Source organism: Pseudomonas palmensis, assembly GCF_017848315.1.
Taxonomy (GTDB): domain Bacteria; phylum Pseudomonadota; class Gammaproteobacteria; order Pseudomonadales; family Pseudomonadaceae; genus Aquipseudomonas; species Aquipseudomonas palmensis.
On record NZ_JAFKEC010000012.1, the window covers coordinates 1 to 55,873 of the forward strand.

Genomic DNA, 55,873 nt, shown 5'->3' on the forward strand with positions numbered 1-55,873 from the left:
GGCAGGCGATCTGCGCCGCTTGTTTTCATCTGCGCTCTAGCTGGCGCCATAGTTTTTCGTGAAAATAGAATGCTAAGGTGTTACATGCCGGCTCAATTACAGCTATCAGTCCGCCTGTGAGCGCTGAGCCTGTAAGTAAATATGCAACTGTGAATGCAATGGTGAAGTGAAGAATGCTAAAGCTGAACGTTTTCCATAATGGGCCTTTCGTTCGTCCGGAGCAGCAGCGTGTGTCAGATAGGCTTCGCATTGGCGCCCCTTTATCAGTTGTTTGCGCCGCCGGGGATCGCAGACGGCGCAAATATTGGGTCATCGTTTCGCTTCTTCGCCAGGTGTTGCCGACCGGCTCAGGAATGCGCGGGTGATTTCTGGCAAGTGCTCCCTCAACCAGTCGGCCATCGCGACCTCCTCCTTCAAAATCGCTCGGCACGCTTCGGCAGTAAGCTCATCACCTGAGGCCGTTGCTGCCTCAATAAGCACGGTATAGGAGGCGATTTCAAGGTTCTCAAATACATAACCAGACATAGCCCCTTTGACGACTTCATCACTCATGGTCATACCACCCACAGCCTGCCCGAATGCCATGAGCTTTCCTGCAAGATCTTTCAAAGTTGAAGGACTTCCTCCCAAACGCTTAATGCATTCCCCAAGTAGACGTTGTTGTCCCTCCGTCTCTGCGATGTGTTGAACGATCCGCTCACGAAGCTCGGGATAATTTTCTAACCGCTCTGCTTGTGCTTTGAGCATTTTCTCCGCTTGCTGCTCCATTGCATGAGCATCTCGCAGCCAATCGAGTAAGTTTTCAGTCGGGGTCGTCATGGTCAATATCCTCGGAAATGAGTTATTGGGAATCCGGATTGTCTCAGGGGTTCGTTTCGGTCGACGAATGGATGGGTACGCTAAAGATTAGAGTTAAGGTATTTTCGAGTGATGTGAAATTTCGATTGAACTTATCTTCCCGGTCCATTCATCCAGAAAGCGGATATGGATTTAGCACGTAATAACATCTGTTCGCTCCTAAGCATTGATGGTGCCTACATTAGAGGGCGCCTGCTTACTAGCCGCGAGGAGCAAACCATGTTTATCCATAACAAACGCTTGCAATATACCGTGCGTGTCGCCCAGCCCAATCCCGGCCTGGCCAATCTGTTGCTCGAACAATTCGGTGGTGCTCAGGGCGAGCTGGCCGCTGCTAGCCGATATATCACCCAGGCACTGGCGGAAGACGACCCAGGGCGTAAAGACCTGCTGATGGATATTGCAACCGAAGAGCTCAGCCACCTGGAGATCGTCGGCTCCATAATCGTCATGCTCAACAAGGGTGCCAAAGGCCGCTTGGCCGAAGGGGTCGAAGAGGAAGGCGAGCTGTATCGAGCAATCAATGGTGCGGGTAACGACTCCCACATCACCAGCATCTTGTATGGTGCCGGTGCTCCACTGACCAATTCGGCTGGCGTCCCTTGGAGCGCTGCCTATGTCGATACCATAGGCGAGCCTACAGCAGACTTTCGTTCGAACATTGCAGCTGAAGCGCGAGCCAAGATCGTCTACGAACGTCTGATGAACGTTACCGATGACCCGGGCGTGAAAGAGGCGCTGGGCTTTCTCATGACCCGGGAGATCGCCCATCAGCTTTCCTTTGAAAAGGCGCTTCATACCATTCAGCCGAACTTCCCCCAAGGCAAACTCCCTGGTATGCCGGAGTTCACCAACAAGTATTTCAATATGTCTGGTGAGCCCAATGTGCGTGGCCCTTGGAACGAGGGCAGTGAGTGGGAGTACGTGGAAAATCCATCAGCTGCTGTGGATGGTGGGGATGGCACCGCTTCGGTGACGCTCACTCCTGCCGAAGCTGAAACAGTTGAGGCGATGAAGCTTCGGACAATGTCTGATCCAACCGCCAACCCGGTTACAGGCGCAGATCTCGGCTCCGGCTTGATTAATGGCAAAGACTGAGAAAGTCGGAGGCATCATGAACATTCTGCGCAAGAAAGCCTCGCTACATCGCCTGTTTGGTGTTGAGCACCTCATGAGCCAAGCGTTGGCCGAATTTGAAGCTGAGTCCCGCCTGGCCTGTCGAGCTCTGCGTGTACGCATGGCCGTAATGACCTTCGGAGTCGGCTCGCTTCTACCCAACGACCTTCCCGGCGATGCGCCGGAAGTCGAGCGCCCGGAAACTTTTCTGAGTAACACCCTGCACTGATCACTACCGTCTAGGAGATAACCAATGGCTGCACGGAAAACTGTTGAAGACCTGTTTATCCATGAACTGTCTGATGTGTATAGCGCAGAAAAGCAGATCACCAAGGCGCTGCCTCGGTTGGCCAGGGCCGCCACCAATCCACTACTGGCCGACGCCTTCACATCCCACCTGGCCGAGACCCAGGGTCAGATCGAGCGCATCGACCAACTGGTGGAGTCGGCAGGTTTGAAGCTCAAGCGGATGAAGTGCGTTGCGATGGAGGGGCTGGTGGAGGAGAGCAAGGAATTGCTCGATGAAATCGAACAAGGCGCGGTGCTGGATGCCGCACTGATCGGCGCCTGCCAGAAGGTAGAGCATTACGAGATCGCCAGCTATGGAACGCTGATCGCCATGGCCAAGCACCTGGGAATGAAGGAAGCAGTGTCGTTGCTGGGCGATACCTTGGCCGAGGAAAAAGCGGCGGACGACAAGCTTTCTGCTATCGCTGAAGAAGGAGGTAACCAGGCGGCCACACTCGAAAAATGAAGGCGCGAGCCCGGTGCCGATGCACCGGGCTTTTCACACCTTACTTTCCCTTGGATTTTGGGGGATGATCACCATCATGATGATCGCCAAACACGACAGCCTCTCCCCGAAGGGGGCGCGCCCAAGACCTTATCTAACACAGTTGTTGCAGGCGGCTATTGGCTAGACCGGCTATTCGTAGTGGATGGCGTAGCTGTTGAAGAACGATGTACATGGGCACCGGTTGGATCGGTGATTTGAATGACATTACCGTGCTGCCAGCCATCCGCCTGGGGATCAGCATCAGGAATACGGATGTCAGCCCGCTCGCCTTTGGTTTTCCCAGCATCCACACCCAAGCGCCCATTGCGCTGTTCGACCATCGCCGGGTCAGCCTGCCCATCTGCGGTAAAGCCCATCATCAACTGCGGCACCCCCACCGGCAGCGCTTTGTCCTGATCGGTATGCCAGGTGTGCCACGTCTTCCCGTAGGTGTGAGCCAGTCGCGCCATCAGGGCATGTTCCGCAGGATCAGGGATGCCTGGGGCGATCAACTGCCCAGAGGAGACCTCGTAGCCATGACTGTGCCACATCGCCTTCTCCCTCGTTGGTAAGCCGGCAAAAAGCTTCTCGTCGATGATGTACTCGACGCCCATGATCTTCGCCCCCTTGGTATTGCCGTCGAATATCACACATTGAATGACATCCTCGTTGAGGATGGAGCAGTAGTGGTGCGCTTCCATCTGCACGTCCGGATGCCCGTTGTAGAAGTGAAAGCCATCCAGGTAAGCGTTGATGGCCTCAATGGGCGGCTTGGACTGCAGCGTCGCGGCGCCGGCTTCCAGCAGCTGGGTTTTAGCAGACTCGGGCCTGCCTGGTGTCTCCACAGGAGACTTCGTTTCGTGAGCGGAGCAGGCCCACAGCAGAGAGCAAGCGAGGGGAAGGGTTATCGTTTGAAATAGCTGTCGCATGAGAAAGGCTCTGGCTGGTGTCCTTAGAGGACAACCATGGCCAATAAAGCGGACAGCCCAACGGACGAGTGGTCTGAGTCAGTTTCAAATGGCTAATCCATCCAATAACGGCCTCTTCGCTGGCCAAAGCAGTGCTCGACCAGCTGAGGTAGTTGCCGTCCAGGGTGTCCAGCAGCGAGTGGATAGCCTGTTCCCTGAAACTGCCGACGTCGTGCAACTTGGCGGCTGACCGGGAGCAACCTGCCCACGAAAGTTGTCCAGATTTAACGAACCAGGCGCAATGATCAAGGAGATTCTCGTGACCGAAAAGAAGGCGCGCGTCAGCAACCAGGCTTCGGGCGACATTTCCGGCTTGGCCCGCGATATGTTCTTCGCCGCGGTGCAAACTACCCGGATGCCGATGATCGTCACCGATCCTAACCGAGACGACAACCCGATCATCTTCGCCAACCGGGCCTTCCTGGAAATGACAGGTTATGCCGCGGAGGAGATTCTGGGCCAAAACTGCCGATTCCTGCAGGGGCCCGACACCGACCGCACGGTGGTAGACAGCCTGCGTCAGGCCATAGAGCAGCGCGTCGATATTGCGGCTGAGATCCTCAACTATCGTAAGGACGGTTCAAGCTTCTGGAATGCCTTGTTTCTCTCGCCGATTTTCAATGAGCGCGGTGAGCTGATCTATTACTTTGCTTCTCAGCTGGATGTCAGCCGACGCCGCGACGCCGAAGACGCCCTGCGTCAGGCGCAAAAAATGGAAGCGTTGGGGCAGCTGACAGGCGGAATCGCCCACGACTTCAACAACCTGTTGCAGGTCATGGGTGGCTACCTGGGCCTGATCGCCCGTCAAGCCGAGAAGCCCCAGGCGGACCTGAACCGTATTCGCCGTAGCGTCGGGCATGCGCAATCGGCAGTCGACCGTGCCAGTACCTGGACCAAGCAATTGCTGGCGTTCGCCCGTAAGCAGAAGTTGCATGGACGGGTACTGAACCTGAACCACCTGATTGACGATGCGCGCCCAATCATCGAGCGTACGTTCGGCGCCGAGGTGACGGTGGAGTTTGATCTTGAGGACCAGCTGCGTAGCTGCCGGATCGACGCGACACAGGCAGAAGTGGCCCTGCTGAATATTTTCCTCAACGCCAGGGATGCCCTGATAGGCCGCAAGCGGCCGCACATATTCATCGCAACCCGAAACGTCCTGATCACCGATCCAAGCCTGTCGTTTGACGGATTGCTGCCGGGTGGCTACGTGAGTATATCCATCACCGACAACGGTGTCGGTATGCCTGCGGGCATCCGTGACCGTGTGATGGACCCTTTTTTCACCACAAAGGAAGAGGGAAAAGGGTCGGGGCTGGGGTTGTCGATGGTGTACGGTTTTGCCCGCCAGTCCGGGGGCGCGGCGCGTATTTACACCGAAGAAGGCGAAGGTACCACGTTGCGCCTGTACTTCCCGGTGGATGACGCTCAGCTGGTGCAGCAGCAACCGTCGAAAGTGGCTAAGCGCAGTGCTGGCAGTGAGCGCATCCTGATCGTCGAGGACCGGCCGGATGTGGCCGAGCTGGCGAAGATGGTGTTGGAGGACTACGGCTATGCCGCCGACATGGTGCTTAACGCCCGCGAGGCGCTTAAACTGATCCAGGCTGGGGAGCGATATGACTTGCTGTTTACCGACTTGATCATGCCGGGCGGCATGAACGGCGTAATGCTTGCCCGAGCCGTGCGGCGCCTGCAACCTGGGATCAAAGTCTTGCTGACGACAGGCTACGCGGAAAACGCGATCGAGCGGACTGACATTGGCGGCGCCGAGTTCGAGGTCATCTCCAAGCCCTGCCAGCCACACGATCTGGCTTGCCGGGTCAGACAGGTACTAGATGGTCCGACTGGCGTGGCGTGATGGGCAACGGGGCGCAAGCAAGCTGTTTTGATGGCAGGTGCGCGTGAGGCCGCCATGATGCCCGGATTGGGCTGCGCCACGGGCACGGTGTGTTGCAATCTTATTGTGCATGAACATGGGACGTCCACATCAGCGCGCAGGAGCAGCCCGGCTGCCCCTGCGATTTTCACGGATGACTAGCGGTTGTCATCACTCTTGCGACCGCCACCGTGGCTATGCTGGCCACCGACCCGTCCGGCTTCCGAGGCTTTTTCGCGGTCATTGGCAAAGTTGCCGCCGGACGCCTGGCCGCCCTTGTGGCCAGCTTCGGATGCCCGCTCAGGGTCGTTCTTGAAATTACCGCCGGATGCCTGGCCACCCTTGTGACCTGCTTCCGAGGCGCGCTCTGGATCGTTCTTGAAATACCTCCTGACACCTGGCCGCCTTTGTGCCCGGCCTCGGATGCCTTTTCCCGGTCATTGGCAAAGTTGCCTGGATTGGTGTTGGCGTTGCCACCTTGATTCCCGCGGTCGTCTTGATTGCTAGCCATGATTGACACCTCATGTCGGTAGTTACACAGGAAGGTCTGTGTTAACCAGTGACCCATGGAAAGCGGCACATCGTGCAAAGAATTTCACTCGGGCGGACAAGAGGCTCTAATGAAAGTTGGCCTTTCATCTTGTGGCAAACAAAACTGGCGACCAAGCATGCAGGAAGCCTTAATCATGCACCACCAAAGCCTTGCACGATGGCAAACAGAGTTCACCCTTGCCGGCTGCCAGCCGTCTTTTGGGCTGAACGAATGCGAACCGATAACGATCAATCCTACTGAGTCGTCCATCCCCATCTGAAAAAAGGAGTATCCGTATGGCCAACTACCTGTACTTGATCAGCTACATCCTCGACAACCAACCCGGCACCTGCGAGCTGCGCAGTGAACAGGAAAACTTGAGTCGCGAAGCGGCGCGCGATTACCTGCAAGGCCTGCATCGTAGTGAAGCGTCGTCGTTTACTGACGTGCAGGTGCAGCGCCTTGAGCATGACCACGAGCGCGGCACATCGCCGGGGCATTACCAACAGCCCTGAGCAGGGGCGGCACGCATGGTTTCATCCATTAACCCGCTCAGCAACACCATCGCCAGGCGGCAGGACAAGCCCGTGGGCGAGGACGGGTCACAAACCGAGCATGTTGTAGTGCACGTAGTACATGATCCATAGCGACAACCCCACCAACAGCACGATGATCACCACGGAGAACACCAGCGCCACCAGGCTCCAGCGCTGCTCACGCGCGGTGGTCAGGTGCAGGAAGAACATCATGTGCACCAGAATCTGCACCACCGCGCAGACCAGCGCCAACAGGAAGGTAGCGGCGCGCGGCAAGCTGGGAAACATGGCCAGCCCGAACGGCACAATGGTCAGCAACGCAGCCAGCAGGAAGCCGATATTGTACGATCTGTGGCTGGACTGGCTGGCGCCGGCACTGCTGTGAATCTGGCTTTCGCTGCTCATCAGATCACTCCGAACAGGTAGACGACGGTAAACACGCACACCCACACGATGTCGAGAAAATGCCAGAACAGGCTCAGGCAGCTCAGCCGTGTGGAGTTGACACAGCACAGGCCACGCTGCTGGACCTGGATCATCAGCAGGGCCATCCACACCAGGCCGACCAGCACGTGCAGGCCATGGGTGCCGACCAGGGTGAAGAAGCCGGTGAGAAACGCGCTGCGCTGCGGCCCGTAGCCCTCGGCGATCAAGTGGTGGAACTCGTTCACCTCCATGGCGACGAAAGCCAGGCCCAGCACAAAGGTGACCCCCAGCCACTGCAGCACCCGGCGCTTGTCCTTGCGGTGGTTGGCCAGCATGGCGTAGCCATAGGTGATGCTGCTGAGCAGTAGCAGGCTGGTTTCGCCCAGGACGTAGGGCAGCTCAAAGATGTCCGCAGGGCCAGGGCCGCCCGCCACGGACTGGCCCAGCACCGCATAAGTGGCGAACAACGTGGCGAACAGGATGCAGTCGGTCATCAGGTAGATCCAGAAGCCGAACAGGCTCAGCGAACCCGCATCCTCGTAGCCTTGCTCCTGCTGGTGGGCGCTTTCGTTCAAGATGATGTGCGACATGGCTCAGGCCTCCGCCATCAGCTGACGCCGTTGGGTTTCCACGCGTTCGACTTCCTCGGCCGTCACGTAGTACTCGGTATGCCGGTCGTAGCTGCGTACGATCAGTGCTGCCACCGTGGTCAGCAGTGAGGCAATCGCCAGCCACCAGATATGCCAGACCAAGGCGAAGCCCAGCACTGTGCTCAATGCGCCGATCAACACGCCCAGGCTAGTGTTGCACGGCATGTGAATCCTGCGAAAATCCGCCTCGATCAGCGTCTTGACCCCACGCTCCTTCATTCCCCAATAGGCGTCGATGCCGTGCACCACCGGTTGCTCGGCAAAGTTGTAGAACGGCGGCGGTGACGCAGTGGCCCACTCCAGCGTGCGGCCATCCCAGGGATCGCCGGTGTGGTCGCGGTTTTCGTGGCGCTTGCGGATGCTCACAATCAGTTGCATTAGCTGGCAGGCCACGCCGCAGAGGATGATAAGCACACCAACCATCTCCAGCAGCAGAAACGGCCGCCACTCAGGCACATTGAAATGGTTCAGGCGCCGGGTCATGCCCATGAAACCGAGAAAGTAAGATGGCATGAAAGCGAAATAGAAACCCGCCAGCCAGCACCAGAACGCGGCACGCCCCAGCGGGTCGTAGAGCTTGAAACCGAACGCCTTGGGGAACCAGTAGGTCAGGCCACACAGGTAGCCGAACACCGCGCCGCCAATAATCACGTTATGGAAATGCGCGATGAGAAACAGGCTGTTGTGCAGCAGGAAGTCTGCGCCCGGCACCGCCAGCAGCACGCCGGTCATGCCGCCAATGCTGAAGGTGACGATGAAGCCCACCGTCCACAGCATGGGTGTCTCGAAGCGCACCCGACCGCGGTACATGGTGAACAGCCAGGTGAAGATCTTCACCCCAGTCGGGACGGCGATGATCATGGTCATAATGCCGAAGAACGCGTTCACGTTCGGCCCGGCGCCCATGGTGAAAAAGTGGTGTACCCAGACGATGAACGACAGCAGGGTGATGACGATGGTGGCCCAGACCAGCGAGTAGTAGCCGAACAGCCGCTTGCGTGAAAAGGTAGAGGCCACCTCAGAAAAGATTCCGAAAGCCGGCAGGATCAGGATGTACACCTCCGGGTGGCCCCAGGCCCAGATGAGGTTGATATACATCATCGGGTTGCCGCCCATCTCGTTGGTGAAGAAATGCATGCCCAGGTAGCGGTCCAGGCTGAGCATGAACAGCGTGGCGGTGAGAATGGGGAATGCGGCCAGAATCAGTATCGAAGTGCACAATACCGTCCAGGTGAACACCGGCATGCGGAACAAGGTCATGCCGGTGGTGCGCATTTTTAGGATGGTGACGAAGAAATTCAGCCCGGTCAGCAACGTCCCAACGCCGGAGATCTGCAAGGACCAGATGTAGTAATCCACGCCTACGCCCGGGCTGTAGCCGATACCGGACAAGGGCGGGTAGGCGACCCACCCAGTGCGGGCGAACTCACCGATCCCCAGCGAGAGATTCACCAAAACCGCACCCGATACGAACAGCCAGAAGCTCACCGCGTTCAGAAACGGGTAAGCCACGTCGCGCGCACCGATTTGCAACGGCACGACGATGTTCATAAGGCCGACCACGAATGGCATGGCCATGAAGAAGATCATGATCACGCCGTGAGCGGTGAAGATCTGGTCGTAGTGTTCCGGTGGCAGATAGCCGGGCGAGCCGTCCGAAGCCATGGCTTGCTGAGTACGCATCATCAGCGCGTCGGCAAAACCCCGCAGCAGCATCACCAGGGCGACCACGATGTACATCACGCCGATGCGCTTGTGGTCGACCGAGGTCAACCACTCCTTCCACAGATACGTCCATTTGCGCTTGTAGGTAATCATCCCAAAGCCGCAAACGCCGATCATGCCGACTACAGCAAGGGTGTACATGATGATGGGTTCGTCCATGGGGATGGCGTCCCAGCTCAACTTTCCGAACATGCGGGTCACTCCTTGCTGCCTTTCGGCGCTTCATCATCAGGGATGCTCAGGCGCCGTTCGACGTCGTTAGACCGGCCAATGCCCTGGTACTTGTCGATCAGGGACTGGAACAGGCCGTCGTCCACCTTGGCGTAGTGCTCCACAGGATGGGCGACGCTCGGTTTGGCCAGCTGTGCATAGCGCGCCTGGTCAAGCCGATTCGGTGACCTGCGCACCGCTGTCACCCAGGCGTCGAAACCGGCTTGGTCTAAAGCCAAGGCCTCGAAATACATATCGGAAAAACCCGGCCCGTTGTAGTTGGCAGCGATGCCGTTGTAGGTGCCCTTGTGGTTGGCGATCAGATGCAGCTGGGTCTGCATGCCCGCCATGGCATAGATTTGCCCGCCGAGGGCCGGAATGAAGAATGAAGTAATGGCGCCATCGGAGGTCACCCGAAAATCCACCGGGGTATCCACTGGCATGGCCAACTCATTGACCGAGGCGATGCCGAGTTCGGGATAGACGAATAGCCATTTCCAGTCTGTGGCGATCACCTGAACCTTTATCGCCGGTCGGTCAGCCACGAGTGGTCGGTACGGGTCCAGCGCATGGGTCGAGCGCCAGGTCACCACGCCGAGCACAATGATGATGATAAGCGGCACACCCCAGACCACTGCCTCGATAGCGCGCGAATGGTTCCATTCCGGCGTGTAGCGCGCCTTTTCATTGGAGGCGCGGTAGTGCACCGAGAATACCAGCGCCATGATCATGACCGGGACTACCACTATCAGCATAAGCAGCGTGGCGAGAATGATCAGGTTGCGCTGCTCCAACCCGACCTGACCTTTTGGATTGAACAACACCATGTCGCAACCCGAGAGCTGCAAAGCACCGATGCTGAGCAACATAAGACCGAGCAACCGTGCGCCATACGTGAATCTCGTGGCCATGATCTTGTCCTGTAGCGATTGCCAGTTGTTTTGCTTGTGGCGTTAGAAGGACGGCGACGAAACGAAGGTTGTATGAGATTTGCGGATTGGCGACGAATGGTGGATGTACAAAAAAACCGCTTTGTATAACTCGGCCGCCTGTCCGATGGCGTCGTTTCATTTGGACTGATTACGCGCGCGAGGCTATCTACCGCTGACAACAGCAGAGGACAGGCAGATGAAAAGAAGAGGGGAAACCTATCGTCAATGGTGCGATCCGATCCTGCACCACCAGATCCATGAGGAAACGCTGGACACAGGAGCCTGTCTCGAAGTGCAGGCACGCTTGTCACGAACGGGTGCCACTCAGTTGTTCATCGGAGTTTATCGCGCCGATGGCTCGATGATGAGTGAGCAAGCCTTTTTCCAATGCCCTGGCGAAACCATGAGTCGGGCGATGGTGTGGGGCGTCGGGTATGCCAGGCGAGTCGCGACCGAGGGCAAGGCGTTCGATGTCGAAGTGGTTGGAAGTTGAGGTGCGGGAGGAACCAGGCGAAGCAGCTGTTCCGATCGGATTGCTACCGGCGGGCGGTGATGGTCAATCCTTACTGTCAGGCTGTTCACCAGAAGGGGTTTACATCGCATGGATGGTGTTGCTTTACCGGTCGAGGGGCTGTAATGGGTGGATAGTTGTCATCCGCGACCCACCACTACACCGCGTCATCCCATAAGACGACCATGTACAACCAGTGGGCTCAATGGAAAGGAAGCATGTCTCTGCCGCGCGCCTTGGGCATGACCCGACGCGGGTGGCAGCAGACGGTGGAGCATCCTTTCGGAACGCTCAAACTGGGAACCACCCACTTCCTGGTCAAGACCCTGCCGAGGGTAATCGTCGAGATGAACCTTCAAGCTATCCTACAACCTCAAATGAATGATGAAGATAATCGGAATTGCAGGACTACGTAAGCGATCAGGGCATGAGGCCAGCTGCCGCGGTCCAGATGGCACAACCACCATGCCTATGACCGATCCAGGGTGATCCACGCCTCCATCTGCTAGACCTACAGGCCTGGTCCGCATATCTTCTTCGTGAACTGGGGCTTTTTTACACAGCCTGGGATGATAGCGCACACTTTTGCTCGGAACGGATCACACTGCAATCGAGAAAGTTCGAATCCCTACGCTTCCGCCACTAATTTTCATCAAGGCCCTGATTTTTCGGGGCTTTTTTGTGCCTGTGTGTTTTTGGTCCCCCATCTGGTCCCCCATTATTAGTGTGGCTTTTGCTGGTTTACTGCGGATTATGGTGGACGTGCTGTTTTCACGGGGCCTAAGGACTTACATTAGGACAGGGGCGATTTCTCCAAGGCTGCGTAGGTGTGCTTGGCTCTTGCCGGCAGCTATCGACCCGGCGCATGCATATTGGGGACGCTTCGCGACCCATCGCCGACACGTGCGGCTCCCACAGGTGGTGGCGCAGATCTGGAAGCTGGTGACATTCCTGTGGGAACCGGTTTGCCACGCTGAGGCCTGAACTGGAGAACACAAAGCCTTGGATCGATGCCTGTCATCACACCGTCGCTATCGCCCTATAATGGCTTAACAGAGCAACATGGGCAGGGCATGAAGCGAACGTTGGAAGGCATGGCCAAAGTCGGCGAGCCGCTACTGCGCGAAGCTCTTTATGCGATAAGGGCGCATCAGGCCGCCCAAGATAGCGGGGCATCTCAAGAGACAATCGAGCGGCTTAGAGTGTTGGCCGACTCCCTTTATCACGCGGTAGTGGATTTCCAGTTGCTTGAAGCCGGCAGTCTGTCTGAATCAATTCACTGATATCGAGGCACTGATGCCCAAACAGTCCAAGATCTTGCCGCCCGACCACCCAGCCTACAACGAGGCAATTGAGGCAATGCGCCGGTACCACGAAGCTCAGGATACTGGCGCGCCTGCAATAGAGGTGGAAAGATTACGCCTGATAGCTGAGTCTCTGTTCCAAGCTGTAACTGACTATCAAATGAGAGCCTTTGGCCGCGGGGACGGAACCACTCACTGATTGGCAGTTGCGCGGAAGATGGTGGGTCCAGTGAATGTCTGATTTCGACCCATTATAGATAGTCACCGTATGGCAGCTTACGGCCAGAAGCGGGCATCGGGCATCGGGCAACTGCAACCGTATCACTGGTAACCAGTCTGACTTACGCAATGTGAGTGGGCCGGCCGCAAGCCTGAAGGCTGTTCATCTTCCAGTGGGTGTTAGCTTGCCGGCGATTCGGCCGATGCGGTCGGGTATTCACCATTCTCGATGTTGTTTAGGTAAGTTCAGCCCTCTGCACGCCACCAAGGACAGCACGTATGCATTTACTCACCAAGGACAGCACGTATGCATTTACTCACCGATGAGCAGTTACGGGAGATCATTCACGACCCTTTCGTCTAGATAGACTCCGAGCGTCGCCAGGATTTCAAGCTTATGTAGACTTCTGCCAATGAGTTTTTCTGCCTCCTTTCATCAGCCTGCGAAGGCGTGAGAACGTGGCATCCAAGTGCCATTACTGATATTGTCCGGTGCTGCTCAAGAGGGATCTAGCAGTGACCACAAACTACCTCAAGTACTTCCCCAAGCCTGTCCTGGACGACCTCGTAAACGGCAGATGGCTGCCAATCATCGGGGCCGGCATGTCCTTGAATGCCCATGTCACGTCAGGTCAGAGACCTCCTCTTTGGGGGGAGCTAGGTAAGCTTCTTGAAGACGATCTTATTGACTTCAATTCCAGTGGGGCCCTCGACGCGATTTCTGCTTACGAGCATGAGCTAGGGCGGGCGAGGTTGATGGATAAGCTCACGCAGGTGTTGCTGATCCACGAAGCCCAGCCCGGGGCGGCGCACAAGAGCTTCTGCTCTATCCCATTCGATATCGTCTGCACAACAAATTTCGACTTCTTGCTGGAGCAGGAGTACCGGCTTGGGCCCAATGTTGTTTATCCGATCCTTGAAGAGGAGCAGCTCTCGCTGAATTCATCCAAGGCCGGTGTGAACCTGCTCAAGCTCCATGGCGACCTTCACCATCCGAGAAGGATGGTGGTCACGGAGGCTGACTACGACGGCTTTCTCGCGAACTATCCGCTGTTCGCAACCTACCTCGCGAATCTGCTGATTACCAAGACTGCGGTGTTGGTCGGGTACAGTCTCGACGATCCAGATTTCCGGCAGATTTGGCATGTGGTATCGCAGCGCCTGGGACGCACCAGACGATTTGCCTACTCGATCGTTGTAGGCGCGAATCAGTCCGATATTTCGCGGTTCGAGCGCCGCGGGGTAAAGGTGATCAATCTGCCAGGTACACGAGACAGGTACGGTGAGATCCTAGCGGCAGCTTTTGATGAGCTTCGGGAGCTTCTCAGGGACGAAGCTTTCACCGTGATGAAGCCGACTGAAGAGCGGGCGATGCAAGAACTGTCGCGACCACGGTCGGCGCCATCGCGGCTTTGCTTCTTCTCGCTGCCGTTGGAGGTTCTGCCTTTCTACAAAGACCAGGTATTTCCCGCCTTGAAGGATATCAACCTCGTCCCGATTACGGCTGATGGCGTAATTTCTCCTGGGGATATGGTTATCGCGAAGCTGGACGCTCTAATCGATCGGTCGATTGCAATGGTCATCGATCTGTCTTCCAACTGGACGATGGTTGAACTGAAGATGGCGATCAGTCGAGCGGCGTCGAGGAAGGAGAAAGGCAGGTCGCTCAAACTGATTGTAGTGATGAGGGAAGGCCAGCAGTTGCCCCTTGCTCTGGAGGACGTCACGGTGATTTATCGGCCTGATCTACTGACCTCTGAGTCAGAAGATTTCGCCCTAGACCTGATCACAACCCTGGAAAGGGAGCTTCCATCAGATCGTAACTCTCAATTGGATGAGGCCCGCCGGCTTCTGAGGGTAAGGGAGTATCGTGCGGCGATCGTTTCGGCGGTTACCTATCTTGAGGGCGAACTGCGGAGCGTGATGCGATACAAAGAAGACGACAGTGCGACAAGGCCAAATCACCAGTCACTGCTGGGAATGATAAAAAATGCGGTTAGCCGAAGCGTAATCCAATCGGAGTGGCTCCCCAGACTGCACGAGTGGGTACACATTAGGAACAGCATCGTTCATTCGAGGGGTGACGCTGAAGTATCTCAGCGAATGGCAAAGACTATCGTGGATGGGATCATCCAAATCGTGTCCAGCTTCCCGCCTACAATCACTCCGAAAGCGTCCTTTAGGGGGTAACGGCGCAGCAGGAACGCCTGCTGAGGAGTCGAGCAATTCTGCCCGATTCGCGCTTGCTTCCTACGTCGCCTTATGTGGCCCTACTTTTTCTTGGGTGCGGGAGGTGGCGCCTTCGGCGGAGTAGCTGGGCGCTGGCTCGTTGTCTCTTTGCTCACTCCGCCATTGACTGAGGTGGGCTTTCCTGTGTGATTCGACATGCTGAATCCTTGCATAGGGTGATTTGGGGTAGCTATGAACCTGGGTTGGCACAGCGTGGAGAGCTACGCGCGTCATCCGTTCCGACGTGGAGGTGCTGGCGGGGCTTTAGGTGGGGTGGCTGGCCGCTGGCTTACTGGACTGGGACGCTGAGGCTCGCTGCCGCTTGGTCGGCGTGGCTGTGGCGATATCCCTCTTTCTTCGTACATTGGTCCCCTCTACTTGTTGGGCGCTTTAGGCGGCGAAGGCGGTGGTGTAGCGGGGCGAACGTTAACTGGCGCTGGCGGGCTAACATTCATCCCCTCGTTACTGACTCGCTCCACCACATGCTTTTTGCTTGTGTCGCTCTTACTGGTCATTCGTTGTCTCCTGTAGCTCAAGGAACTCAACCATCAAAACGTCAGAATTTGAGACTAGATAACTCTCAATTCCCGGCATTTCGACCCATTCGTCCTGCTCATCTAGCCAGCACGGTTGTGTAATCAAAAAATGGCCTGTGGCGGGATCAGTTGGCCACACTTGGGGGTATCCGAAGAGGCGTCGGCCATCCAGCAGCGTCAACACTACGCTATGCCCAGATCGCTTGCGAAATGCGTAGACCCATTCCGGGTATGAGGCACGCGATGTGAGTCCAAGCTGCCTGGCAATCCCGTATAGATAGTCATGGTTGGACGCGTATGACAACCCCAAGCCTAGACATATCGCGAGTGCTATTCCCCATGCGCTCTCTACGTCTGTGGTCCAGAGGCCCATTACGAACCAATGGTCTCCCATCCACAGCAGGACCTTTGAGATCCCCGAAACGATGATGGTGATGATGCCGGTACCAATTAGCGCCTGTACCGTTCGCTCGAACTGGCCTGGTTTCTTTACATCGGCCAGCCAGTAAAAAATCATGGTGGTGATGAAGCCTGGTATCAGCATTTGAACCAGAGGGAGGATCTTCGTTGCTAGGTCTTCCAATGCCTGTTCCATCGAGTGGTGTCCGTTTGCCATCAATATAGCCGCGACGCATCTGTTAGAGGTAACGTTTTTTCATAGATGGCGGGCTAGAGGCAGCGCTAGCGCTCCACGTTCATAAGCGCAGTTCTCGACTACATCACAGTATCGACCTTGAGTACCCGAGCGCCTTATGACCGGACCTGAGGTAGCTTTCATCTCTGCTGAGCTGTGATCGCGGAGCCGCCCAGTCGGGCGAAAAGCACTACCGAGGTGATGAGTTGCGGTTGCATACTGCTCACTTTGCCTCTAGCATCAGGTTCTTCCTGAGTGTAAGTCCGCTAAACCTTACAAAGGTGCCGCAGGGCAGATCTTCACCCTCTCCGAATGACCTCGTAGAAGCAGTGAATCAGCCGGAAACTCAATCACATTTTCATGTTGGGTACCGGCCAATGTTAAAAAATCTTGCTCTGTGTTTATCCATCTTGGCAGCATCGTCACAGCTTCGGCTTCTGTTAATGCCTCTCGCCTTTTCAATCCCGATTCTGTCGGTGGCTTTATTGATCTGGGTGTCCCAGACCCTTTAGCGATGAGAAATGTGAATATTAGCAGGCTGACCTTTGTGTCCTCTCGGATCATCTCGACTGGGCGTGCTTTGGGAGGTTACTGTCGCCGGTTGGGAGTTATTAGCCTAAGTGGGCTTAGTTGTGGGATCAGGCCACGGGTTCGAACGTTTATTCAGCCGGCGGCTGTCTGGCATTGAGCTATGGCTTCAATGACGCGCGGTCGAGTGGGAATTATCGAGTCTTGTTGAGTGGCAGCTTTTGGCCGTTAGCTGCCGCTCCACGAAGGGCTGCTATGGGTCGATAGTAGACGCTCACTCTGGCCTGTGGCGCCCCGCGGCTATCCAGAAAGAACGTGCGCAGATGCTTGCCATCCATGAAGCGCCAACCGACCTTTCGCTTCCTGTATTCGCCAGGCTGGCGGACAAGTCCCGCCATCAAATCAACCGAGACATCAAGGCGCGAAGGCTGCTCTCTCAGCTTGGGCAACCGGGGGCAGCGAATTCCCGATTGGCAATTGGATCCCGTTAAGCATAAGTTGGTGCTGGCGATATTTGACGCACTGCCTGCGATGAGCGTTGGGGATCTCTATAAGATGCTGTGCAATCCCCGCCAAAAATTATGTGGGAACGTGCCGTGTAATGTAGTCACGCCTGACTTGACTGGAGGGTATTTTTAGAATTGTTGGTGAGTCGCTAATAGGCAATGTGGGGCGCGGTTTATGATAGCTTTGATCAAGCAGCGGTGGGTTTAGTGATTTTGGTTGTTTGTGCCGGAAGAGCGCTTAATGAGGCGATCTTTACCGATGTCTTTGTGTATAGGGTAAATAGTTTGGTCAGTAGGAGTGTCAGGGCGTTAGAAGCCCGAACATGTAGTTCGGGCTACTTTTTAGGCTGGACTCAGTTTGTATTGCTTGTCAAGCCACGCGCTGACTTCGTCGCGCTTGTGAGGAGCTTTTCCGGGCAGGTCTTCAAGTTTGTGAGCAACTAGGCTCCTGTTTTCGTCGTTGATCCCGCGCTTTCGTGTTTTTAGATAGTGGTCAATAAAGTATTCGACCTCCCAGCTTTCTGTCATGGAAACGTATATGCGATCAATTTTTCCGCGATACTTCTTGTTGTCGTCGTTTTTCCAAACCATCATTACTGTCTCGGCGTCATGGCGAATCGCCACTTTTGCTTTGTATCATGTCCCTTAGGATTGGATCCAGTGTAATTTTACTCTCACTATTAGCTGTGGTATTGGCAGCATTGCGCATAGCGGTTGAGCCCTCGGGCCTGAGGTCTCGACCGTGGCAACTTCAATTTTAATGCTTGCGGAAGGTCGGCCTTCCCGGGGTGCGGGAGGCCCGTTATGTACGCCTATCGCCCACTCTCTCGGGTGCGTTACCGCGTCTATTGGCGAGAGGTGCCTTATCCGTCGCTTTCTCAGGAGCGACTGACAAGCTATTGCATAGGTCTCTGCGGACCCGCAGTACGCTGGCGTCGCCACTCGCAGGAGGCAAGCACGGTAAGAGCCGCCAGCTTATCGCTGTCAGGGGCTTGGTGCCCTGATTCTGAGGGTAGGGGCTAGATTTTTCGGCGAAATGCACCCCAATGCCTCTGAGAAGGCTTCCAGCAGTGCTACGATAAGCGGGTGCGCCGACACGAACGAATGCCGCTCGGTGTCGGATTTTAAATTTTTACGGGTGGATGACATGAGTTCGCGTTACGATAGGGATGTTTGCAGTGACTCGCCAGTGCTCGAAGTTGCAGCTGTTCAGAGAGTTAAAGTTTGCAAGGGAGATGCTGGAGCATTTTCGGAGCAGGCGCTGAAGTGCTCATCTGATAAGTTAATAGTCCGTGGTAAACAAGATGCTCCTTTGGTTGCAAAGACTGCATATGGGCAAAGCCTTCTCGTGCCTGGGCATGATCGCCGATCCCGTGTCCTTGATACTTCCTTTGATCCTTGGAGGAAGATTTGTGCCCTTGAAATCACAGCTAGAGATGGTACGCCATTCATCGGCACTGGGTGGGTAGCAGGCCCCCGGCTGATTATTACTGCGGGCCACTGTGTCTTCAACAAGGTTTACGACGGGTGGATGGAAAATATAGAAGTTATTCCGGGGCGTGATGGCCAACTTGAGCCCTTTGGACGCTATAAAGCTAAGTCTTTTCGTACCATGGAAAGATGGTGTTCCGCGGGTGATGAAAATTATGATATTGGTGCAATCATCCTCTCGAATGACCTAGATAGCAGTCTCGGATCGTTTGCATTTGGGTTCTACCCGGAGGCACGCCTGAATTCGCAGATGGTGAATATTTCAGGCTATCCAATTTGTAACGTCGGTGAAGAGCAGATGCATCACTCGAATAGGGTTTGTGATGTCACAGATCACAAGCTTTATTATGATGTGGATACTGAGGGCGGGCAGAGCGGTTCTCCCATTTGGTTCTATCCAGATGACGACCTTGAGCCAGTAGTCATTGGCGTGCATAGTAATGGCGCTGGCAGAACATTGAATGCGAACTCTGGTGTTAGAATTACCCCGGCATTGGTCGATATTCTCTCTGAGTGGCGTACGCTTAAATGAAGGTGCGACTATGAAGTCCAAGATCATCTGCGGTTTCGTTGTCGATGATGCGGGGCACCCTGTCAAGGGTGCTTTCGTGATGGTGGAGAGTTCCGATTTTCCGGCGAAAGACATAGCGATCATTACAAATGAACGTGGGATTTTTAAACTTGAGTTGCCTGGTGGGGATTGTTGTATTTCTGCGGTCACTAAGTCAGGACTGAAGGGTGTAAAAAAAATATCGAAATACACGTCCTCTAAGGTAACGCCAACAATTTGCGTGCATAATTGATATGGCAAGAAGCGATCTTGTGGTAAAACTCGCCCAAGCCGGTTTGGGGGGAGATAAGGCCTCGGTTCGGCGAGTCGTTGAGGCAATAGTCTCAGAAGAGAAGGCTAGGCAGCATCACATATATGCACAAAAGCTGACGGATACACTTCGTTCTGCGAGGTGGGGCAGTGCGGGTGATCCAGTCGGGAGGTCCGAGGCATTTTCATATGAGGGTGCCCCACGAAAGGAATCAGTGCAGGACCTCTACGCTGAAGTGACTGTGACAAGAGGGATTTCAGATCTCTATCTGGAACCTGAGGTTTATGATGTCTGCTTAGAATTAATTGAGGAGCATAGGCGCGCTGATTTGTTGCGTTCATTTGCGCTGGAGCCGCGCAGCAAGTTGATATTAACTGGGCCTCCAGGAAATGGCAAGACAAGTTTGGCTGGCGCATTAGCATACGAGCTAGGGCTTCCTTTTTATGTAATGCGTTATGAAAGAATCATTGGTAGTTATCTTGGTGAGACTGCCTCGCGACTACAGTCGGCTTTTGAGTTTTTTAAAACGCGCCCGTGTGTTGTCTTCTTCGATGAGTTTGATGCTATCGGCAAAGAGCGGGGCGATGCGCACGACACTGGTGAGATTAAAAGGATTGTTAGTACTCTTCTTTTACAAGTGGATGATCTTCCTTCTTATAACGTTTTTGTTGCGGCTACCAACCATCCTGAATTGATAGATAGGGCTGCATGGCGGCGGTTTCAAATTCACTCCAATTTGGTTCCGCCAAAGTCTGAGCAAATTAGTGAATGGTTGGTAAGTTTTGAGTCTGCAGTTGGCGAGAAGCTTGGTGGGCTGAAGAGTGAGTTTGTGGGCTCATTAATTGGTAGTAGCTTTTCGGATATTGAGCAGGTCTTGCTCGATATTAGGAGGAAATTGGTTCTTTCGGGTGGTCAGCAAGATCTGAAAGCGATAGTTGATAAGCGTCTTTCGCAAAGCCGTGTAAGTAATTCGATTAAGGATAAGTCAAGAGATCATGGAAAAGCTCCCGCTGCTGATTCTAAATCCGCCAAAACAAGACGCGCGTCTGAAAGGCAGTCCGAGATTTTTCAGCATCTCGACACCTAGTTCAGAGCGGCAGCTATCTAGGCTTGGACCAAAGTTTGAAACGCTGAAACGGGTTTCTCAAAGTCCCGTGGCGTCGGGAACTTTATCAGAAGATACAGACGGCCTCCATCCTGAGAAAGCTATAGTTTTTGAATTGGCGCAGTCGAAACAGGAATTCAAGAGAGCAGCAGAAAAACTAGGTTTGACATGGGTGGATGAGGCTGATTTCAATTACCCAAGCAGTGACGATTTTCATGATAGGGAAAAGCCCGAAAAGCCTATGGAAGGGCGGCTCTATTTAACAGTTCCAAACCAGCGGGCAATCACCGAACTTTTGAGACTTTGGGCTCTGTACAGTTCGGGAAAAGGGTTGCCTAGAGGCTATGGCGATTGGAATAAATTATTCTCTCACCTCATAGACATCCGTTCATGGGGCGCTAGAGATCGACTGACGCCTGAAGCAAAGACTTTTATTGCTGGATTGAACGGGGCCGCTGATGAAAAAGTGCACTTCGAAATCGAACTCGTATTTCATGGAGAAAAAGAACGAGATCACGCAGCAATTCAGGCGCTGCTGACAAAGATTGAAATTGAGGCTGCGGAGGTTTTAGATCGTTCCTATATACCAGAGATCAGATATCACGCACTTCTGATTTCTATTACACAGATGCAAGCAAAAGCACTCCTTGATCTCGAAGCAAATTTGCTTACTCTTGATGAGGTTGCTTACATACGTCCTCAAGCAATGAGTATTTCATCATCGGAGCCCGAAGATATTGAACGGGTTGTTGAGATTGATGACTCCGGCAGCTTGCTCCCCCCAGTAGCAGCGCTGTTTGATGGTGTTGTAGTGCAAAATCATGATCTGTTGAAAGGGCGGCTTGTGATCGATGACGGTGAGGGGTTGGAGAGTACCTCTCCAGTTCGTACTCGGCATCATGGAACAGCTATGGCCTCTCTTATTTTGCATGGTGATATCGCAAAAGAAGAGGGTTCGTTGCCACGAAAATTGTATGTTCAATATTTGCTGGCTGCCAGTGAGCATTCTTCTGTCGAGACAACTCCAAATTCAAGACTTTTGCTAGATGTGATTTACTCTGCAGTTGTCAGGCTGAAGCAGGCTCCTAAAGAATTGGGAGGTGATGTATTTGTCATTAACCTTTCTCTCGGTGATGTAAATAGGCCATTTGCAGGCCAGATGAGCGCTTGGGGGCGCCTTATCGATTACCTGGCTTGGAAGTATAATCTTCTTTTTATTATCAGTGCTGGGAATATTGCTGAAGGACTATCTCTTGATGATGTGACGAAGCCAGTGCAGTTAACTAAGTTGACAGATGAAGAGCGCCATCTGCTATTCGTTTCTGCCGTACAATCTAAAATGGCACATCGTACTATTTTCTCCCCGGCGGAGGCGATCAATGCTCTCACTGTAGGTGCAAGTCACTCGGATGGCTGCGTAGCCACTCCAAGCCCATATCTTATCGAGCCGTTCTCGAGTGAGAAATTTCCGAGTTTGATATCCGGGCTTGGGTTGGGTTATAAACAAGCGGTAAAGCCGGAGGTCCTGAACTGTGGCGGGCGGGCGCTTTATACGTATACGGTTACTGCAGATGGGCTTCTGCTAACACCTGGGAAAGCTGGCCGATATTTTGGTCAGGAAGTTGCCGGCGTGTCCAGTGTAAATGATGTTGTTCGTACTATCGGTACTAGTAATTCGGCAGCTCTGGCTACAAGAGCAGCTGTAATTATTCATGACGAACTAAAGTCACAGTTCTCAGCTCAAGATTTTACTCGTATCCGGAAACTCTTACCCGCGCTTGTCAAGGGGTTGATTGTTCATTCCGCAAGCTGGGGGAGTGCAGGAGTTTTTCTGGAGTCAGTTTTGGAGCCCAAAGAGGGACGGCTTTGGAAGAATCGCCGTTCAAACATCACCCGTTTCCTAGGCTATGGAAAAATCGATCTTCCCAGAGTGTTAGAATGCACCGAACGCCGCGTGACCATGCTGGGTCTAGGTGCTTTGGAGAATGATAATGCTCAGCTTTTTAGCTTTCCGTTGCCAAAGTCGCTGTCAGGGCAGAAGGATGTCAGAAAACTGGTAGTGACGCTGGCGTGGCTGACTCCAACTAAGCCAGCAGAACAGTTTTATAAAGATGCTCTTTTAGATTTCGTGACCGAAGATTCAAATGGTTCGCCTATTGGGGTCTACCGAGTTCCAGCTAACCAACCCCCTTCAGATACATCCCGGAGAGGTACGGTGATACATGAGATTTATGAGGGTGAAGATGCAGTGCCTATCGGCGATGACGATGTCCTGCGGATTAGGGTGGAGTGTCGGACGCAAGGGGGGGCGGTATTGCCATCCATACCCTATGCTTTGATTGTGACCTTTGAAGTTTCGGATTCCTTGAAGGCTGATGTTTATACTGAAATCAGGGATAGAATTAAGCTGAGCTTCCGGTCTCAAGTGCAAAACTGATTATCCTAGGGTTGCTCTTTTATTGAGATGAAGTGTAGGTGGGTTTTGTGGTGCTCTTGGCCCTCTGAGAATTCTCAATAGGCTTGGGTGGCGAAGTCTATTATCTGGAATGGCTTCGCCGACCTCGTTGGCAGTGTTTGGGTCTAATTGTTTTAGGCTGATTAGGTTTTTTTGTTTAAGGTTTCTATGGTTTCGGTCTCCCAGTCTTATTGGTTTGAGGTGATGTCGCTGCTTTAAATTGGATGCATCTTAAAGGTGATTGTGCATCAGCGGTTATCTTAGCTATTGGGTATGCACTCTAGAAGTGACTTGCGATGTGTTGGGCAGGATTTGGTGTGGTAAGTTTGGGTTTCGGTCAAGTGATGATTTCTTCTGGTGAGTTTAAGGGTTTCTTGTTTTTAATGTATCTTTTTTCGCAGTTTTTCGGGGTGATGGGTTTCGTATAGATGCCTAAAGTTCAAGTGAAAGATAGGGGTTGTCTGGAAAGATGTTTGGCGAAATTAACTGTGCATCGGTCAATAGATATCCATTAAGCGACGATCTCTTACGAGCGCCCTGTACCTTACAGGTCCAAATATTTTGACCGTTCGGGCGCTTTTGATGCATTGCCAATTGCTCGAAGTGGCGTTGGTATTTCCGCCAAGCACTGCCATTTTCAGCGCTACTTAAGAACTTCAGTTGTTCTGCAATGTACTGTTGGAAAATTCCCGGAGAGACTAAAAAGAACGTTCCCGCTACAGTGTGAATCTTCGCCTTGCTTTCATTGACGAGCAACCTGTGGCTGCCAACACCATTACGCAGCCAGTCGATAAAGGATTGTTCAGGGGCATCGTCGTCCGGGGAGAAGTCACGGCAGTGTATTGCATGTGATTCACCCATGCCGTCGCTTATGTCCGGCAAGAGCTCCACTAGCTCATCGATGCACTCGAAATCTGGGCTTGAGGGTATGTCGCCCTGCAGCTTGGGTTCCAAAAGTTGGGATAATTGATCTGCTGCTTGTTCTCCGGCATCGCCCTTCGAGTCAGAAACTGTTTTCGATTGCACCGTCCCATCAAAGCTCTGAGGGCGGGATTCATCGGCCCAGATCAGGCTGGGCTGAAGGCGCAGGAATGTAAACGCCTGCTGCCAGCCGGTGTCCGACACCGTGGCGCTCCATACCGCTTTCCCCTCTGGTGTCGCATCCACCAGCCCATGGGACTGCAGTTCATCGAACAAGGCGATATTAGAGGAGGGGATACCATCCACGGATTGAGCCAGCAGGTAGGCACGCAGTTTGTCAGTCGCAGTTTTGCTGACCAACCACAGGTGGTTCTCGGTGAGCCAGCCGGCGGCACCGGGCTGATTGAGCTTGAACTCGTTTTTGACCAGGTACCGTAGCCCCATGAGTAGGTGATGCTGCAGCGAATATTGAGGTGCCCGAAGTGCTTTGTTGGGGTTGGCCCCGATGTTCTGTGCCGTGGATACCCGGTCTGCTTGCAGGACCAACTCTCCGAGTGTGCCGGCGTGCTCGTAGTGGTCGGCTAGCAAGAACAGCAATTGCCCCCACAAGGCAGGGTAACTGCTGAGCCAGTCGAGCAGGGTGGGGGTCAGGATCTGCGTATACAACAGCCCAGCGGCGGCACCGTGTAGCTGGTAATCCCGGGCGGGGTGGTAGCGGAAGCGGTAAGGCTGGTTCAGGGGGCCGTGCCAGGGGTGCCACCGTTCACCATTCTGATACTCCACCTGGAGATCAACGGCGATTTTCCCAACGTCATGGAGCAGGGCGCCGTAGGCAATGGCGGCGCTCCAGGCATCAGCCTGCGCAGCCTGGTCTTCCGGTGCGGCACCACTGGGGAGTAGGTAGGACTGGCGCAACTTCAGGCTGCACGCCACCAGCTCCAAACCGTGGTCGAGCATGCCACCAGGATAGGCATGGTGATGGCTCTCACTAGCCGGTAGTTGCTGTACATAGCTGGCGTAGCGACGAATCGGTTCGAGGTAGAGTTGTTCGAACTGTAGCGGGGAGAGGGCCGTATATTGCCAGATGCGCTCGAGCAGCCTTTTGCGGTGGCCAGCAGCAAGCAGTGATTCCGCCGACAGTGGCTGATGAAAGCCCTCGGCGGCGGGGGTGGCCTCCTCGGGAAGGCCTTTTTGCGGTTTGAACCACCACCGTTTCATCGCAGTACCTGCCTTGCGTTCAAAAGGTCCCTTTGCCTTTTCGGATAAGCCTCTTACCCTTGCGCCCCTTCCATTGATGCCATTACCCTTTACCGCCTTGGCCTTTTTCGCGAGTGCAATAATCCGAAGTCTGGCGCGTCGGGTTACCCGGCCGGTCGGCATAGCCGACCCTTTCGAGCGGGGTAGACTGCCGGCATCATTTTTCTGAGCTGGGACGCTGATGACGCTGAGTGATGCTGTATTGATCGTGCTGCTGGCGGACCGGATTCATGGTACTGATGCTGCCATTCGGTCTGCCGCCAAGCGCTGTGCGAAAAAGTTGCCGCGTAGCCAGCGAGACATCTTGTTCAAGATTGGCCGCAGCGCGGCGCCTCGCGAAGTTGTGGCGCATCTTTGCCGAAATTTGACTGACTGATCTGTCACAGATATTTGCAATGAAGGAGCACAAAAATGAACCTTAAACTGGGAATAAACACTCGGATGTTGAGTGTGTCTCAGTTATTATTCATTCACGTGTCTCATACCTAGGAAAGATTTCTCATGTCCAAACTTGCCGAATTCAAAGCTCTGGAAGCGCAGCTGGCCGCGCAACTTCAACAGCTGGATGCGATGAAAAACGATTCCGGCCTGAAGCAGGAGATCGAGTTTGAACAGAAGCTGAAAGCCTTGCTGGAAGAGTACGGCATGAGCCTGCGCCAGGTGATCACCATTCTGGACCCGTCCAAGGGCGTGAGCGTGAGTGCCGCAAGCGTGTCGAGCAGTGCTCAGCGCAAGCCGCGCGAGGTCAAGCGCTACAAGAACCCGCACAGCGGCGAGGTCGTGGAAACCAAGGGTGGCAATCACAAGATCCTCAAGCAGTGGAAGCAGGAACACGGCTCGGATACCGTCGAGAGCTGGCTGCAGTAATCGACTGCGCATTTGCAGTGGCCTATACATGGCGCTGCAGGCAAAACAAAGGCCCCATGCGGGGCCTTTTTGCTGGTTGAGGGAAATCACGCAGTGAGTCGCTCCGTCGCTTCAGTGGCGTGGTCGGACTGCAGTGCCAGTAGAAATTCCGAGGCCTCACGGGCCAAGCCACTGGCGCGGAAGATCGCACGCTTGTCTTCCTTGAGGATCTTCAGCCAGGAAGCCAGGTACTCCTCGTGGCGCAACTCTCCCTGAGTGGCGGTCAACGCGCAGAGAAACGCTGCACCCATTTCCGCGACCAGTTCCTCGAAGGCATAGGCTGCGGATCCGAACGCGTGTCCGCCGGTGATGCCATCGCGGTTCAGGCGCGATCGATGACCTGACCAGTGAGTCAGCTCATGCAGGGCCGTCGCGTAGTAGCTGCCGACGTCCTCGAATTGAGCCTTGGTGGGCAGCTGGATGCGATCGCGCAGCGGCTGATAGAACGCGCTATCGCCATAGCAATGCTCGATCTGCGCGCCGCTCGCGAGCAACAGCTGCTCGGCTGGGGCATGGTCGATAAACGCCGTTGGCTCGGTGTGCTCATCAAGGTCTGGCTCCTCGCCAGGCAAGCCTTCGGTCTGCTCGATGTTGAACAGGCAGTGCGTGCGCAAGAGGGCGAACTGCACCATCTTGATGTTGCCCTGGTCATCGCGAACGACCTGGCCGTCCTCGTCGTGCGCCTCCTTGCTCATCGGTTTGTACAGCACCGCGAGGGTGGATTGCTCGCCCTTGCGTACATGGCCACCAGCTTTGCGTGCCTGGTTGAAGGTCAGCCAGCGATCCTGAGTGAAACCTCGCAGGCGCGCCTCGGCCCACAGCAGTGGAATGTTGATGCCGGCGTAGGGGCGTCTGGTGATGGCGTTGATGGGAAAAGGGGAGTCAGCACTTGAACCGGTGGTGGTCCAGGGTTTGATCCAGGGGATCACGCCTTGGCTCAAGGCGCTGACGATCTTGTTGGTGACATCCAGGTAAATATCGGACATGGCGTTCTCCAGGCGTGTAGGGGGAACGCTGCCCAGCCGGGAAGGGTTCCCGGTGGGGTAAGTGAGGCAGTAGCTGTGCTGACAAGGTCAGAGGGCGGCGATATCGACTCCGATTTCGCCGGGTAGCCGGATAAGCAGAAAAGCCGGGCCGCTGCGTGGCGTGATGCGAGCCAGCTGAAGCTGCGGCAGGTGAGCAGATACTGACGTGCCGTTGTGCCGCAAGCGGTCGAGTTGCAGCTCGATGGGGCAGTGTGAAGTACGCGGTGCTGAAGTCAGCACGCTGTTGAGCAGGTCTGCCAAGCGCAAGCCTGACTGTCCGATCGGTTCCTCGCCTGTGGCAGGTGCAATGAACTGCTGCCAAACGCCTGGGCTCAGCACCACCGCATTGGAAAAGCGCTTCGTCCAGGACATTGCGGCCTCCGCGTAGCTGATCCCGCGACACCTCATGTGAGGTTAGTGCGTGGACCTGCTCAATCTGAAAAAGGCATTGAGCAGGGTGCATCCATGTATTAAACCGCGCTTGGACGTGAGGTCAATCTCCGATCTACACCTCATATGGAGGGCTCTATCCAGGGAGTTCCAGCGAGGACTTCCGTCCTTGGGTTCCTGACAAACGGCGATCTTCAGCCGAATGAAGAAGGAGGCGAGAGGCGCCCAGAGAGGCCCGGTTAAGGTGCCGCTCTGGGTACGCGTGGAGCTCGCTTCTGTGTTCAAGATTCGCCTGCCGAATCAACCTCGGCGGCCAGGTACAGGTGGGTGGAGGTGGCCTCAACCACCAGCGATCCTGCAGTGCCGCGAAGGCTGGCGAGGACAGGATCATCGATGTCGAAGTACTCGGCAAAATCATCGCCGCCGAATTCATCGCAGGCGCGATTCCACCAGGTGTCGAAGTCGTCGACGTTGGGGTTGCAGCCAGTGGCATAGGCCACGCGTTTGCGGCCACCGCCATCCGGTTTGCTTTCGCCGATCTCGGACATGAGGTAAACACCGTGGTCTTTCACCAATATCAATCTGCAACCATTGATACCGGCCTCGGCCAACACGGCGTGAAGTTCAGTGCCTGTGAAACGCAGCATGATGAGATCCTCCAGAGGGTGCGGAGGAACGCCGTCCCGTGTGGGAGAGTTCCCAGCACTGGAATGGATGTGAGTAAAGTGCATCGAAGACGCAGGCTCAGTGAGCCCGGGGGATTAGAGAGCGTTCATCACCGGGGAATGGTGACCATGCGAGCTGCCGAACGCGAATCGCATTTCGGGGTAACCATCACATGCGTGACGTAGCCTCAAAGGTTATGGCTACCTGGGTGCTGGAAAACCAGCGATTGCACAATTGGTGTACCAAGCGAACCGATATAGCGTCAATGGCGTTTTTCGGTGGAATCAGCGGTCGCGATCCAATGAGCGCCATTGGCGAATAATCCGCGTTGTCCAAGTGATCAACGGTCAAGGAATTTAGTGAGGGAGGAGTAAGCTAGAGCTTGGATCCAAATTGGCGGTAGCGGCTTGAGCGCGATCGCAGTGAAGGGTATCGGAGGCAATCAAATGTCGACTCCAGCATCCTCGACTTCTGGCCGGACCGGCATCGGCAAGTATCTCATTCGCGCTGCGGTTGGTGCTGGCCGAGTGGTAAACAGATTCGAATCCAAGGTTTTGAACTCCAGCGTTCTGGCCTCCGTGCCGTTCAAGTATCGCAAAATTGGCTTTTATGTAATTAAGTTGATTCTGATGCTCGCCGTTGCTTCAGTTGCGATTTCTCTCGCGCTCGGGATGCTTACTGTGTGGACCATTGCCGCGCTGCCAATCAGCACTGAGAGACAGCCCCGGATCCATGAAATGAGCCACCCTCAACATTATCTTAGATTCCCAGAAATGTACGACGACAATGGAGCCCCCAGGTGATTGGTTATTTCAGTCTGCGGGCACCGGACATGACCTGTGAGGATCCTTTCTCTGCTTGTACCTGAGCACCTTCTGTTCCCCGGGTGAGGAGCGTTTGCATACCGCTACCCACGTTGTATCCCGCCCAACTCATGACGCCGAGGAAAAACATCGGCAGCACTACGAACATTGCACCCATTACGTACTCAATCACCTGCGCGGTGACTGTCCCATCCATGAACCCTGCTGTCGGCAACGACAACAGTGCCTGGTCTGTGGCCGATACCTGGTTATACAGCGTTTCCAGCATGCTCGAGTCGATCCAGCGCGCGAGCTCCCACCAGAAAGTCAGCATGTGCAGGGTGAATAGCGCGAATGTAATCGTCATGAGCGCCTTGAGCTGGTAGGTGCTGATCAACAGTACCAGCGGCAGACTGATGATCGTGCCCATGATCAAAAAGGCCTGGACCATCGGCAATGCCGCGCGAAGTGCATTCATCGCTGGGAAGTTGCTGAACGAGCCCAAGGCCAGGCCGGTGTTGGTGGCTAGGTTGTTCAGTCCTTGCGTCAGCGAACCGCCGCGGGCGCTGCTGCCGTAGTCCTGAAACACCTGCCCAGGTGCCATGCTTAATGATTGCTGCCGTGGGCTTACCAGCTCGCGTAAGGTGGCGTCTTCGACCTCCGTAGAGGTGCGCCCCGTCAGCCAGCCCCGTAGCTGCGATAGCAGTGATGGATCGACCTCGGCCACCAAGCGATCGCGCAGTCCGATCGTGCCGTCGCTCCACCACTGCTTGCAGGTAGGGTAGCCAGCGCCGTTATCAAGCTGAGGCAGGGAGGTGTCCCGGGTCTCGTCGTACGGCCAATCGACACGGGGCATCCGCGAGCGATCGGTATCGTAGTAGCCCGGTGTGTTGAGCAGGTAGGTCGAGCCTATCCAGGACGCATCGTAACTTTGCGACTCGTCCAGCTCGGGGCGATTGGTGAACAGCCGCGAGCGCGAAAAGCCATAGCAGTCTCGGGTGAAGTCGGCGACTTCCTGCAGCAGCACTTGGTCATTGATGCGCGAGCTGTCGATCTCCATGCGCATCGCTCGGATGTCGGGCGCGCACGGAATCGATGCGGTCGCCGCGGCGGTGATGCCTTTGCTCATGGCATGCACGAGGAACCACCACACCGGCACGTTCGCTGACTTCTCGCCGATGGTGTTGAAGGTCGTACCCCAGGCCGTGTCGGCGGGCCTGGCCATGGACACGCCACAGCGCTGGCTCGCGGCATCGTCAAAAGTCACGGAGGACAGGTTCAGCGGGAAGAACGGCATGCAGCCGAACAGAATGACCACGTAGCTCATCCACAACCGGTTCTCGACGCGAGGGATCGACAGCAGGCCTTTGTTGCCTTCGTCAGCACCCTGTTGGCGGGCCGACAGCCATTCCTGCAGGATGACCGCACCGAAGGGGGCGGCGAACAGCCCGGTGTCCACCAGCGTATTCCAGATGCCGTTGTTGATGATCCAGGCCAGCAGCGACAGGTAGTACTCAAGGTAGCTGTTGGTGCTCATGTTCATGGCCGCACCTCACACGCGAGACAGTTCGACCAGAATGATCGAGCTGAAGCCGATCAACCCGATACGCTTTAGCCGTTGCTGGTCCACAGGCGAAGGCCGCATGCGCAACGCTGCGGCCCAACCGGTGAAGATCAGGGTGTACAGCAGGATGCGCCACCACGCGAAGTAGGCGGCAGTTGCCCGGGTTGGTGCGAGCCAATCCAGTTGGGCGGCGGGCAGTTGTAGTGCCCTCCAGGCAATCAGCCACATGATCAGCATGGCGCCGATGATCAGCAGCATGTGGACGATCAGTGATCTCATAGATGACGTGATCATGGCGTGCTCTTCTCCTGTTCAGCCCGGCGCAGTCGGTCCGGCATCGGGTCGCGCTGATCGATGCTGCGCGAGGCGTCGGCACCGCCGGCGTGGCGATCAAGAACCAGGCTGGCGGTATTGGTGGCCAGCGACTGGCGTACCTGCAGCTCGGTTTGCAGCAGGCGGATCTCCCGTTCCAGGGTTTCGACGTTGCTGTTGAGGGCGGTAGTGGCGGGCTGCGCCGACGCCACGTTCGGCTCATGGCTGCCAGCGAACAGCGTGCGCTGCAGCAGCATCGCCTTGTAGATCACGCTGGACAGCGCGGTCTCACTGGCCAGGCGCCGGGCCAGCAAGTTCTGGTCGGGATCATCGCGCAGCCCCTCGATGACGCCGCGCGAGACCTGCAACAAGGGGCTGGAGACCTTGCTGAGGTTCTCTGGGGTAGGCTGGTCGGCGTCAGAGACCATGCGCTGCAAGCCTTCCAAGTGTTCCGTGTAGGTTTCCTGGATCAACGGCGACAGGCCTGTCCCGGCGGTTACGCGCAACGTCTCGCAGTCATCGCAGGTTTCCACCTCGGATTCACCGAGCACCCGTGTCGCCCATTCCGAGGCCTCCTCGGGGCTCGACCAGGCTTGGCAGATGGCGCCATTCTGGCAAGCCGAGCCGACGGCGGAGGTGTCCTCGACGGCCCGGTTGTGCAGCAGGTTGTAGCCGGCCTTGACCACGTCCGAGGTCACCCGGATAGGTTGCTGGCCGTTGCCGCCAGCTTTCTGCCCACCGACCCAGCTGACGCCCTTGTTGCCGTTGTTCGACTCGGTATCCTTCACCGCCATTACGGCATCGCCGCCGGACTGCTCGAGGTTGTGCTGCATTTCCTGGTTCTGAGCCAGCGCGCCCCAGCCGGCCTGGTCGACCTTGTCGGCCATTTTCGCGGCCATTGCCTGGCAGGTGAGTTTGGAACGATCGAAGTCGATGCGCCCCTGCAGCACGCCATTGCTCAGCAGCTCATACAGCCCAGGGTTGGCGCGCTGAATGATCATCGCCGGCAGCGACATGACCGCCTGTGTGGCGTTCTGGATGACGTTGCCCATGATCTGCTGGAAGCCCTGGGTGGCGCCATTGAGCTGGTTCTGCAGGGTGTTCGAGAGGTTCATGTTTCCGCACATCATGTTGGCCCGCCAGGACATGCCGACGCCGAGGCCGTTTGGACGGTAAAGCGAGGAGGGCGCACCGGCAGCGGAGCCGCCGCCGATGGTGTACATCACGCGGTCATCCAGGACCTGGGCTTGGTCCCCGAGGTGGTAGCCGTTCTCTGCGGCATGGCCTGCGGCAGACACAAGGAAGCACACCAACCCGAGCGCGAGGTGTTTCATCACTGGCCTCCATCAAAGTCGATGCTAAACAGAAACGTCTGACCCATACGCTGGCAGCAGCGGTAGGGCCGCCACAGCGACCAGGCATAGGCGCCGTCGGCGCTCTGGATCGTTGGGCTGGGGAAGATGGCGCAGGTGTTCTGGATCACCGGGACCAGCAACTGCCAGCGGTGGTTGTTGACGTTGTTCTCCATCACCGGCTGCGGCGGCCAGTAGCCGGGAGCCGGCATCGGCTGCAGCGGCAGATAAACGTGCGGCTGGCCGACGCGGGTAATGAAGTCGCTGGCGCGTTGGGCCATCACGGCAGCCGCCTTGAAATCATCAGGCTGCACCAGAAAGCCGTGTCGCGGATACACGCTGCCCCACATGTCTCCGAGTGCCTGGTTGCCGATCTCGCGCATCCCCGGGACCAGTGCCTGTGGGTAGACGGACTCGGGGATCGCCTGGCGCCACGCCAGCGGGTCGAGCGTGCTGAGGTAGTAGGGCGCAAACGGTATGGCTCCGCTTGGGCACGCATAACCGAATGTATGCGCCAAAGCGGTGAGGGCTGCCCCGCCGGGATGGCCAATGCCGTCGACATTCTTGAATCTGGGCAGGTTATCGCGCTGCGGCGAAGGCGTGATCAGGTTGCCACCCCCTTGCGACGCCGGCGTCGGTGCCGACAGCCCTGACATTTCGTTCCAGGGATTGGCGCCGGTATCGGAATAGCTCGATACCACCAGCTCGGGAATGAAGTGGCGGATCTTCGGTGAGGTTCGCACCGTGCAGCCGAAGGGTGTACAGAGCAGCCAGTAGCAGATGCCGACAACCCGGTACTCCAGGCACTGCAGCGAAGAGACGGAGGCGATGAGCGTTGGCGTGGTCAATGCCAGACACTGCTCGGCGGCCACCAGCAGAGCAGCCGCGGTGAAGGCACGGCCACGGCGAGCCTTTCTGGATTTCGGCGCTTTGCTTCGGGTGAAGGCGGTGACGTTCATGGGCAACGCTCGGCAGGTGGCAGCGGTGTGCATCCGTGCGCCAAGTTTCAGCATCGTGTATCCGAGGCAGGTGGTGGGTCGACAAACCGCGACCAGGACGATCGTATTAGTAAGTGGCCAGATGAAAGGGGCTGATAAGGCAGTAGGGCAGGAGTACAAATGTACTCCTGTATCGCGTTATCGAATGCTGAGCGCAATGAGGCAAAGGTGGTCGTTTGACTTCGAGGATCTCGGCCGGGACCTCATCGGTAATCCGCTCATACCTTTCGGCGCAACGAGAACCCTGCCATCAGGCGGGGTTTTCTTTTTCCGGCGTCGTGCTTTGCCAATGAGGCTTACATGAACAGCGAGCAACAAACGTTAGCCGACCTGCCGATCTGGATGGTGATCGTGCTGTCCCTGGTCGGTGGTGTTTCGGGAGAGATGTGGCGGGCGGATATGGCGGGTGCTCGCGGTTGGGGGCTGTTTCGCCGGTTGGCGTTGCGCTCTGGTGCCTGTGTGACCTGCGGGCTTTCGACCAACATGCTGCTGTACGCCCTCGGCGTTTCGGTCTGGGCGGCAGCAGCGGTTGGTTGCTTGGCTGCGATAGCTGGCGCCGATGTTGCTATCAACCTCTACATGCGCTGGGCCGCGAAGCGTCTGGGGCTGGAGCGGGTGCCTCCGGCCAGCGGCGAAACGGGGCAGTGACCACCGGCGGATGCTGGCCCGGGCGGCGCCCTCCGATTTTTGGGTCCTCCCCTGGGGAGGACCCCTGCACGGGGGCCAAGACTGTTAAATTCATTGTGTAAGTGTTGATCTAAGTATGTCTGTTCTATTAAATTGCTACTTTTTCTAAGCAGGTTAAGTAGGTCCGAATTTTATGCCGGTGGCTAATTTAATTAAAGTGTCCGACATACCGTATTTTGATATGTCACAAGCGGGAGGTAAGTTCTTTGGGTCGCTGATTTTCTTTGGTGAGGGGAAGTGGCGAAGTTGGTTGCACGTAGGAGGTGGGAATTTAGAGGAGACTGGCACCATACCGGCTGAGGGTTGCTACTATGGAACAGTTCCGGAACGACCTACGGACTTGTTCCTGAGTTTCCTTGACTTTATTCTGCAGAGGGCAAGCTTTTCTGAACTCAAGAAGCCCATTGCAGGAATTCAGGACGATTTGTTTAATCTTTCTGCAAGTCTCGCTAAAGTCGCTCATATCCATAAGACTAGAGGCTCGATAGGTCTGGGCGCGGGACGAATGATTATCACCGAGATTGAGTATGTGTTCTCTATCTGTAGGAGTATGATCGATTTGTTTCAGGAGGTTGTGGCAAAACTGTGGGAGAAAGTTAGGTTTAAAGAAGAATATGCGCTTCAAAAGAAAAAGCTGAAAACTTCATTTCGTGAAATGGTTTGGTTTCAGGGGAAGTTGTCAACTCAGGAGGAGCTTGAGTCTAGGTTTGGCCTACCATCAGTATGGGCTAAATTCTATCTTCGGCATGTCGATTTTTTTCAAATAATAAGAGTTTTTCGTGACAATATTATCCATAATGGCTCCCAGGTCCAGACTGTTTTTGAGGGTGATCATGATTACCTGTTGAATTTTCATGATAGCCCTTTTGTTGGTATGGGGGTCTGGTATGACAAAGAAAGAGTTTCTGGGGATTTTGTACCGCTAATGCCAGCTCTAGCTATGGTCGCTTATCGAACTATTTTGATTTGCGATGATTTTGCAGAAATGGTGACTAGAACTTTAGAGCCGGGTAAGCCTCTGGTGCCTGGTATGACGCTGTTTATGCGAGGGTTCTTTAACGAGCACTTTACAACAGTCTTGGATGATGCCCAAAAGCGTTACTTATTAGGAGTCGAGCAAGGCATTAGAGGGTGATCGAAAGAGGAAGGAATTCGCTTTGAAGCATTCTGCGCAGGCCCAGATGTCGGCATGCGCAGGCCAAAGCACTCATCCCCCTCCCGCCGACGGGCTTCGTCTACTCATCAGGATTTGACTCAAGATATTTAAAGTACTCGCAGTAATTGTTGGCTAGAGATAATTTTTCCAGCTTTTCAATATCTTCCTTCGCGTACTTCATCGAGATATTTGTGCGGGTGAACATCAAGAAAACAAAAGAAAAAGCAGCGGCCAGCAGGGAAAGCAAACCCCCTTTAACTGAAAGAAATGCAGCGCTTAACTCCGCCCACGTGAAGGCGACGTTGGGAGTGCTGACGGCCGGCATGAATGTTAACGGATAGATAACGCCGGCGAGGAATATGCCTCCAACAAAAAGTAGTGACCAGGTTATCTGGGGTGGGGATTCTGGATTGCCTCTTACAGATTCAAGGAAATCACTTATCACTCTGGCATGATGTTTTGCCTCTAAATGACATGCGGTGATCAACTCCCTTTCCTTACGCAGCTCGACCCAAGGTGTATTGAGCCCCGCGACATCTAACACCGTTTTGCGTGTATCGAAGTTAAACATTTCTGTGTTGGAGCGCATCATTGCGGCGAACTGAGCCAGGCCCGTCAGCTGTCCGCTAGCGCTTTCCTCTTTGGCCCGCTCAGCTGCTTCTTTCCGAAGACGTTTATCGAGATTTAGCTGGCAAACGTTGTTAGCTTCTTCACGCAATTTATCAAGTATTGGCTCTCTCTCTGAAAACTTAGAGAAACCAGCGTCGTCGTAAATTTCTAGGAGCATCTCATCTGTGACTTCTGAAGCTTCCTCGTAATCTAGTTCGTCTATCTTTCGCGCGGCACTGCTATATGCGGCTGAGTTCTTTTCTCGATTGTACCAGTCGAATGCAATTGTGTCGATTCTGTCGAGAATCTTTTTGGACTCAACAACAAGAGTTTTCATTCTGTTGTTTTTTTCGGAGAACGACGCTTGGTTTGCAAATATCTTGGCAATAATGAATGCGCCGATGATACCTACGATGGCAGCAGTTGATTGCGATAGTGTGCTGAAAAACCAATTCCAATCGGGTGTCATGATCCATATCCGTGAGGTTCATCAAAACGTAGGCAGAGTGACAGCAGGCAACTCTAACAGATCGCCCAGTCGCAGTATCAGGCTGTGAATGAATACCAACTCAAAGCTCTAGGTCGCCTTGGCGGCCTTGGTGGCCCTGCTCACTCACCGGCTCAATCAGCTGTGACCCTTGATTGCGCACGTTACCGACAGCCTTGCCGACCGGGTACCATCGAAAATCCTCTGCCGGGCGGCATCCCGTCTCTATGATCGCCGCAGCGCGTTCGGGTGATGTGCCTGGGTGCAACCATTCTCTTGCCAGCTCAGGTGCAAGTACCAGGGGCTTCCTGTCGTGGATGTCGACCAAGCCTTGATCCGCAGCTGCAGTGATAACCACGAATCCATCGCGGTCGTCCGGTTCGATTCCCTGGTGCACCTCAGCAAGCGCGCCGAAGAAAAGCGGGCCGCCGTCGGCGCTCGTGATGTAGTACGGCTGCTTTCGCTTGGGGTCTGCTGGGTCCGGGTTCCACTCGAACCAGCCATTTGCAGGGGCTAGCGCTCTACCGCCTGGCCACAACCCCTTGAAGAACCTCCCCGTCATCACCGTTTCTGCTCGAGCATTGATCGGGTCGGGACGTTTCCCCTTTGCCCAAAATGGCGACCATCCCCATTTGACGCGATCCACACTCAGTCCTTCATCAATCTGGCGAATGATTTCGACACGCGTCGAAGGCGCCACGTTGAAGCGGCTGATTGGCTCGTGGTCATATCCATTGACCACCACCAGATCCAGCGATAGCTGGCGCAGATAGTGATCCATCGACTCATACATCGAGTACCGTCCGCACATAGCCTGCCTCTCGCTTGTCAGAATTTTCATCGCCCAGGATTGACCGAGCACCCAATGCCATATCTACTGTATATGCATACAGTTTGCATTGGACGTTCCATCATGACCATCACATTCTTGGGCGTGCCCGCCGGCGGCACTGAACCCTTACCTCTGTATTCGTTTCGCGTTCCTGCCGGCTTCCCGTCGCCTGCAGCGGATCACCTGGAAGGCCATATTTCCCTCGATGAGCTATTCGACCTCCGTGCGCCGCATGTGTATCTGGTGAAAGTGGAGGGCGATAGCATGCAGGGCGCCGGTATCTATTCCGGAGATATCGTCATCGTAGACCGGGGGCGGGAAGCAGAGCACGACGATATCGTCATTGCGGCTGTCAACAGCGAGCCGGTATGCAAACGGCTTCACCGTCGTGACGGGGTGGTAATCCTCAAATCGGAAAACCCAGCGTATCCCCCACGCTACATCATGGAAGGTGACGACCTGGTCGTTTGGGGTGTGGTCCGGTACAGCGTCCGTGATCATGCGCAGTGAGCCGGTGTTCGCGCTCATTGATTGCAACAGCTTTTACGCAAGCTGTGAGCGCGTCTTCCGGCCGGATCTGGCCAGAACGCCGATTGTCGTACTGAGCAACAACGACGGCTGTGTGATCGCCAGGTCTTACGACGCGAAGCCCTACGTGAAGATGGGGGAGCCTTATTTTCAGGCGAAGGAAAAGCTTCGCCGGCACGGCGTCGTGGCGTTCAGCAGCAATTACGCTTTGTACGGCGACATGAGCGAGCGGGTTATGACGCTGATCGAATCGATGGTGCCGGCGACTGAGGTCTACAGCATCGATGAATGCTTCGCTGACCTATCCGGCATTCCTGAAAACCTGACCGAGTTCGGGCGAAAGGTTCGATCGAGAATTTTCCAGTGCACGGGCATCCCGGTCGGTGTCGGTATCGCCAGCACAAAGACGCTCGCCAAGCTGGCTAACCATACGGCTAAACGCCTCCAGGCGCAGACCGGCGGAGTGGTGGACATCACTGATCCGTTCAAGCGCGATTGGGTGCTGCGCAATACCGAGGTGAAGGAGGTATGGGGCATTGGCCGGCGGATGACGGCTCACCTTGAGGCGATGGGCATCCGGACGGCCATGGACTTGGCCAAGGCCGACGCTTGGACACTTCGGCAGAAGTTCAGCGTGGTGGTGGAAAAGACTGCCCGCGAGCTGGCCGGCACGCCCTGCCTCGAACTGGATGAGGTCGAACCGCCTAAACAAGAAATCTGCTGCAGCCGGATGTTTGGCAAGCGGCTAACCGAGCTGGCGCCAATCAAGCAAGCCGTGGCCACCTACGTCGGGCGAGCGGCAGAGAAGCTCCGCTCCCAAGGTTCGGTGTGCAAGCGAATGCGCGTGAGCATCCGCACGGGGATGTTCAATCCGGACGAGGCCCATCACGCCCAGGGCGCTCTGGTGGAGCTGCCATTCCCAACCTGCGACACGCTACTGATGACCAGACTGGCCACCGACGCAGTCGCCCGGGTCTTTCGGCAAGGGTTCCGGTACAGCAAGGCAGAGGTCCTGCTGATGGACCTGCGGCAGCCCGGCGAGTTTTCGGAGGATTTGTTTGCGCTGAAGCAGTCAGTTGCGTGTGACCGGCTGATGCAGGTGATGGACAACATCAACGAGCGCTGGGGAAGGGGGACGATGCGCGCCGGTAGTGTGCCGGTGGCGCCGGAATGGGGGATGAGAAGGGAAATGATGAGCCAATCGTTTACGACCAGGATCGATCAGTTGTGGACAGTCAAATGCTGAGCCTTCCTGCGGCGTGGCTGCTGAACTGAATGATCAGACGGCCCTTCAAGCTGATCCGTGCGGCCGTGCGTTGGTGCTGTACGAGATGGCGTATGCCGCCCATCGCCGGCGGGAGATCAGCGATGAAGATTTGGCAGAGATGCTCGAGCTCGCAGACGCCGGCAGGGAATGGGCATTGCTCGAAGATTAGGAGGATTGGCTCGGAACGGCCTGGGAGGGTGGAGGTGGCAGTCGGTATCAAGGTAGGACGGCGCTCATATCAGCGCACAAAATCCTCACTCAGATGCATGGCGCAGACCATCACCTTACCTTCGCGTAAAAGTGGCCTCAACGGTGAACGCTAAGGTTTGAGCCCGTTTTGCGTGATCGGTGCGGAAGCGGCCAAATCCTAAGACTGTCCTAGAGGGCCGCACAAACTTGAGCTGCCACTCATATCACTGTAGGACTGGGCCGGTGGTATGGGCTGCAAGCCGGTGGTGCTGGAGCAACTATGACATGCCCCGCAGATGATCGATCTCCGCCGCGACCTGCAGGGCGGCTTCAAGCTCTGACTGTTGCTCCTCCTCCATCAACCGCCAGCGCTGGGCTTTTTCCTCGGGCTCGGTCATGGCCAACGCGAGGTACAGACTCGGTGGCACCGCCCGGAACAACGTCTCCAGGTTCTTCGACAGGACCACGCCCTCGGTGTATTTGCCCGAGGCCTTGCTCGCGGAGAGCAGCAGTGCCTTCTGCGCCGGCGTGAGCTTTTTGAAGCGGGCAATCTCCTCGATTTCCGCTGGCGGCATGTTCAAGCAGATCCACCACTCAATCATGTTGAGCATGGTCTGCGCCGCGTCGGGCAAATCGGCCATGTTCTGCGTCGCTAGCCAGAACCAGGCGCCGAGCTTGCGCCACATCTTCGTGCCCTTGACCACAAAGGGGGCCAGCAACGGGTTCTTGGTGATGATGTGGCCTTCGTCGGTGACCATGATGATCGGTCGCCCCAGGTACTGATCGCGCTCGGCGATGTTATTCACCGTGTTCATCAGGCTGATGTAGCTGATGGACATCTGCGCCTCGTAACCCTCACGGGCGTACGTGGCGAGGTCGACGATCGTCACGTCGCTCTCCGGCCAGGGTGTGCCGGGCCGGTCGAACAGGGCACCTTCAAACCCCTGGCAGAACAGGTCGATGGACTCGGCCATCTCCTGCGCACGCTCACGGCGTTTGTCGGGCAGGTGGGTGTCGCTGGCGACCTTACGCAGGGCATCGCGCACATGGCGGGTCAGCACCTGCTGCTCAGTCGTCGCGCAGTACCGGGCGGCATCGAGGATGCACTCGCGGATCAGACTGCGGTCCGCCCGGGTCAGGCGCGCCTCTTCCTTGGCTTCGCCGCCGGTGATCATCAGCCGCGCGGTGATCTCCAACTCGCCCAGCACATCGCGCTGCTCATCACTGTCCGGCGTGGACTCATCCAGGTCTTCAGTCGACAAGCTGGCGACCTGGTCCGGATGCTCGATCAGGCGCCGGGCATGGGCGAACGGCGCCAGGCTCACATCACTGCCCGGTTTGAGCTGAACCTTGTTGACGGACAACCCGAGCGTGGCGAAGTAGTCGCCCTGCAGGCCAAAGGAGTTGCCAGCTTCGACGATGAACAGTCGCGGCCGGTACACGGCCATGACCTGCATCAGGATCGAGACCAGGGTGGCTGACTTGCCGGCGCCGGTCGGGCCAAACAACAGCAGGTGGCCGTTCATGGAGCGGTCAAAGCGCGACAGCGGGTCGAATGACAGCGGCGCGCCACCGCGGTTGAAGAAGGTGATGCCCGGATTGCCGGTACCGATGCTGCGTCCCCAGAGCGGCAGCAGGTTGGCGACGTGCTGAGCAAACAACAGCCGGGTGTACCAATTGCGTGTGTCCCGCGCCGGGTTGTAGACCATCGGCAACCAGCGCAAATAGCTGTTGCAGGCGGCTACTTCATCGCCGTCGCGCACCGGCTGCAGGCCGGCGCCGAGCAGGACGTTGGCAGCCTGGACCGAACGCTGGCGCAGCTGTTGTTCATCAGCGCCGCGCAAGTACAGCGCCAACGTGCCGCGGTAGAGCTTGTGCTGGCGGCCAATCAGCGCGCGGGCTTCTTCCACGTCCTGGCGGGTCTGGGTCGAGGCGAGGTTCTCGCCGATGGCTTTGCGCGCCAGGCGGTTGAGCTGCTCCTCGAGCACATCCTGGGGCGTGATCACCAGAGTCAGGCTCAGCACCGCCTGCTCGGGCAATTGATCGAACAAGGCGTTCAACGCCTCGCCTTTGCGCGTCTCACCGGTCAGCTGGCCGATATGCGGCGGTCTGCGCAGCTTGTCGACCACCATCACGGTGTGGGGTTGCTGATCGAAGTACCACAGACCCTGCTCGCCGTCGGAGCGCGGTTCGTGGAAGAACAGCCGCTCGGCGAAGTCGTGGTCGAACGGCAGCGGCAGCTCCTCGCTGCCCTCCGTCTCCGGGTAGGGCACACGTAGATAGAACGCGGCAGGCGTTTCGTCGGTGAGGGCAGGAGCTGGGTTGAACCAAGGTAGCAACCAAGCGTAGAAGTCACGCCCAGTCAGGCGTCGAGGGCTGACCCCGCAGGCCTGCAGCGAAGCCACCAGGCGGTCGCAGGTGCGGCTCAACAGCTGGACCGGGTTCTGCCCATCTTCGTCGGCCTGCTCCCCCAGCCAGCGGTAGACCACCAGGCGAATCCGCCGGTTGCTGCCGCGCCAGGGGAGGTGAGACACCACATGGTCGTCGAACAACCCGCCCGGTTTGCCGACGGCGTCGAGGTGGCGTTGCATCGACGTGAGGAAGGCCTCGGTGAACGGCGTACCTCGCGCGCGCGGCGCGATATAGCGTTCCAGGCGTTCAAGGTACGGGGCAAAGTCACTGTCGTCCTGGCAGAAGAACTGCACCACCCAGGGCGCCTGGTCGAACTCGTCGAAGCTGTCCTGCAGCGCATCTTCCAGGGCGTCGCGTGCGGCCATTAGCCACTCGGGCTCACGGCCCTCGGTGCCGATTGGTTGCAGTTCGAACACGGCGCCCACGGAACGGTTGTCGTCGAGCAGAATGGACTGCTCCTCTTCCAGATACTCGACCCAGGGCAGGTGGTCGGCGAAGCTGGGGTTGTGCGCGTACTGGGCAGCCTCATCTGCCAGCGTGGCGCGCCGACGTTGCGCAGCGCGCCAGGGCTGCCAGCGAGGAGGGTCGCGACTCGCGTCATCGGTCATCACAGATCGTCCAGGCGCTCGCCGGGCAGCGCGTATTGGACCCTCTCGTACAACGGGAACACGGTCGAATAGCCAGGCACCGGCGTCTGTTGGGTACCGGCCAGGTGTGGGTACACGTACATGACCAAGTCTGGGTTGGGCAGGCGCGGAAACTGGGCACGGATTTCGTTGGCCGCCGTGCGCGTGTAGGCACTCTGGTCGTTGATCAGGCGTTCGGGGTCCAGCACCGGCCGACGCAGTTCGCCGCGCGCCTCCAGCAGTTGTTGCTGTGTACCGACCGAGCCACCGCCGTTCCAGATATCCAGCATGGTGTGATCGCCGTGGGGCAGCATTTCCTCTTTGCTGGTGGAGCAGCCGGCCAGTTGCAGGCCGAGCAGCAGGCTAATCCAGATCCAGTACCGAGACGGATGGGCTTTCATGGTTCACTCTCCGGCCTTTAGGTTCGTAGTCGATGCTGATTTCGTGGTCCAGGTGCAGGGCCACTTTCGCCCCAGGCGGCACGTAGATGGCGGCGAAGGCTTCACCGTAGAGCTTGTTGATCCACTCACGAATGTCGCCAATGCCCCCGCTGATCACTGAGTTGAGCGCGCTGTTGCCGCTGTTCTGGGACAGGCCCAGGCTGCCGCTGGCCGAATTGATGAATGAGGTGTTGGTCTGCTCGCTGCCCAAGGCCGCGGCAAAGCCGGCGCCGGCTGCGGTGATCAGGCTCTGGCTGCCCAGGTACTGCTGGGCGTTGGAGCGGCGCTCGCCGGAAATGCACGGAATGCCGTACGGGTCGGAGATGTAGCCCAGGCCGCCGCGGATCTTCTCGGTGTCCGATATCTGGGTGCTGCTGCGATTGCGGCTGACGACCTTCTGCGGCTGCGGCACCGTGCGGACGGTACCGTCGATGAAGACAAAGGTGATTGACTCGACCTGGCCGCGCACGCAGGACAGCGTCCAGTCACCGGCGGCGGTGCCGCTCATGACCGCGCCGACCACGTCCGGCAGGTCGATGCCGTTGGCGGTGAGGTTGTCTGGCCCCACTAGCACCTTGAACGGATAGGGATCGTTCACTGTGCCGTCCACCGGCACCCGGCCAATCAGCGCGGTCATGGCGATCGAGCCCATCAGCGTCGAATTCTCGGGGATGGTGTAGACGGGCCTGGCGCCTTCGGTACGGTCCTCGGCGTTCTCCAGATCACGCTCGCCTTTGGCGACGGCACGCAAGCGATCCTGGCCACGGTCGATGGCGTTGTTGTCCAGGGCGTGCAGGTCCTTGAACTTTGAGGTCAACGACGACAGCGGACCGTCGGCGTTGCCGGTGTCCTCTTGGCCCGCGCGGGCATTCGACGGTTCGATCCATTGCACCGCATCTGCCGGTGCCTGAGCCCCTGCAAACTGCTGCTCGTCTCCCGGCTCAAGGCCGAATCCCGCAGGCACATCCGACTTCGTGGCTGGCTTGCCGGTGAGCTGGTCCTTGAGCCTGGAGAGCAGCCCCTGGGTCTCGCGGTGTTGCTGCTCAGCCTTCTGCCGAGCATCGTTGGCCTGCTGGCGCTGCTCGGTGACCTGTTGGTTGACGCTGCTCAGCGTGCTTTGGATGCGCGTGTCGATGTTGCCTTCGCGCGTGCGCAGCCGGTTGTTCTCGGTCTGCAGCACATCGTTGCCTTTCTTCAGCGTCTGCATCTCGCTGCGCATCGCCTTGACCTGGCCAATCAACGTGGCCACGGTGTCGCGCGGGGTGTCGCCGGCGATGCCCAAGGCCTTGGCCTGCTCCGCGGTCAGCATGGCCTTGTCCGGATCGTGAGCGGGCTCGCCGTCTGGGGTGGCCACCCAGGATTTGACGATGATCAGCACGATGCCCAACAGGACCCCGGGCACCAACCACTTCAGCAGGCTGTTAGCTTTCATGATCGTCAGCCTCCGGCTTTGGTGGAGGAAACAGCAGAGCGTGCTTCAGGTCACCGCCGCGGGTGACCAGGTACGCCACGGTGGTGTCTTCAGGCGTACCGGTGAGACCTAAATCCGCGTGCTGGAAGGTTGCGGCGTACAACGTGGCCTGTAGGTGACGCGGGTCAAGCGCGACCTTGCCGGGACCGCGGTTCACGATCTTTATCGCCGTCACCCAGTAGTCGCCCAGCCGCCAGGCCGCGAGTGCCTTGATCGAAACCCGCTCGGTGGGCAGCAACGAGCTGAACGCAACAGAGTCGCTCAGTGGCACCCGTCGCACACCGGGCAGTGGGGCCACGGTCCGCAGGGGCGCATAGAGGTTCTGCGCCGCATAGCGGGTGAGCACCACCGGTACTGGCGTCGCTGCAGGTGTCGCCTGCTTCGCAGCTTCCACCTCCGGTACCGGAGCCTGGGCCACAATCTTGACCGGCTCCAGCGTCTCGCTGCCCTCAAGGGCCTCGATGTCGATCAGGATGATGTCGCCTGACTTCAGCGACTGCAGCTGCAGCCGGGTAGGCGGCAGGGGTTCTGCGGCACGCAAGTACACCGTGCCGCCGACGGATTGCACCCGTAGCTTGCCGGCGATCGCGCCGGGCAATCCCACGCGAACATCCTCATCCAGCAGCAGGATGCGTTCCTGGCCCACCGTAAGCGGTACGGCCAGCGGCAGGCGATCCCAGTATTTGACCTCGACCGCACCGACTGCAGAACACCAGCCTGCGGCTATCGCCAGCATCATGATCAAGACACGCATCATCCCGCACCTCCAGGCAGCGTCAGCTTCTGCGGTGTGCCTTCGTAGCAGTCCAGGGCCAGGCCCCATTTGTTGTGCTCGGGGTCGACGTCGAAGCGCACCACTCGAAGCGGATAGCGCACCACCACGCGCTTCACCGGCTCAGCGGCGTAGTACTCGTCGGCGTTGAGGTCGAGCTTCACCAGCCAGCTGTGCTTGTCCAACTGCTTCACCCGCAGGTCGGGGTCGTCGCTGTAGCCGCGGCCCAGCACCTCGTACACCCCGCGCACCCGGCCGCGCAGTTCGCCCGCGGCCTTGCGATACTCGAAGTCGCCGTCAAAGAAGGTCTTGCACGCCGGAGTCAGGTAGGGCTGCAAAGCAAAGATGGCGCGGTGGTAGTCGACCTCGCCGTCGGTGGGCCACCGGTTGAGCTGGCCGAAGATGTACAGCGCGAAGGCGTAGATGTTTTCTGGCGGTACATCCCACCATTTGCGCGTACTGCCGGAGCGCAGATCAGGCGGCACGTGAATGGTCAGCTCGGAAGGCGAGGACTGCCAGCCGTACCACAGTCCGCAGCACAGGAGTGCCAGGATCGAAACGGCTAGACGCAGGCTGAAGATGTGCGCCTGCTGCGCATCCACTTTGTTGCGGAAGCGGCTCATGGGGCGGTCCTCACATGTCGGCGCGTGCGGCGCACCGTCCAAGGCCCCGAGTGGAGGACCAGCTGATGAGTGCCGATACCCCAGTGCAGCGCCAGGTGCCACTGCAGACGGCGGTACAGCCAGGTTTCGGGGCGGGCTCGCTTTGCCCGGCGCATCAGCTTACCGCCGCCCAGCAACACCAGCGCCATGCAGATGAACATGCAGGTGGGGAGGGTGGCGATGGACGCGGTGGCCACCGCCAGCGGCGCGCCGAGAATCACACCTAACCCTGCGCCGATGATCAGTGCGACCCACATCTCGTCATTGGTGAGCCCACGGAGAACGGCGGGGTCTCGGTTGAGGCGCTCGGGAAGGAAGGTCAGAGTGCCGTCAGGCAGAGTGGCTGGGGCGTCGGACATGGTGACCTCACAGGATCGTCGCGGCTTTCGTGAGGAACCACAGGATCACCACCACCAGCAGGGCGCCGACGCCGACCACGGCACCGAGGTCCTTCCAGGTCTTGCGCTGGTTTTGCACGTCGGCGTAGACGGTGAGCGAGTGCCAGGCGACGCCAAGGAAGGCAAGGGTAGCAATCAGCAGACCGAGCAGAATGCCGCCGTCGTAGGCGTAGTTCTTGATGGTGTCGATCAGGCCCGAGCCCTCACCGCGAGACGGTGCTTCCATGGTTGGCAGGTCGGCCCAGGCCAGTGTCGAACTCAACAGCATCAGACCGCCGAACAGGGCTTTCGAACAGAACTCCCGCTGCAAAGCGAGCGGGCGAGGACAATGACGGGGGAGGTTCATGGCAAGGTCTCCTGATTACGACAGCATGAAAAACATCAGCACGATCAGGGCGAGGGCCAGGCGTAGCGTGCTGCCGCCGAGCGCACCGAAGTTGAGGTTGCCGGCCGCCCAGCCCCGGTAACCGGTCCACAGGGCCCAGGTGCACCAGAGCAATGCGAGCACCAGCACCGATGAGCGCCATAGCACTGAGCTGAGCTGCGGGGTGAACCCGGCCACGGCAGAGAACGCGCTGAGTTGGGCGTCAGTCATGCTCATGAGAGGGACTCGAGTGAGGCGGTTCAGCACGGTCATCACCGGTCAGCTCGACCAGATCAGCTGGCTGCGCACGCGAGGGCGAAAGGTAGTTGTGGATGCCTTGACGCATACGTCCAAGGTCTGCTGCGAACCTCGAGTAGTCGAAGCGATAGCGGGCGCCTGCGGCATCGACTGAGCCGCTGTTGGCACGGTCGGCCAACAGTTCGATGGCAGTGATCTGTCGCTGCACCAGGCCGAGATCTGATCGCTCCGGCGCGTCTTGAGCGACGGTACCGAGAGACACCAGGCAAGCAAGAAATAGGACGGAGGAGGTAGTTTTCATGGTGAATTCCAGCCTTAGATCTGGCATTCACCCTGAGGAATTAGGACGTTTTTGGCATGGATTAAAGGGATCTTTGATCCTTCACTTTAGAGTCTAAGACTTCAGTGAGTACGTCGTGAGTCACTGGCGCAAGTGTGTTGGATCGGCTACGCATTACTCTCCAATGACCGCAATCGACCCTAGACGCTCATACCCGGTCTCTAGCTCGCGGCGCGCTCCGTCACCAATCGCTACGTTTAATGGGCTAGCCGCTCGACAATCCAGTCTACGAAGCCACGAACACGCGCATTCAACTGCTTGTTTGATGGGTAAATCGCAGAAATGGGTATCGTTGCGCACGTGTGTTTTTCAAGGATGGGTACGAGTACACCGGACTCAAACAGTCGCCCAAAACCTGGAAAGCTGCCCTGCACAATTCCATGACAAGCATGGAGTACATGGGCGGACGTAAAGGTTTGCGTGAGATGGTAACGAAGAAGGGGTTCAAGCTGCTTTAGGAATGAGCCCGCGACCGCTTCTGGCCGTTCGCCGCCCGTCCCGAACGACGGGTATCGGTCGATCGCAGCCCTTTGCGACATGTAACTGGCCGATTTCTTCGGGCCAGAGTCGGAGCGTGGGCAGGTCAAATCCGACGCAAACGACCGGTCAAGTCGAATGCAAATGGGGGGTCAAGTACATACATTTACTCAGCTAGAGGCGCGAGGGAAACAACGGCACGATAACTGTCTAAATATCGTTGGTCGCCTCCCACAAATCCGCCATTGCTCGGCTACAGCAGATGGGTAATAACCCACCCTTGCGCAGCTAACGCCGCTTTACACTCTTCTGAAACCCGTTCTGCGTTGACTGCCAGGCAAAGAAAACTGGTAGGTCGTGACATTCCGACATACAGATTGCGGTACTGAGATAGCTGGCTCTCAGGCGTTTTTTTAGCTCGAGTACCGATCCCTGCAATGATGGGCAGCGCGAGCTCCAGATCGAAACGACGACTTGGATGACCTAGAGACTCCATGACGAGGGTTGCCAAGTGCGTTTCACCTTTCATCGAGGCGAGTGTGCCGATGTGAATGTTTAAGCTGCGACCTTTTTTTTCGACTGAGCAAATCGATCGGTGAAGCCCGTGAATAGCCATGGGCGCTGGCCGTTGAAAAACCGGAAGCTCGGTGAACATCTGCAGTGTCAGATGATCTGGGAGCAGCGAGCGCAGCTTTACGTAAAGCGTATTCACGATACGGACGCGCCTTTCTTCATCTGCTTCCGCCACGTTTGCCATGCATAGATTACGAATCAGCAACCGGAAAGCCGACACGTCCTTATCAGCATCGCGCAATTTGCGAATCAGCTGATGATCAGCTTTCAAGCCTTCGACAATCTCCGCTTTGGCAGCGCGCAGCACCAGAAATAACGCTCTGCGGATCTCTTCAAATCGTGATGAAAACGATGCGTTTACGGCAGGTTTTGACCCACCGAGAAGTGCCCAAAATCGCACAAGCTTGAGCCCAGGCAGTTGGTCGCCAGTGGAAGCAGGCCAGTAGTCCAGTAGGGTACGCCCAGCTATCTGTTTTGCGGCATCGCCCTGTTTCCGAGCGCAAAGAGCTTTGACTTTCCCTTTGGTCAGGTCGGTATCGCTGAAGCGGTCTAAGACATGCTCTCCAAACGTCGAGATCACATCTTGTACACGCTCGGTGCTGTAGACGATCAACATGGAGGCGTGACGGTCTTCGCTCTCTCCAGTTACAGCGGCACCCGTCAGCTGTGTTCTGGACACGGACTGAGCGATGTGAGGACCGAAGCGTTTGCTGGAGGATATCGGCAGCGCGTCGCCTCGTGGGAACGTCAAGTGTTCCGCTCCTTCCGAACTACCTAGGATTCGCTGATTGATATCGCCGAAGCGCTGAATGATGACGGTGTCGTCGAACATCAACTGCAACAAACGCTCTTGCTCCCAGGACGTATCCTGCATTTCGTCGATGAAGACGACAGGGAACCTAAGGGATAGCTGGGCCCGAACCTTGGGGAATTGAGTTAACAGGCACTCCGCGTACGCGAACATGTCCGCGTGCCGGAAAACTCCCTCGGCGGCGAGTGTTTGTTTGATACCGACAATTGTCGGATAGGTTTTCGCGCTTGGCTTGGGGAGTGAGCCGGATTCACTGGCTAGGTCCAGAGATGATCCTTTGTAGACCAGCCCCTCTAGCATGGGCGCAACACCTGGGTTCATTTCCATATAGCGCCGCAAGCTGTAATTGGCATTGGCTAAACCTAGTGCTCGACGGGCAAAGATGTCGTTGTCGATCACATCGACGGTCATCCCCTTGCTTCGCAGGTACGGCAGAGCCAGAAACTGATTCACCATGGCGTGAATCGTTCCTATGAAGTGAGGATGCGTGAGTAGGCGACTCCCGTCATGGCTTGTACCTAACCGGCGCTGAATTTCATCACGGGCAACATTTGTATGACTGAGTACACAAACACCTGCGCGGCTTGAGGTCCATCTGCGGCTTAGCATCAACAGCTTCGCTGCAAGCACTGTGGTCTTACCACTACCTGGCGCGGCGTTGATGTCACGAGACTGGTTCTCCAGTAGCACCGTACGCCGCTCGTGATCATTGAAGTTCAAGTCGGGAGTCAGGTCGTGTAGAGCATCAAGATCACCAGCGCCGATCACAGGGACGGTCATGGCTCCGTCCTACCAGTCAGATGACGCAGCGCCTGCTGTAGATAAGGCGGCAGATTGTTGAACAGCTCATCTCCTTTCCCATAATCGCCTGTTGAAATCAGGTGAGCCGCGTATTGGGCGGTGATGGCTTTTGATGCTTCTTTCTCTACGAGCGGTTGATAGATGATGGACGCCAGCTCCGCTTTCGAATGCCCGGCATTCGAGAGTTTTTCCCAGAACGCTGCTGATTCGACAATGGCTTTCTTCTCATCTTCCTCCGTCAGCCGTTCACCCCTCGAGTTTGCCTTCTTAGCCAGATGAATCGCGTCATGCATCAACCGGTCGCATCCGTAAAAGGCGAGATCGTATTCCAATGTCCATTTGTTGGAGACACAGACAATTGTGCTGCCGCCCTGGGCACGGTCGATCTTTGTCTTGACCAACGCCTCGGCCTCCTCCGGCGTATAGTCTTTTTCGAATCGCTTACCTTTCTTGGGAGCGGATACGTAAGTGGCCTCGTCAGGAACGATGTCACGATCCGTGATGCAGGCGACAGGAATGGGAGTCGCCGAACCATCACTCGGCTGGAGGATTCGAGCGTAGTGATAAAGCCCAACCCCGCCGACGTTTACACAAGAGATCCCGTGTTCGTTGAAAGAGTATCCTGCGGCCGCCGCCAAGGCGGGCAAAAGTATCGATTCTGCTGGCCCCTCTACGATCGCAACACCGCGAGCGAAGAACAGGTTCGCTTTGGTGGCATCAATAAAACGTCTCAAGAACTCGTAATCGCTTTTCAGCAGCTTGGTCTTCCCGTGAGCCAAGCTGAACAGCTGAGCACGGTTCACCAAGGTGAGGCTCGCGATGTCGGCGCCCGCCGCCAGAGATGGGCTGTGGGTGGTCATCACGATCTGAACAGGTCGGCTATCTTGCTCAACTGCCTTGGCGGTGCGCTCCAGAAGCTGCTGAACGCGCTCCTGCAACTGCGGGTGGAGATGGGCCTCAGGCTCCTCGATCAACAGTAATCCGAGCTCCTCACCGTCACGCAGAAGAACCAGTTCAGTTGCCATGAACAGAGCGTTGTTATAGCCGAGCCCGCGAATGCATCGCTCACCTGGATCGATGGTGGAGGATGGCAGCAGCGCCAACTCAAAACGCTCCAGAATGGGCTGCAGGCCCAGCTCCGGAGCGATCTGGATACGTGAGGACAGGGCATCGCCAGCAAACGCAAACTTGTTCAGGTAGTTGTCATTGACGTCGTCCTGAACATCCTTGATGACCTGATGCTCGCCCAGATGGTGCTGAGCAAACGCCATCAACCCTACCAGGTTGCTGGGGACGGTAGCTGGAGCAGCGACGTCGAAGTCATTTTTCTCCTGCCCATCAATACGCTTATGAGCGCCCAGAATTTGCGATAAGCGAGATTGACGACCCGGGCGTAGCTCGGCTTCGGCATCTCGAAGGGGACGCAAGTAGGTGGCCCGGATGAGTTCACGAACCGCCGTACCAATCTCGGGCCCCGTGCCATTCGGACCTGAGCAGGTGATTGCCTCGACTCGCCCACGCTTGTTGGCCTTGGGTGGTATCCAACGCGCTTGCAGATAGACGACCAAGCTATGAGACCCGTCCGCTTCGTGGGTCATCCATTCGAGAACTGAAGCCTCTTGCGCCGGGTCGAGGTCCACAAGGGTGGCCTCAATGAACAAAGAACAGGCTCGGGTCTTACCCTTGATGTGAAAATCTGTTTCGAAGAGGCGGACGAACTCATAGCTGGTTGTCCAGAGCACGTAGCGGATCGCATCAACTACCGAGGTCTTGCCTGAATCGTTTTCCCCAACAAGGATGTTGAGGCCGGGGGCGAGCTCCCAATCAAGTGCTGGCGCCGCCGTACCATCGCCAAACGCCCTAAAATTCGACGCCCTGATCCGCTTCAAATGCATCTTGCTTCTCCGTCCTGTTGGAAAGCCTGTCCCGGATGGCGTAACGCACTCCGTGCACTCTGTGTGCTGTAAATGGCTTTTATCACGGGAGCAAGCGCGTCGGAAGGGTAATTTAGTAGCAGGAGGCCATTACGGAGCAACGAATGAGAGCCTGAAAGCCAGCCACAAAAATCTATGGTCACCCCATTTTTTGCAATACTGATTAACGGATGAAATGGATGGCTTGCTTAAATCTATCCGGCGTCAAATTGGGGCAAGCCCCGCGCCACGATGAGAGCCGCGCCTGACGATCCTTAAAAACCGCTCGGCTTCGAGAGCCGATTTTTATGTCAGGATCCTCGCCAGGCCGGTAGGCCGTTTATTTCATCTATTGCTCAGCTATCGCAAAACCTGAAAGGTGAATCGTGGTACAGCAACAACCACAGGGTGAGGCGTTCAAGGCGCCTGGCCCTGTTTCGTATTGGGTGGATGAGCAGTAATCGCCCAAGCTATGCGGGCGAATTTATTGGCCAGTGCACAGGCGACCACGTTTGAGTGTCGGCGCGTCATAAGCGCTCGCACCCAGTCCGCCAGAGCCCCCTTCTGCCGCGCCAGGTTCTGCATGTAGACCCTGGCGCATTGCACCAAAAGGCGTCGCAGATTCTTGTCGCCTCGCTTGCTGATCCCTAGCAAGTTAGCTTTGCCGCCAGTGCTGTACTGCCTGGGCACCAAGCCTAGAGAAGCGGCAAAATCGCGACTGCAGCCGTATTGCTGACCATCGCCCATTTCCACAGCCAGCAGGCTGGCGGTGATCGGCCCGACACAGGGCATGCTCAACAAACGACGCCCTAGATCATCGTCGGCCAGCTGGCCAACCAGCTCTTTATCCAGTGCCTTGACCTGCTCGTCCAAATAGGCGAAATGGTCATGCAGACGTTGCAGCAGCACTGTCAGCCGAGCAGGCAGCTCGTGCTCCGCTAGAACAGCAGACAAACGCTTCATGACCGCCAGGCCCTGAGGCAAGCTGATGCCGAACTCAAGCAAGAACCCATGCATCTGGTTGACGGCCTTAGTGCGGTCACGGATCAGTGACTCGCGTAGGCGATGTAACACAGAAAGAGTCTGCTGAGCTTCGGTCTTGGGCGAAACGAAACGCATCGAAGGGCGCGAAGCGGCTTCGCAGATAGCTTGCGCATCGACGAAATCGTTTTTGTTGCCTTTGACAAAGGGCTTAACGAACTGAGGAGAAATCAGCCTCGCCTGATGCCCCAGGGCGGTCAGCTCACGAGCGACGAAATGTGCGCCGGCGCATGCTTCCATCACCACGGTGCACGCTGGCAGGTTGGCGAAGAACCGCATCATTTGCTGTCGTGAGAGCTTCTTGCGAAACAGCTCCCGGCCGGGCTTATCCTGGCCGTGCAGATGAAAGGTATGTTTGCCGAGGTCGATACCGACCAGTGCCAAATCGCTCATGATGATGGCCTCCGGAATGAAAACACCCTGCGAAAGCGTAGCCCTCGCAGGGTGTCGGGGTGACCATCTCATTAACCGCCTGGACGGGCGGTCTTTAGGTGCGCTACGAATGGACGTTCGTTTTTCAGGTCGCTGAAAAACATCAACGACCGCATAGTAGCTATGCGTGTTCACACAGTGCAACAGAGTCAAAATTGCCTCTATATTGCATAGATCGTAGGCGAAGTCGTAAAAATGCGGTCGTGTCGAAGGGCTGATCTTATGGGAAATTAAATGTAGTTAACACACACGAACACGCATCGAAATTTTTGACTACAGTTAATCTCCAGTATTTTTTATAATCCATTCTGCAAAGCTTCGGTCATGAGGGTCAGGTTCATAAATATCCCTTAGATCTGACTCATACATCTTTGTTGGAATGTCTAGGTGGATATCTGCTTGATTTGAAAGCCGGTGATCCAAAAGCTTTTCTAGCAGATAGTCTATATACATTTCTGCTTGCTCAAAATCGACCCTAAACCATTCAGAATTTGTGTCCTCGTGATTGGTGATTCTATAGTCTTTAAAATCATAGTGAATGCTCGACTCAATCTTTGAGATTGGAGCCAATCTTTTGGGTACATAGTATGCTACGTGCAACCCTAGATTGGGATCGCCAGTTCTAAGATTCCTGAACCTTATTAAAGGATTTCCATCAGTTCGACCTATCTTGCAGCGAGTGTAATCCGAAGAGCTAAGCAGTATATATATCCAGCTGCCAGGAAGTGTTATCATGAACATGATTTGCTTTTAGTTGGTGAGTCGCTCATTATAGCTCATTATGAAAACTTTGAGTTTTTTTCTGCTCGTGCCCGCTAAACGGCGACCCAGGTTATGCGGACATCTAAGTAGGATATACGGTTATGCGGGACTGACCTTCGATTTTTGAGAGCAGTGAGCTTTCGCTTTGATTGAGAACTCGTTTGGCGCGATCGAGGCAGGCAACCAGATCCCGCCACGCGAAGGAGTGAAAAAGACGCCCTACGGAAACACCGGGCGTCTTTATTCACGGCTGAACCTTCACGCTCAAATCACGGCAGGCTCGCCGAGGTTGCAATATTGCCCTTTGAAATTCAGCAGTGGTTTCCTGAAGGTTCAACGCCTTCACTTCACCGATAACGATCACATGGTCGCCTGCAGCATGCTCGCGTGAATCTCGCATTCCAGCCAATGCGGGCTGCCAGCAATGACCGGATTGCTCAGCGGCTGGGTAATTGCACTGAGTTGACGACCTGTTTGCATTCGTCTTGACCAGCCATTTGCATCGGACGTGACCAGCGCACGGGTACGTCTTGACCGGCAGGAATCGATCCATTGCGGGTGCTGAACTAGAGCGCGACGCGGACTCTGTGGGAGCGGGTTTACCCGCGAAGCAGGCGCCGCGGTGGATGGCACCGGCTGTGCCGGTGTTCGCGGGTAAACCCGCTCCCACAAAGATTGATGTTCGGCTCACCGGCGGCTATGGGTGTCGATAGCAGTCAGTCGCGAACGGCTGCAATCTACCCATAGCGGACGTTGTCACTGCACCCTGCGTCTAGTAAAAAGGTGATTTCCTGTTCCAGGCACCGAACCGAATTTATGTCTACTCACCATGGTCAACGTGTTTGTAATCGATGCGGCGAATCAATTACTGCTTACTGTCCATCAATTGAAACGCTAGCGATCATCGGGGGGGGCCACGAGAAGGGTGATCAGGCAGTAGTAGAAGAGATTGCCCGCCGAGAAAATATCGATCCGAATGTTGTCTGGGAATATTTCCGCCACCGGATGAGGCATCTGTGCAAGCAAAAAATTGCCCGCTGCTCATTCTGCGGCGGGCAGCTAAAGACTTGGCGTGCGCGTCAATGTATGCACTGTTGTAGGGAGTGGCACTGACGCACAGTGATTATCGAGCTGAGTTTTCAGATTCCGAACTGCATTCGCACGATTTCTGACTGACCACTATTGGCCGATTACCGACCTCGACGAAGGACCGCTTTGGATCGATAGCGGTCGCTCGCGAATGACCGCAATCGACCCATAGCGGTCGTTCGGAAAGGGCAGCAATTGGCCTGAAGCAGACGGTACGCGATAGGAGCGAGGTGCCGTCTCCGAAGTATTACCTCTCCAGGCCGAGTCACTAGGTCATCAAGCCCTAGCCGCAGGTTTGAGTCGGAAGCTGACGCCCATACGGTTGAACGCATTCATTGCGGCAATCGCCGCTGTCAGGTCAACAAGATCCTTTTCAACAAACATCGCCGATGCGGCTGCATAAGCTTCGTCGGATACCTGTGTCTCGCTTACCCTGGTGACTTCTTCCGCCCAAGCCAGTGCTGAGCGCTCCTGATCCGAGAACAAATATTGCGCTTCATGCCATACCGGCACTAACAGCACCTTGTCCACTGACATACCTGCTTTGATCAGATCGCGTGAGTGAAGATCAATGCAATGAGCGCAGCCGTTGATTTGAGACACTCTGAGAAACACGAGGTGGATCAACGAGGCTGGCAAATTTGTCGCGGTGGTCACGAAATGATGCAGGCCGCCGAGGGCCTTAGCTGCACCAGGCGAAGCTTCAAACCAATTGAGACGATTCATGATTTCTTCTCCTTTGTATGAGCGATGAAGAGCGTGGCCGCTTGTTGGCATACGGCCCACTTGAGATGCAAACCTAAACGCTTGGAGTAGATGTCGGCCCTGAAGCCGACTTTAGGCTTGATCCACTCGACGGCTATGCTTAACAAAATACGCCTGCACATCACCGTACCCTGTTGCCCTTCCAGAATTCAGTGACTCCACCCCCTTGGCGGTACCCTCAACGGTGAAGTAATGCACCTGAGTGAGACCGATGGTGGCAAGGACGGCGGACAGGTAGGGGCGCAGAAAGTCCGGTTGACGGGCCTGTGGGCCGCTGATGTAGCCCCCGCTAGCGATTGCGACGTAAACCGGACGATCCGTCAGATTTCCGACTTTGCCTTTGGCGGTGCCCACAAACGTTTTGCCCACGCGTACCACGTGGTCGATCCATATCTTGAGTGGAGCGGGCACGCTGTAGTTGTGCATCGGGGTGGCAATCAGCAGTACGTCGCATGCTTGCAGTTGGTCGATCAATTCGTTGGAACGGCTCAACGTACTGTCCTGCCCACTTGCAGTGACTACGCGCTGATTCGCTAATGCCTGGGCGTAAGGGGCATCGACTGGGGCCACGGTG

General features: G+C 56.4%; 53 protein-coding genes and 6 pseudogenes (1 of these 59 cut by a window edge). 21 read left to right on the plus strand and 38 right to left on the minus strand.

Annotation, left to right across the window (positions count from 1 at the left end; all coding sequences use genetic code 11):
- Positions 1-25: 25 nt before the first annotated feature.
- Both JZZ72_RS09440 and JZZ72_RS09445 read right to left on the minus strand, forming a co-directional pair.
- Positions 26-250: a DUF2061 domain-containing protein gene (locus tag JZZ72_RS09440; RefSeq protein ID WP_080641021.1), complete on the minus strand. Its 225-nt coding sequence runs from the start codon at positions 248-250 to the stop codon at positions 26-28.
- A 59-nt stretch (positions 251-309) separates the two neighbouring features.
- Positions 310-819, minus strand: a complete 510-nt coding sequence (locus tag JZZ72_RS09445; RefSeq protein ID WP_054888267.1) for a ferritin-like domain-containing protein — start codon at positions 817-819, stop codon at positions 310-312.
- Positions 820-1,077: 258 nt separating this feature from the next.
- On the opposite strand from JZZ72_RS09445, the gene JZZ72_RS09450 reads away from it, so the two are divergent.
- From JZZ72_RS09450 to JZZ72_RS09460, 3 genes are read left to right on the plus strand one after another with little or no spacing between them, the layout of a single operon-like run.
- Positions 1,078-1,956, plus strand: a complete 879-nt coding sequence (locus JZZ72_RS09450; protein ID WP_210014319.1) for a manganese catalase family protein — start codon at positions 1,078-1,080, stop codon at positions 1,954-1,956.
- A 16-nt stretch (positions 1,957-1,972) separates the two neighbouring features.
- Positions 1,973-2,203: a hypothetical protein gene (locus tag JZZ72_RS09455; protein WP_054888269.1), complete on the plus strand. Its 231-nt coding sequence runs from the start codon at positions 1,973-1,975 to the stop codon at positions 2,201-2,203.
- 24 nt (positions 2,204-2,227) lie between these two features.
- Positions 2,228-2,728, plus strand: a complete 501-nt coding sequence (locus JZZ72_RS09460) for a YciE/YciF ferroxidase family protein (protein WP_054888270.1) — start codon at positions 2,228-2,230, stop codon at positions 2,726-2,728.
- 155 nt (positions 2,729-2,883) lie between these two features.
- Here JZZ72_RS09460 and JZZ72_RS09465 read toward each other — a convergent pair whose 3' ends face one another.
- Positions 2,884-3,678 (minus strand): OBAP family protein, encoded by a 795-nt coding sequence (locus tag JZZ72_RS09465; protein ID WP_102689577.1) that lies wholly within the window; start codon positions 3,676-3,678, stop codon positions 2,884-2,886.
- Positions 3,679-3,976: 298 nt separating this feature from the next.
- On the opposite strand from JZZ72_RS09465, the gene JZZ72_RS09470 reads away from it, so the two are divergent.
- Positions 3,977-5,575, plus strand: coding sequence for a histidine kinase famiy protein (locus JZZ72_RS09470; protein ID WP_210014401.1), 1,599 nt, complete (start codon positions 3,977-3,979; stop codon positions 5,573-5,575).
- Between the two features lie 176 nt (positions 5,576-5,751).
- On the opposite strand, the pseudogene JZZ72_RS28220 reads toward JZZ72_RS09470, so the two are convergent.
- The 3 pseudogenes from JZZ72_RS28220 to JZZ72_RS28230 form a co-directional block, all read right to left on the minus strand.
- Positions 5,752-5,820, minus strand: a pseudogene (locus JZZ72_RS28220) (glucose starvation-inducible protein B); the annotation flags it as partial.
- Positions 5,821-5,844: 24 nt separating this feature from the next.
- Positions 5,845-5,976, minus strand: a pseudogene (locus JZZ72_RS28225) (general stress protein); the annotation flags it as partial.
- A 35-nt stretch (positions 5,977-6,011) separates the two neighbouring features.
- Positions 6,012-6,161 (minus strand): annotated as a pseudogene (locus tag JZZ72_RS28230) (hypothetical protein); the annotation flags it as partial.
- A gap of 260 nt (positions 6,162-6,421) precedes the next feature.
- Here JZZ72_RS28230 and JZZ72_RS09480 point away from each other — a divergent pair.
- Complete coding sequence (locus JZZ72_RS09480) at positions 6,422-6,640, plus strand: hypothetical protein (RefSeq protein WP_102689575.1); 219 nt, start codon at positions 6,422-6,424, stop codon at positions 6,638-6,640.
- 87 nt (positions 6,641-6,727) lie between these two features.
- Here JZZ72_RS09480 and cyoD read toward each other — a convergent pair whose 3' ends face one another.
- The 4 genes from cyoD to cyoA are packed head-to-tail and all read right to left on the minus strand — an operon-like array spanning position 6,728 to position 10,541.
- Positions 6,728-7,066: a cytochrome o ubiquinol oxidase subunit IV gene (cyoD, locus tag JZZ72_RS09485; RefSeq protein ID WP_210014320.1), complete on the minus strand. Its 339-nt coding sequence runs from the start codon at positions 7,064-7,066 to the stop codon at positions 6,728-6,730.
- Positions 7,066-7,677 carry a cytochrome o ubiquinol oxidase subunit III gene (gene cyoC, locus JZZ72_RS09490; protein WP_134698424.1) on the minus strand — a complete coding sequence of 204 codons (612 nt, stop codon included), beginning with the start codon at positions 7,675-7,677 and terminating at the stop codon, positions 7,066-7,068. Before cyoC ends, cyoD begins: the two co-directional genes overlap by 1 nt.
- 3 nt (positions 7,678-7,680) lie before the next feature.
- Positions 7,681-9,654 carry a cytochrome o ubiquinol oxidase subunit I gene (cyoB, locus tag JZZ72_RS09495; protein ID WP_210014402.1) on the minus strand — a complete coding sequence of 658 codons (1,974 nt, stop codon included), beginning with the start codon at positions 9,652-9,654 and terminating at the stop codon, positions 7,681-7,683.
- A 5-nt stretch (positions 9,655-9,659) separates the two neighbouring features.
- Positions 9,660-10,541 carry a ubiquinol oxidase subunit II gene (gene cyoA / locus JZZ72_RS09500; RefSeq protein ID WP_408004342.1) on the minus strand — a complete coding sequence of 294 codons (882 nt, stop codon included), beginning with the start codon at positions 10,539-10,541 and terminating at the stop codon, positions 9,660-9,662.
- A 259-nt stretch (positions 10,542-10,800) separates the two neighbouring features.
- Between cyoA and JZZ72_RS09505 the strand changes: the two genes are divergently transcribed.
- The 4 genes from JZZ72_RS09505 (at position 10,801) to JZZ72_RS09515 (ending at position 14,828) form a co-directional block, all read left to right on the plus strand.
- Complete coding sequence (locus JZZ72_RS09505; RefSeq protein WP_054888278.1) at positions 10,801-11,097, plus strand: hypothetical protein; 297 nt, start codon at positions 10,801-10,803, stop codon at positions 11,095-11,097.
- A 1,091-nt stretch (positions 11,098-12,188) separates the two neighbouring features.
- Positions 12,189-12,398, plus strand: a complete 210-nt coding sequence (locus tag JZZ72_RS09510; RefSeq protein ID WP_210014322.1) for a hypothetical protein — start codon at positions 12,189-12,191, stop codon at positions 12,396-12,398.
- A gap of 13 nt (positions 12,399-12,411) precedes the next feature.
- On the plus strand, positions 12,412-12,618 hold the full coding sequence (locus JZZ72_RS27780; RefSeq protein ID WP_236066247.1) for a hypothetical protein: 207 nt from the start codon (positions 12,412-12,414) through the stop codon (positions 12,616-12,618).
- 536 nt (positions 12,619-13,154) lie between these two features.
- Positions 13,155-14,828, plus strand: a complete 1,674-nt coding sequence (locus tag JZZ72_RS09515) for an SIR2 family NAD-dependent protein deacylase (RefSeq protein WP_210014323.1) — start codon at positions 13,155-13,157, stop codon at positions 14,826-14,828.
- Between the two features lie 543 nt (positions 14,829-15,371).
- Here the strand turns inward: JZZ72_RS09515 and JZZ72_RS09520 are convergent.
- Both JZZ72_RS09520 and JZZ72_RS09525 read right to left on the minus strand, forming a co-directional pair.
- Complete coding sequence (locus JZZ72_RS09520; RefSeq protein ID WP_236066248.1) at positions 15,372-15,998, minus strand: DUF6338 family protein; 627 nt, start codon at positions 15,996-15,998, stop codon at positions 15,372-15,374.
- A gap of 1,415 nt (positions 15,999-17,413) precedes the next feature.
- Positions 17,414-17,695 (minus strand): hypothetical protein, encoded by a 282-nt coding sequence (locus tag JZZ72_RS09525; protein ID WP_210014325.1) that lies wholly within the window; start codon positions 17,693-17,695, stop codon positions 17,414-17,416.
- A 523-nt stretch (positions 17,696-18,218) separates the two neighbouring features.
- On the opposite strand from JZZ72_RS09525, the gene JZZ72_RS09530 reads away from it, so the two are divergent.
- The 4 genes from JZZ72_RS09530 to JZZ72_RS09545 all read left to right on the plus strand — a co-directional run bounded on the left by JZZ72_RS09530 (position 18,219) and on the right by JZZ72_RS09545 (position 22,925).
- A complete protein-coding gene (locus JZZ72_RS09530) occupies positions 18,219-19,094 on the plus strand; it encodes a trypsin-like serine peptidase (protein WP_210014326.1) in 876 nt (291 codons plus the stop codon).
- Positions 19,095-19,104: 10 nt separating this feature from the next.
- Positions 19,105-19,365, plus strand: a complete 261-nt coding sequence (locus tag JZZ72_RS09535) for a peptidase associated/transthyretin-like domain-containing protein (protein WP_210014327.1) — start codon at positions 19,105-19,107, stop codon at positions 19,363-19,365.
- Positions 19,366-19,597: 232 nt separating this feature from the next.
- Complete coding sequence (locus JZZ72_RS09540; protein WP_210014328.1) at positions 19,598-20,470, plus strand: AAA family ATPase; 873 nt, start codon at positions 19,598-19,600, stop codon at positions 20,468-20,470.
- The gene (locus tag JZZ72_RS09545) at positions 20,379-22,925 is read left to right on the plus strand and encodes a S8 family peptidase (protein ID WP_210014329.1); all 2,547 of its coding nucleotides are present in this window, start codon (positions 20,379-20,381) and stop codon (positions 22,923-22,925) included. The genes JZZ72_RS09540 and JZZ72_RS09545 overlap by 92 nt, the downstream gene beginning before the upstream one ends.
- 450 nt (positions 22,926-23,375) lie before the next feature.
- On the opposite strand, the gene mobH is transcribed toward JZZ72_RS09545, so the two are convergent.
- Positions 23,376-25,082: a MobH family relaxase gene (gene mobH / locus JZZ72_RS09550; protein ID WP_210014403.1), complete on the minus strand. Its 1,707-nt coding sequence runs from the start codon at positions 25,080-25,082 to the stop codon at positions 23,376-23,378.
- 220 nt (positions 25,083-25,302) lie between these two features.
- Here mobH and JZZ72_RS09555 point away from each other — a divergent pair, with 220 nt between their 5' ends.
- Together JZZ72_RS09555 and JZZ72_RS09560 are read left to right on the plus strand one after the other, a co-directional pair.
- Positions 25,303-25,497, plus strand: a complete 195-nt coding sequence (locus tag JZZ72_RS09555) for a DUF7740 domain-containing protein (protein ID WP_210014330.1) — start codon at positions 25,303-25,305, stop codon at positions 25,495-25,497.
- Between the two features lie 125 nt (positions 25,498-25,622).
- A complete protein-coding gene (locus tag JZZ72_RS09560) occupies positions 25,623-25,988 on the plus strand; it encodes a histone-like nucleoid-structuring protein, MvaT/MvaU family (protein ID WP_210014331.1) in 366 nt (121 codons plus the stop codon).
- A gap of 86 nt (positions 25,989-26,074) precedes the next feature.
- Here the strand turns inward: JZZ72_RS09560 and JZZ72_RS09565 are convergent, their stop codons facing one another.
- The 3 genes from JZZ72_RS09565 to JZZ72_RS09575 form a co-directional block, all read right to left on the minus strand.
- Positions 26,075-27,013, minus strand: coding sequence for an ArdC family protein (locus JZZ72_RS09565; RefSeq protein ID WP_210014332.1), 939 nt, complete (start codon positions 27,011-27,013; stop codon positions 26,075-26,077).
- Between the two features lie 87 nt (positions 27,014-27,100).
- The gene (locus JZZ72_RS09570) at positions 27,101-27,424 is read right to left on the minus strand and encodes a hypothetical protein (RefSeq protein ID WP_210014333.1); all 324 of its coding nucleotides are present in this window, start codon (positions 27,422-27,424) and stop codon (positions 27,101-27,103) included.
- A gap of 299 nt (positions 27,425-27,723) precedes the next feature.
- Entirely contained in the window at positions 27,724-28,089 is a 366-nt protein-coding gene (locus tag JZZ72_RS09575; RefSeq protein ID WP_210014334.1) for a DUF3085 domain-containing protein, read from the minus strand.
- Between the two features lie 426 nt (positions 28,090-28,515).
- On the opposite strand from JZZ72_RS09575, the gene JZZ72_RS09580 reads away from it, so the two are divergent.
- On the plus strand, positions 28,516-28,911 hold the full coding sequence (locus tag JZZ72_RS09580) for a hypothetical protein (protein WP_236066250.1): 396 nt from the start codon (positions 28,516-28,518) through the stop codon (positions 28,909-28,911).
- Positions 28,912-28,915: 4 nt separating this feature from the next.
- Here the strand turns inward: JZZ72_RS09580 and JZZ72_RS09585 are convergent, their stop codons facing one another.
- From JZZ72_RS09585 to JZZ72_RS09600, 4 genes are read right to left on the minus strand one after another with little or no spacing between them, the layout of a single operon-like run.
- Entirely contained in the window at positions 28,916-30,454 is a 1,539-nt protein-coding gene (locus tag JZZ72_RS09585; RefSeq protein ID WP_210014335.1) for a conjugal transfer protein TraG N-terminal domain-containing protein, read from the minus strand.
- Positions 30,455-30,463: 9 nt separating this feature from the next.
- Positions 30,464-30,769: a hypothetical protein gene (locus tag JZZ72_RS09590; protein WP_210014336.1), complete on the minus strand. Its 306-nt coding sequence runs from the start codon at positions 30,767-30,769 to the stop codon at positions 30,464-30,466.
- Positions 30,766-32,121, minus strand: coding sequence for an integrating conjugative element protein (locus JZZ72_RS09595; RefSeq protein WP_210014337.1), 1,356 nt, complete (start codon positions 32,119-32,121; stop codon positions 30,766-30,768). The genes JZZ72_RS09590 and JZZ72_RS09595 overlap by 4 nt, the downstream gene beginning before the upstream one ends.
- Complete coding sequence (locus JZZ72_RS09600) at positions 32,121-33,098, minus strand: TIGR03756 family integrating conjugative element protein (RefSeq protein ID WP_210014338.1); 978 nt, start codon at positions 33,096-33,098, stop codon at positions 32,121-32,123. Before JZZ72_RS09600 ends, JZZ72_RS09595 begins: the two co-directional genes overlap by 1 nt.
- Positions 33,099-33,437: 339 nt before the next feature.
- Between JZZ72_RS09600 and JZZ72_RS09605 the strand changes: the two genes are divergently transcribed.
- Both JZZ72_RS09605 and JZZ72_RS09610 read left to right on the plus strand, forming a co-directional pair.
- A complete protein-coding gene (locus JZZ72_RS09605) occupies positions 33,438-33,785 on the plus strand; it encodes a phage holin family protein (protein ID WP_210014339.1) in 348 nt (115 codons plus the stop codon).
- 172 nt (positions 33,786-33,957) lie between these two features.
- The gene (locus JZZ72_RS09610; protein WP_210014340.1) at positions 33,958-34,959 is read left to right on the plus strand and encodes a hypothetical protein; all 1,002 of its coding nucleotides are present in this window, start codon (positions 33,958-33,960) and stop codon (positions 34,957-34,959) included.
- Positions 34,960-35,059: 100 nt separating this feature from the next.
- Here the strand turns inward: JZZ72_RS09610 and JZZ72_RS09615 are convergent, their stop codons facing one another.
- Both JZZ72_RS09615 and JZZ72_RS09620 read right to left on the minus strand, forming a co-directional pair.
- Positions 35,060-36,058 (minus strand): hypothetical protein, encoded by a 999-nt coding sequence (locus tag JZZ72_RS09615; RefSeq protein WP_210014341.1) that lies wholly within the window; start codon positions 36,056-36,058, stop codon positions 35,060-35,062.
- A gap of 100 nt (positions 36,059-36,158) precedes the next feature.
- Positions 36,159-36,887, minus strand: coding sequence for an SOS response-associated peptidase family protein (locus tag JZZ72_RS09620; RefSeq protein ID WP_210014405.1), 729 nt, complete (start codon positions 36,885-36,887; stop codon positions 36,159-36,161).
- Between the two features lie 102 nt (positions 36,888-36,989).
- Between JZZ72_RS09620 and JZZ72_RS09625 the strand changes: the two genes are divergently transcribed.
- The 3 genes and pseudogenes from JZZ72_RS09625 to JZZ72_RS09635 all read left to right on the plus strand — a co-directional run.
- Positions 36,990-37,418 (plus strand): LexA family protein, encoded by a 429-nt coding sequence (locus JZZ72_RS09625; protein ID WP_210014342.1) that lies wholly within the window; start codon positions 36,990-36,992, stop codon positions 37,416-37,418.
- Positions 37,408-38,682, plus strand: a complete 1,275-nt coding sequence (locus JZZ72_RS09630) for a Y-family DNA polymerase (protein ID WP_210014406.1) — start codon at positions 37,408-37,410, stop codon at positions 38,680-38,682. Before JZZ72_RS09625 ends, JZZ72_RS09630 begins: the two co-directional genes overlap by 11 nt.
- Positions 38,676-38,866, plus strand: a pseudogene (locus JZZ72_RS09635) (hypothetical protein); the annotation flags it as partial. The gene JZZ72_RS09630 and the pseudogene JZZ72_RS09635, both read left to right, overlap by 7 nt.
- 304 nt (positions 38,867-39,170) lie before the next feature.
- Here JZZ72_RS09635 and JZZ72_RS09640 read toward each other — a convergent pair.
- From JZZ72_RS09640 to JZZ72_RS09715, 16 genes and pseudogenes are all read right to left on the minus strand, one after another.
- Positions 39,171-41,912, minus strand: a complete 2,742-nt coding sequence (locus JZZ72_RS09640) for a conjugative transfer ATPase (RefSeq protein ID WP_210014343.1) — start codon at positions 41,910-41,912, stop codon at positions 39,171-39,173.
- Positions 41,912-42,331, minus strand: a complete 420-nt coding sequence (locus tag JZZ72_RS09645; RefSeq protein ID WP_210014344.1) for a TIGR03751 family conjugal transfer lipoprotein — start codon at positions 42,329-42,331, stop codon at positions 41,912-41,914. Before JZZ72_RS09645 ends, JZZ72_RS09640 begins: the two co-directional genes overlap by 1 nt.
- On the minus strand, positions 42,294-43,802 hold the full coding sequence (locus tag JZZ72_RS09650) for a TIGR03752 family integrating conjugative element protein (RefSeq protein WP_210014345.1): 1,509 nt from the start codon (positions 43,800-43,802) through the stop codon (positions 42,294-42,296). Before JZZ72_RS09650 ends, JZZ72_RS09645 begins: the two co-directional genes overlap by 38 nt.
- Positions 43,792-44,598, minus strand: coding sequence for a TIGR03749 family integrating conjugative element protein (locus JZZ72_RS09655; RefSeq protein ID WP_210014346.1), 807 nt, complete (start codon positions 44,596-44,598; stop codon positions 43,792-43,794). The genes JZZ72_RS09650 and JZZ72_RS09655 overlap by 11 nt, the downstream gene beginning before the upstream one ends.
- On the minus strand, positions 44,595-45,236 hold the full coding sequence (locus tag JZZ72_RS09660; RefSeq protein ID WP_064492718.1) for a PFL_4703 family integrating conjugative element protein: 642 nt from the start codon (positions 45,234-45,236) through the stop codon (positions 44,595-44,597). The genes JZZ72_RS09655 and JZZ72_RS09660 overlap by 4 nt, the downstream gene beginning before the upstream one ends.
- Positions 45,233-45,634: a TIGR03750 family conjugal transfer protein gene (locus tag JZZ72_RS09665; RefSeq protein ID WP_196154927.1), complete on the minus strand. Its 402-nt coding sequence runs from the start codon at positions 45,632-45,634 to the stop codon at positions 45,233-45,235. The genes JZZ72_RS09660 and JZZ72_RS09665 overlap by 4 nt, the downstream gene beginning before the upstream one ends.
- 7 nt (positions 45,635-45,641) lie before the next feature.
- Positions 45,642-46,019, minus strand: a complete 378-nt coding sequence (locus tag JZZ72_RS09670; protein ID WP_210014347.1) for a TIGR03745 family integrating conjugative element membrane protein — start codon at positions 46,017-46,019, stop codon at positions 45,642-45,644.
- Between the two features lie 15 nt (positions 46,020-46,034).
- A complete protein-coding gene (locus tag JZZ72_RS09675) occupies positions 46,035-46,274 on the minus strand; it encodes a TIGR03758 family integrating conjugative element protein (protein ID WP_041167230.1) in 240 nt (79 codons plus the stop codon).
- Positions 46,261-46,596, minus strand: coding sequence for an integrative conjugative element protein, RAQPRD family (locus tag JZZ72_RS09680; protein WP_210014348.1), 336 nt, complete (start codon positions 46,594-46,596; stop codon positions 46,261-46,263). Before JZZ72_RS09680 ends, JZZ72_RS09675 begins: the two co-directional genes overlap by 14 nt.
- 769 nt (positions 46,597-47,365) lie before the next feature.
- Positions 47,366-49,276: a UvrD-helicase domain-containing protein gene (locus JZZ72_RS09685; RefSeq protein WP_210014349.1), complete on the minus strand. Its 1,911-nt coding sequence runs from the start codon at positions 49,274-49,276 to the stop codon at positions 47,366-47,368.
- Positions 49,273-51,192, minus strand: coding sequence for an ATP-dependent nuclease (locus JZZ72_RS09690; protein WP_210014350.1), 1,920 nt, complete (start codon positions 51,190-51,192; stop codon positions 49,273-49,275). The genes JZZ72_RS09685 and JZZ72_RS09690 overlap by 4 nt, the downstream gene beginning before the upstream one ends.
- Before the next feature lie 471 nt (positions 51,193-51,663).
- Positions 51,664-52,644: pseudogene (locus JZZ72_RS09695) on the minus strand (IS110 family RNA-guided transposase); the annotation flags it as partial.
- Positions 52,645-52,962: 318 nt separating this feature from the next.
- Positions 52,963-53,424, minus strand: coding sequence for a GIY-YIG nuclease family protein (locus JZZ72_RS28235; RefSeq protein WP_408004341.1), 462 nt, complete (start codon positions 53,422-53,424; stop codon positions 52,963-52,965).
- A gap of 285 nt (positions 53,425-53,709) precedes the next feature.
- Positions 53,710-53,889, minus strand: a pseudogene (locus tag JZZ72_RS27790) (flavin reductase family protein); the annotation flags it as partial.
- Between the two features lie 921 nt (positions 53,890-54,810).
- Positions 54,811-55,260, minus strand: coding sequence for a carboxymuconolactone decarboxylase family protein (locus JZZ72_RS09710; protein WP_210014354.1), 450 nt, complete (start codon positions 55,258-55,260; stop codon positions 54,811-54,813).
- 111 nt (positions 55,261-55,371) lie between these two features.
- On the minus strand, positions 55,372-55,873 hold the 3' portion of the coding sequence (locus tag JZZ72_RS09715) for an FMN-dependent NADH-azoreductase (RefSeq protein WP_210014355.1). 164 nt of this gene lie beyond the right edge of the window; the window shows 502 of its 666 coding nt (coding positions 165-666); its start codon lies beyond the right edge, outside the window; the stop codon is at positions 55,372-55,374.

Coding starts and splice junctions, on each gene's coding strand:
- cyoB (WP_210014402.1), bottom strand. CDS start 9,654: ATGTTCGGAAAGTTGAGCTGGGACGCCATCCCCATGGACGAACCCATC.
- JZZ72_RS09610 (WP_210014340.1), top strand. CDS start 33,958: ATGCCGGTGGCTAATTTAATTAAAGTGTCCGACATACCGTATTTTGAT.
- JZZ72_RS09530 (WP_210014326.1), top strand. CDS start 18,219: ATGAGTTCGCGTTACGATAGGGATGTTTGCAGTGACTCGCCAGTGCTC.
- JZZ72_RS28235 (WP_408004341.1), bottom strand. CDS start 53,424: ATGTTCATGATAACACTTCCTGGCAGCTGGATATATATACTGCTTAGC.
- JZZ72_RS09455 (WP_054888269.1), top strand. CDS start 1,973: ATGAACATTCTGCGCAAGAAAGCCTCGCTACATCGCCTGTTTGGTGTT.
- JZZ72_RS09600 (WP_210014338.1), bottom strand. CDS start 33,098: ATGAACGTCACCGCCTTCACCCGAAGCAAAGCGCCGAAATCCAGAAAG.
- JZZ72_RS09690 (WP_210014350.1), bottom strand. CDS start 51,192: ATGCATTTGAAGCGGATCAGGGCGTCGAATTTTAGGGCGTTTGGCGAT.
- JZZ72_RS09685 (WP_210014349.1), bottom strand. CDS start 49,276: ATGACCGTCCCTGTGATCGGCGCTGGTGATCTTGATGCTCTACACGAC.
- JZZ72_RS09615 (WP_210014341.1), bottom strand. CDS start 36,058: ATGACACCCGATTGGAATTGGTTTTTCAGCACACTATCGCAATCAACT.
- JZZ72_RS09465 (WP_102689577.1), bottom strand. CDS start 3,678: ATGCGACAGCTATTTCAAACGATAACCCTTCCCCTCGCTTGCTCTCTG.
- JZZ72_RS09645 (WP_210014344.1), bottom strand. CDS start 42,331: ATGAAAGCCCATCCGTCTCGGTACTGGATCTGGATTAGCCTGCTGCTC.
- JZZ72_RS09450 (WP_210014319.1), top strand. CDS start 1,078: ATGTTTATCCATAACAAACGCTTGCAATATACCGTGCGTGTCGCCCAG.
- JZZ72_RS09670 (WP_210014347.1), bottom strand. CDS start 46,019: ATGAACCTCCCCCGTCATTGTCCTCGCCCGCTCGCTTTGCAGCGGGAG.
- mobH (WP_210014403.1), bottom strand. CDS start 25,082: ATGAAACGGTGGTGGTTCAAACCGCAAAAAGGCCTTCCCGAGGAGGCC.
- JZZ72_RS09620 (WP_210014405.1), bottom strand. CDS start 36,887: ATGTGCGGACGGTACTCGATGTATGAGTCGATGGATCACTATCTGCGC.
- JZZ72_RS09440 (WP_080641021.1), bottom strand. CDS start 250: ATGCGAAGCCTATCTGACACACGCTGCTGCTCCGGACGAACGAAAGGC.
- JZZ72_RS09565 (WP_210014332.1), bottom strand. CDS start 27,013: ATGTCCGATATTTACCTGGATGTCACCAACAAGATCGTCAGCGCCTTG.
- JZZ72_RS09710 (WP_210014354.1), bottom strand. CDS start 55,260: ATGAATCGTCTCAATTGGTTTGAAGCTTCGCCTGGTGCAGCTAAGGCC.
- JZZ72_RS09640 (WP_210014343.1), bottom strand. CDS start 41,912: ATGACCGATGACGCGAGTCGCGACCCTCCTCGCTGGCAGCCCTGGCGC.
- JZZ72_RS09555 (WP_210014330.1), top strand. CDS start 25,303: ATGACGCTGAGTGATGCTGTATTGATCGTGCTGCTGGCGGACCGGATT.
- JZZ72_RS09545 (WP_210014329.1), top strand. CDS start 20,379: ATGGAAAAGCTCCCGCTGCTGATTCTAAATCCGCCAAAACAAGACGCG.
- JZZ72_RS09625 (WP_210014342.1), top strand. CDS start 36,990: ATGACCATCACATTCTTGGGCGTGCCCGCCGGCGGCACTGAACCCTTA.
- cyoD (WP_210014320.1), bottom strand. CDS start 7,066: ATGAGCAGCGAAAGCCAGATTCACAGCAGTGCCGGCGCCAGCCAGTCC.
- JZZ72_RS09665 (WP_196154927.1), bottom strand. CDS start 45,634: ATGTCCGACGCCCCAGCCACTCTGCCTGACGGCACTCTGACCTTCCTT.
- JZZ72_RS09595 (WP_210014337.1), bottom strand. CDS start 32,121: ATGAAACACCTCGCGCTCGGGTTGGTGTGCTTCCTTGTGTCTGCCGCA.
- JZZ72_RS09575 (WP_210014334.1), bottom strand. CDS start 28,089: ATGCTGCGTTTCACAGGCACTGAACTTCACGCCGTGTTGGCCGAGGCC.
- JZZ72_RS09520 (WP_236066248.1), bottom strand. CDS start 15,998: ATGGAACAGGCATTGGAAGACCTAGCAACGAAGATCCTCCCTCTGGTT.
- JZZ72_RS09505 (WP_054888278.1), top strand. CDS start 10,801: ATGAAAAGAAGAGGGGAAACCTATCGTCAATGGTGCGATCCGATCCTG.
- JZZ72_RS09560 (WP_210014331.1), top strand. CDS start 25,623: ATGTCCAAACTTGCCGAATTCAAAGCTCTGGAAGCGCAGCTGGCCGCG.
- JZZ72_RS09680 (WP_210014348.1), bottom strand. CDS start 46,596: ATGAAAACTACCTCCTCCGTCCTATTTCTTGCTTGCCTGGTGTCTCTC.
- JZZ72_RS09630 (WP_210014406.1), top strand. CDS start 37,408: ATGCGCAGTGAGCCGGTGTTCGCGCTCATTGATTGCAACAGCTTTTAC.
- JZZ72_RS09460 (WP_054888270.1), top strand. CDS start 2,228: ATGGCTGCACGGAAAACTGTTGAAGACCTGTTTATCCATGAACTGTCT.
- cyoC (WP_134698424.1), bottom strand. CDS start 7,677: ATGTCGCACATCATCTTGAACGAAAGCGCCCACCAGCAGGAGCAAGGC.
- JZZ72_RS09675 (WP_041167230.1), bottom strand. CDS start 46,274: ATGAGCATGACTGACGCCCAACTCAGCGCGTTCTCTGCCGTGGCCGGG.
- JZZ72_RS09585 (WP_210014335.1), bottom strand. CDS start 30,454: ATGAACATGAGCACCAACAGCTACCTTGAGTACTACCTGTCGCTGCTG.
- JZZ72_RS09660 (WP_064492718.1), bottom strand. CDS start 45,236: ATGAGCCGCTTCCGCAACAAAGTGGATGCGCAGCAGGCGCACATCTTC.
- JZZ72_RS09445 (WP_054888267.1), bottom strand. CDS start 819: ATGACGACCCCGACTGAAAACTTACTCGATTGGCTGCGAGATGCTCAT.
- JZZ72_RS09510 (WP_210014322.1), top strand. CDS start 12,189: ATGAAGCGAACGTTGGAAGGCATGGCCAAAGTCGGCGAGCCGCTACTG.
- cyoA (WP_408004342.1), bottom strand. CDS start 10,541: ATGTTGCTCAGCATCGGTGCTTTGCAGCTCTCGGGTTGCGACATGGTG.
- JZZ72_RS09535 (WP_210014327.1), top strand. CDS start 19,105: ATGAAGTCCAAGATCATCTGCGGTTTCGTTGTCGATGATGCGGGGCAC.
- JZZ72_RS09605 (WP_210014339.1), top strand. CDS start 33,438: ATGAACAGCGAGCAACAAACGTTAGCCGACCTGCCGATCTGGATGGTG.
- JZZ72_RS09570 (WP_210014333.1), bottom strand. CDS start 27,424: ATGTCCTGGACGAAGCGCTTTTCCAATGCGGTGGTGCTGAGCCCAGGC.
- JZZ72_RS09480 (WP_102689575.1), top strand. CDS start 6,422: ATGGCCAACTACCTGTACTTGATCAGCTACATCCTCGACAACCAACCC.
- JZZ72_RS27780 (WP_236066247.1), top strand. CDS start 12,412: ATGCCCAAACAGTCCAAGATCTTGCCGCCCGACCACCCAGCCTACAAC.
- JZZ72_RS09655 (WP_210014346.1), bottom strand. CDS start 44,598: ATGATGCGTGTCTTGATCATGATGCTGGCGATAGCCGCAGGCTGGTGT.
- JZZ72_RS09590 (WP_210014336.1), bottom strand. CDS start 30,769: ATGATCACGTCATCTATGAGATCACTGATCGTCCACATGCTGCTGATC.
- JZZ72_RS09650 (WP_210014345.1), bottom strand. CDS start 43,802: ATGAAAGCTAACAGCCTGCTGAAGTGGTTGGTGCCCGGGGTCCTGTTG.